At 66.4% G+C, this 57671-nt stretch carries 48 protein-coding genes and 6 tRNA genes (1 of these 54 only partly in view); 42 read left to right on the top strand and 12 right to left on the bottom strand.

What is annotated here, in order from left to right; genetic code table 11:
- Positions 1-53: 53 nt before the first annotated feature.
- The 3 genes from HMPREF9006_RS03040 to HMPREF9006_RS03030 are packed head-to-tail and all read left to right on the top strand — an operon-like array spanning position 54 to position 1889.
- Positions 54-617 (top strand): NAD(P)H-dependent oxidoreductase, encoded by a 564-nt coding sequence (locus HMPREF9006_RS03040; RefSeq protein ID WP_009212064.1) that lies wholly within the window; start codon positions 54-56, stop codon positions 615-617.
- Positions 618-676: 59 nt separating this feature from the next.
- Positions 677-1111, top strand: a complete 435-nt coding sequence (locus HMPREF9006_RS03035) for a bleomycin resistance protein (RefSeq protein WP_009212063.1) — start codon at positions 677-679, stop codon at positions 1109-1111.
- A gap of 43 nt (positions 1112-1154) precedes the next feature.
- Entirely contained in the window at positions 1155-1889 is a 735-nt protein-coding gene (locus tag HMPREF9006_RS03030) for a Pr6Pr family membrane protein (protein ID WP_034230954.1), read from the top strand.
- Positions 1890-2509: 620 nt separating this feature from the next.
- On the opposite strand, the gene HMPREF9006_RS03025 is transcribed toward HMPREF9006_RS03030, so the two are convergent.
- Entirely contained in the window at positions 2510-5263 is a 2754-nt protein-coding gene (locus HMPREF9006_RS03025; protein WP_009212061.1) for a DEAD/DEAH box helicase, read from the bottom strand.
- A gap of 185 nt (positions 5264-5448) precedes the next feature.
- On the opposite strand from HMPREF9006_RS03025, the gene HMPREF9006_RS03020 reads away from it, so the two are divergent.
- From HMPREF9006_RS03020 to HMPREF9006_RS03005, 4 genes are all read left to right on the top strand, one after another.
- Positions 5449-6927, top strand: a complete 1479-nt coding sequence (locus HMPREF9006_RS03020; protein ID WP_009212059.1) for an alanine/glycine:cation symporter family protein — start codon at positions 5449-5451, stop codon at positions 6925-6927.
- A gap of 112 nt (positions 6928-7039) precedes the next feature.
- The gene (locus HMPREF9006_RS03015; protein ID WP_009212058.1) at positions 7040-7807 is read left to right on the top strand and encodes a fumarylacetoacetate hydrolase family protein; all 768 of its coding nucleotides are present in this window, start codon (positions 7040-7042) and stop codon (positions 7805-7807) included.
- Between the two features lie 103 nt (positions 7808-7910).
- A complete protein-coding gene (locus HMPREF9006_RS03010) occupies positions 7911-9356 on the top strand; it encodes a purine-cytosine permease family protein (RefSeq protein WP_083806967.1) in 1446 nt (481 codons plus the stop codon).
- Positions 9353-10150, top strand: coding sequence for a purine-nucleoside phosphorylase (locus tag HMPREF9006_RS03005; protein ID WP_009212056.1), 798 nt, complete (start codon positions 9353-9355; stop codon positions 10148-10150). Before HMPREF9006_RS03010 ends, HMPREF9006_RS03005 begins: the two co-directional genes overlap by 4 nt.
- 95 nt (positions 10151-10245) lie before the next feature.
- Here the strand turns inward: HMPREF9006_RS03005 and HMPREF9006_RS03000 are convergent, their stop codons facing one another.
- Positions 10246-11418: a MalY/PatB family protein gene (locus tag HMPREF9006_RS03000; protein ID WP_009212055.1), complete on the bottom strand. Its 1173-nt coding sequence runs from the start codon at positions 11416-11418 to the stop codon at positions 10246-10248.
- Between the two features lie 141 nt (positions 11419-11559).
- Between HMPREF9006_RS03000 and gltX the strand changes: the two genes are divergently transcribed.
- From gltX to pulA, 5 genes are all read left to right on the top strand, one after another.
- Positions 11560-13065, top strand: coding sequence for a glutamate--tRNA ligase (gltX, locus tag HMPREF9006_RS02995; RefSeq protein WP_034230950.1), 1506 nt, complete (start codon positions 11560-11562; stop codon positions 13063-13065).
- A 150-nt stretch (positions 13066-13215) separates the two neighbouring features.
- Positions 13216-13287 (top strand) — tRNA-Gln (locus tag HMPREF9006_RS02990).
- 26 nt (positions 13288-13313) lie between these two features.
- Positions 13314-13386, top strand: a tRNA-Glu gene (locus tag HMPREF9006_RS02985).
- Between the two features lie 20 nt (positions 13387-13406).
- A tRNA-Glu gene (locus tag HMPREF9006_RS02980) sits at positions 13407-13479 on the top strand.
- A 98-nt stretch (positions 13480-13577) separates the two neighbouring features.
- Positions 13578-17789 (top strand): pullulanase-type alpha-1,6-glucosidase, encoded by a 4212-nt coding sequence (gene pulA / locus HMPREF9006_RS02975; RefSeq protein ID WP_009212053.1) that lies wholly within the window; start codon positions 13578-13580, stop codon positions 17787-17789.
- A gap of 70 nt (positions 17790-17859) precedes the next feature.
- Here the strand turns inward: pulA and HMPREF9006_RS02970 are convergent, their stop codons facing one another.
- The gene (locus HMPREF9006_RS02970; protein ID WP_009212052.1) at positions 17860-18597 is read right to left on the bottom strand and encodes an IclR family transcriptional regulator; all 738 of its coding nucleotides are present in this window, start codon (positions 18595-18597) and stop codon (positions 17860-17862) included.
- Between the two features lie 175 nt (positions 18598-18772).
- On the opposite strand from HMPREF9006_RS02970, the gene leuC reads away from it, so the two are divergent.
- The 10 genes from leuC (at position 18773) to HMPREF9006_RS02920 (ending at position 28688) form a co-directional block, all read left to right on the top strand.
- Positions 18773-20173 carry a 3-isopropylmalate dehydratase large subunit gene (gene leuC / locus HMPREF9006_RS02965; protein ID WP_009212051.1) on the top strand — a complete coding sequence of 467 codons (1401 nt, stop codon included), beginning with the start codon at positions 18773-18775 and terminating at the stop codon, positions 20171-20173.
- A 74-nt stretch (positions 20174-20247) separates the two neighbouring features.
- Positions 20248-20880: a 3-isopropylmalate dehydratase small subunit gene (leuD, locus tag HMPREF9006_RS02960; RefSeq protein WP_009212050.1), complete on the top strand. Its 633-nt coding sequence runs from the start codon at positions 20248-20250 to the stop codon at positions 20878-20880.
- A gap of 68 nt (positions 20881-20948) precedes the next feature.
- A complete protein-coding gene (gene murA / locus HMPREF9006_RS02955) occupies positions 20949-22274 on the top strand; it encodes a UDP-N-acetylglucosamine 1-carboxyvinyltransferase (RefSeq protein WP_009212049.1) in 1326 nt (441 codons plus the stop codon).
- A 4-nt stretch (positions 22275-22278) separates the two neighbouring features.
- The gene (locus HMPREF9006_RS02950; RefSeq protein ID WP_009212048.1) at positions 22279-23223 is read left to right on the top strand and encodes a diacylglycerol/lipid kinase family protein; all 945 of its coding nucleotides are present in this window, start codon (positions 22279-22281) and stop codon (positions 23221-23223) included.
- 52 nt (positions 23224-23275) lie between these two features.
- On the top strand, positions 23276-24049 hold the full coding sequence (locus HMPREF9006_RS02945) for a lysophospholipid acyltransferase family protein (RefSeq protein WP_009212047.1): 774 nt from the start codon (positions 23276-23278) through the stop codon (positions 24047-24049).
- Positions 24050-24208: 159 nt separating this feature from the next.
- Positions 24209-25228 (top strand): NAD(P)H-dependent glycerol-3-phosphate dehydrogenase, encoded by a 1020-nt coding sequence (locus HMPREF9006_RS02940; RefSeq protein WP_009212046.1) that lies wholly within the window; start codon positions 24209-24211, stop codon positions 25226-25228.
- Positions 25229-25276: 48 nt separating this feature from the next.
- A complete protein-coding gene (locus tag HMPREF9006_RS02935) occupies positions 25277-26413 on the top strand; it encodes a D-alanine--D-alanine ligase family protein (RefSeq protein WP_009212045.1) in 1137 nt (378 codons plus the stop codon).
- 49 nt (positions 26414-26462) lie between these two features.
- Positions 26463-27380, top strand: coding sequence for an ATP-grasp domain-containing protein (locus HMPREF9006_RS02930; protein WP_009212044.1), 918 nt, complete (start codon positions 26463-26465; stop codon positions 27378-27380).
- 88 nt (positions 27381-27468) lie between these two features.
- Positions 27469-27541, top strand: a tRNA-His gene (locus HMPREF9006_RS02925).
- An 88-nt stretch (positions 27542-27629) separates the two neighbouring features.
- On the top strand, positions 27630-28688 hold the full coding sequence (locus HMPREF9006_RS02920) for an NAD(P)-dependent alcohol dehydrogenase (protein ID WP_009212043.1): 1059 nt from the start codon (positions 27630-27632) through the stop codon (positions 28686-28688).
- A 62-nt stretch (positions 28689-28750) separates the two neighbouring features.
- Here the strand turns inward: HMPREF9006_RS02920 and HMPREF9006_RS02915 are convergent.
- Positions 28751-28824, bottom strand: a tRNA-Gly gene (locus tag HMPREF9006_RS02915).
- A gap of 100 nt (positions 28825-28924) precedes the next feature.
- On the opposite strand from HMPREF9006_RS02915, the gene HMPREF9006_RS02910 reads away from it, so the two are divergent.
- The 11 genes from HMPREF9006_RS02910 to HMPREF9006_RS02860 all read left to right on the top strand — a co-directional run bounded on the left by HMPREF9006_RS02910 (position 28925) and on the right by HMPREF9006_RS02860 (position 37810).
- A tRNA-Pro gene (locus HMPREF9006_RS02910) sits at positions 28925-28998 on the top strand.
- A gap of 48 nt (positions 28999-29046) precedes the next feature.
- Positions 29047-29346, top strand: coding sequence for a hypothetical protein (locus tag HMPREF9006_RS02905; protein WP_009212042.1), 300 nt, complete (start codon positions 29047-29049; stop codon positions 29344-29346).
- A 175-nt stretch (positions 29347-29521) separates the two neighbouring features.
- A complete protein-coding gene (gene tig, locus HMPREF9006_RS02900) occupies positions 29522-30841 on the top strand; it encodes a trigger factor (protein ID WP_009212041.1) in 1320 nt (439 codons plus the stop codon).
- A 187-nt stretch (positions 30842-31028) separates the two neighbouring features.
- Positions 31029-31643 carry an ATP-dependent Clp protease proteolytic subunit gene (locus tag HMPREF9006_RS02895; protein WP_009212040.1) on the top strand — a complete coding sequence of 205 codons (615 nt, stop codon included), beginning with the start codon at positions 31029-31031 and terminating at the stop codon, positions 31641-31643.
- Positions 31640-32284 (top strand): ATP-dependent Clp protease proteolytic subunit, encoded by a 645-nt coding sequence (locus HMPREF9006_RS02890; RefSeq protein ID WP_003794993.1) that lies wholly within the window; start codon positions 31640-31642, stop codon positions 32282-32284. Before HMPREF9006_RS02895 ends, HMPREF9006_RS02890 begins: the two co-directional genes overlap by 4 nt.
- Positions 32285-32508: 224 nt before the next feature.
- Complete coding sequence (gene clpX, locus HMPREF9006_RS02885) at positions 32509-33768, top strand: ATP-dependent Clp protease ATP-binding subunit ClpX (RefSeq protein ID WP_009212039.1); 1260 nt, start codon at positions 32509-32511, stop codon at positions 33766-33768.
- A 45-nt stretch (positions 33769-33813) separates the two neighbouring features.
- Positions 33814-34170 carry a chorismate mutase gene (locus HMPREF9006_RS02880; protein WP_009212038.1) on the top strand — a complete coding sequence of 119 codons (357 nt, stop codon included), beginning with the start codon at positions 33814-33816 and terminating at the stop codon, positions 34168-34170.
- Between the two features lie 190 nt (positions 34171-34360).
- Positions 34361-34831, top strand: a complete 471-nt coding sequence (locus tag HMPREF9006_RS02875) for a hypothetical protein (RefSeq protein WP_009212037.1) — start codon at positions 34361-34363, stop codon at positions 34829-34831.
- A gap of 38 nt (positions 34832-34869) precedes the next feature.
- A complete protein-coding gene (locus HMPREF9006_RS02870; RefSeq protein ID WP_034232016.1) occupies positions 34870-35916 on the top strand; it encodes a peptidoglycan-binding protein in 1047 nt (348 codons plus the stop codon).
- A complete protein-coding gene (locus tag HMPREF9006_RS02865) occupies positions 35913-36605 on the top strand; it encodes an ABC transporter ATP-binding protein (RefSeq protein WP_009212035.1) in 693 nt (230 codons plus the stop codon). The genes HMPREF9006_RS02870 and HMPREF9006_RS02865 overlap by 4 nt, the downstream gene beginning before the upstream one ends.
- Complete coding sequence (locus HMPREF9006_RS02860; protein ID WP_009212034.1) at positions 36602-37810, top strand: ABC transporter permease; 1209 nt, start codon at positions 36602-36604, stop codon at positions 37808-37810. Before HMPREF9006_RS02865 ends, HMPREF9006_RS02860 begins: the two co-directional genes overlap by 4 nt.
- 86 nt (positions 37811-37896) lie before the next feature.
- Here the strand turns inward: HMPREF9006_RS02860 and HMPREF9006_RS02855 are convergent, their stop codons facing one another.
- From HMPREF9006_RS02855 to HMPREF9006_RS02840, 4 genes are all read right to left on the bottom strand, one after another.
- Positions 37897-39780: an AMP-dependent synthetase/ligase gene (locus tag HMPREF9006_RS02855; RefSeq protein ID WP_009212033.1), complete on the bottom strand. Its 1884-nt coding sequence runs from the start codon at positions 39778-39780 to the stop codon at positions 37897-37899.
- 153 nt (positions 39781-39933) lie between these two features.
- Positions 39934-40284: a type II toxin-antitoxin system RelE/ParE family toxin gene (locus HMPREF9006_RS10110; protein ID WP_009212032.1), complete on the bottom strand. Its 351-nt coding sequence runs from the start codon at positions 40282-40284 to the stop codon at positions 39934-39936.
- On the bottom strand, positions 40281-40577 hold the full coding sequence (locus HMPREF9006_RS02845; protein WP_009212031.1) for a type II toxin-antitoxin system Phd/YefM family antitoxin: 297 nt from the start codon (positions 40575-40577) through the stop codon (positions 40281-40283). The genes HMPREF9006_RS10110 and HMPREF9006_RS02845 overlap by 4 nt, the downstream gene beginning before the upstream one ends.
- Before the next feature lie 53 nt (positions 40578-40630).
- Positions 40631-41014: an iron chaperone gene (locus HMPREF9006_RS02840; RefSeq protein WP_009212030.1), complete on the bottom strand. Its 384-nt coding sequence runs from the start codon at positions 41012-41014 to the stop codon at positions 40631-40633.
- A gap of 209 nt (positions 41015-41223) precedes the next feature.
- Between HMPREF9006_RS02840 and HMPREF9006_RS10515 the strand changes: the two genes are divergently transcribed.
- The 3 genes from HMPREF9006_RS10515 (at position 41224) to HMPREF9006_RS10510 (ending at position 42885) form a co-directional block, all read left to right on the top strand.
- Complete coding sequence (locus HMPREF9006_RS10515; protein ID WP_156794382.1) at positions 41224-41460, top strand: hypothetical protein; 237 nt, start codon at positions 41224-41226, stop codon at positions 41458-41460.
- Between the two features lie 383 nt (positions 41461-41843).
- Positions 41844-42584 (top strand): hypothetical protein, encoded by a 741-nt coding sequence (locus tag HMPREF9006_RS10225; RefSeq protein ID WP_198002535.1) that lies wholly within the window; start codon positions 41844-41846, stop codon positions 42582-42584.
- 115 nt (positions 42585-42699) lie between these two features.
- On the top strand, positions 42700-42885 hold the full coding sequence (locus HMPREF9006_RS10510) for a hypothetical protein (RefSeq protein ID WP_156794381.1): 186 nt from the start codon (positions 42700-42702) through the stop codon (positions 42883-42885).
- A gap of 560 nt (positions 42886-43445) precedes the next feature.
- Here HMPREF9006_RS10510 and valS read toward each other — a convergent pair.
- Complete coding sequence (valS, locus tag HMPREF9006_RS02825) at positions 43446-46157, bottom strand: valine--tRNA ligase (RefSeq protein WP_009212025.1); 2712 nt, start codon at positions 46155-46157, stop codon at positions 43446-43448.
- A gap of 223 nt (positions 46158-46380) precedes the next feature.
- On the opposite strand from valS, the gene HMPREF9006_RS02820 reads away from it, so the two are divergent.
- Complete coding sequence (locus tag HMPREF9006_RS02820; RefSeq protein WP_009212024.1) at positions 46381-47742, top strand: M20/M25/M40 family metallo-hydrolase; 1362 nt, start codon at positions 46381-46383, stop codon at positions 47740-47742.
- Positions 47743-47809: 67 nt separating this feature from the next.
- Here the strand turns inward: HMPREF9006_RS02820 and HMPREF9006_RS02815 are convergent, their stop codons facing one another.
- From HMPREF9006_RS02815 to HMPREF9006_RS02805, 3 genes are all read right to left on the bottom strand, one after another.
- On the bottom strand, positions 47810-49174 hold the full coding sequence (locus tag HMPREF9006_RS02815; protein ID WP_009212023.1) for a Na+/H+ antiporter family protein: 1365 nt from the start codon (positions 49172-49174) through the stop codon (positions 47810-47812).
- 70 nt (positions 49175-49244) lie between these two features.
- Positions 49245-50051 (bottom strand): pyrroline-5-carboxylate reductase, encoded by an 807-nt coding sequence (gene proC, locus HMPREF9006_RS02810; protein WP_009212022.1) that lies wholly within the window; start codon positions 50049-50051, stop codon positions 49245-49247.
- A 140-nt stretch (positions 50052-50191) separates the two neighbouring features.
- Positions 50192-52081, bottom strand: coding sequence for a helicase HerA-like domain-containing protein (locus HMPREF9006_RS02805; RefSeq protein WP_034232007.1), 1890 nt, complete (start codon positions 52079-52081; stop codon positions 50192-50194).
- A 207-nt stretch (positions 52082-52288) separates the two neighbouring features.
- Here HMPREF9006_RS02805 and HMPREF9006_RS02800 point away from each other — a divergent pair, with 207 nt between their 5' ends.
- The 5 genes from HMPREF9006_RS02800 to HMPREF9006_RS02780 form a co-directional block, all read left to right on the top strand.
- On the top strand, positions 52289-53005 hold the full coding sequence (locus tag HMPREF9006_RS02800) for a ComEA family DNA-binding protein (protein ID WP_232209809.1): 717 nt from the start codon (positions 52289-52291) through the stop codon (positions 53003-53005).
- A complete protein-coding gene (locus HMPREF9006_RS02795) occupies positions 53002-54552 on the top strand; it encodes a ComEC/Rec2 family competence protein (protein ID WP_232209808.1) in 1551 nt (516 codons plus the stop codon). Before HMPREF9006_RS02800 ends, HMPREF9006_RS02795 begins: the two co-directional genes overlap by 4 nt.
- A gap of 184 nt (positions 54553-54736) precedes the next feature.
- Positions 54737-55714: a DNA polymerase III subunit delta gene (holA, locus tag HMPREF9006_RS02790; protein ID WP_034230929.1), complete on the top strand. Its 978-nt coding sequence runs from the start codon at positions 54737-54739 to the stop codon at positions 55712-55714.
- A gap of 63 nt (positions 55715-55777) precedes the next feature.
- The gene (locus tag HMPREF9006_RS02785) at positions 55778-57526 is read left to right on the top strand and encodes an ABC transporter ATP-binding protein (RefSeq protein WP_009212017.1); all 1749 of its coding nucleotides are present in this window, start codon (positions 55778-55780) and stop codon (positions 57524-57526) included.
- 1 nt (position 57527) lies between these two features.
- Positions 57528-57671, top strand: the beginning of a protein-coding gene (locus HMPREF9006_RS02780) for an ABC transporter ATP-binding protein (protein ID WP_009212016.1). Its footprint extends 1785 nt past the window's final position; the window shows 144 of its 1929 coding nt (coding positions 1-144); it begins with the start codon at positions 57528-57530; its stop codon lies off the right edge, out of view.

Below are 57671 nucleotides of genomic sequence, written 5' to 3'. Positions count from 1 at the left end.
TCTAACCGCAAGAAATATAATCGGACCGAGTGTCCGATAGTGAAGGAGTCGCCGTGAAGATCCTCGTCATTCAAGGAAGTCCAGACGCAGCCAGCTACTCCCGCGAGCTGTCGCTCGCCTACGCTGAGGAGGCGCGCGCAGCGGGCAACGACGTTCGCATGATCGACCTTGCCACCGAGGACTTCGACCCGAACCTGCGCTACGGGTATCGCCAGCACATGGAGGACGAAAGCGCCCCGCAGCGCTACCAGGAGCTGATCGCGTGGGCAGACCACCTGGTCTTCAGCTTCCCGATCTGGTGGTCGGCTGAACCTGCGATCCTCAAGGGATTCGTCGATCGTACTTTCACGCCGCGCTTCGCGTACCGATTCGCTGACGGCAAGAGTGAACCGAAGCTGACAGGCAAGACGGCGGCGCTGATCCTCACCTGCCGCGCGCCCGCCTTCTTCTACCGGATATACGGAGGCCCGATCACGCGCTGGAAGCGCATGGTCCTGGGCTTCGTCGGGATCCGCCTGACGGACACGTTCATCCTCGGCAAGATCGATCATCCGCAGGACAACCCGACCTACCGCGCCGAATTCGTCGAGAAGGTACGACGCTACGCCCGCCGCTGACCCGCTGCGCGGCAGCCCGCCCAGTCGCCCCCGCGCCCGGTGGCCGCTAGAGTAAGGCCATGATCAGCGAACCCGGGCTTGTTCCCGAACTTGCTGTTACCAACTACGAGGCATCGCGCCGCTTTTGGTGTGACCTCGTCGGCTTTTGCCTTCGATACGAGCGACCCGAGGAGGGCTTCGGATACCTCGTCTTGGGCAATGCGCACCTGATGCTCGACCAGATCAACCACGGGAGGACGTGGGCGACCGGCCCCCTTGAGCCACCGCTTGGTCGCGGGATCAACCTCGAGGTTCAGGTCGAAGATCTGGACGCCGCGTGGCGGCGCCTCACGCAGGCGCAGTGGCCGATCTTCGTCGAACCCGAAGAACAGTGGTATCGGGTGGGCGAGCGCGAGATCGGCGTTCGGCAGTTCCTGGTCCAGGACCCCGACGGTTACCTTCTGCGCCTCCAGCAGGAGATCGGCGAGCGGCGAGCGCCCGCCGCGATGGCGTGACGGCCTCGGCCGGGACGCGGGAGCAACCGCTACAGTGGGGCGGGTGACCAGCACTATCTCCCCATCCCTTTCCCGGCGTGGCCGAGCCTCCTACGCGGCGGTCGCCGCCCTCGCCTGGGCGGGCGTCGCCTCGATGATCATCATCAGCACCCTTGGCGGGTACGCGCCGCCCACCTACTACGAGGAGGGACTCTTCGGGGGTGCCGCATACGGCTGGGCGGGTGCTCCCCAGCGCCTCGTCGAGTGCCTGTCCTATTTCACCGAGCTCTCCAACGTCATGGTCGTGCTCGTTTCGACAGTGCTGTCCCGCCGCGGGCGCGTCGGACGCTGGGGGAGGGCCGCCCACCTGTGCGCGCTCATGATGATCACCGTGACCGCGGTCGTCTACGCGGTTCTTATCGCCCCCACGGAGACCCTGTCGGGCTTCGCGCTGGTCACTTACCCCCTCCAGCACATTGTCGTGCCGATCGCCTTCGTCGGAGTCGTCGCGCTCGCGGGTCCTCGCGGCGGCATCACGTGGGGGACACTGGGCCGCGCACTGCTGATCCCGGCCGTGTGGGTTGCCTACACGCTCGCGCGCGGCGCTCTGGTCCACCAGTACCCCTACGGTTTCGTCAACGTGTGGCGCATCGGCTACGCGCAGGTCGGGGTGAACATCGTCGCCATCCTCAGCGGGGCCCTGGTGTTCATGGGCTTCTTCGCGGCCATCGACTGGGCGATCCGTAGAACCAAGCGAGCCGAGGCAATCTCCTCCGGGGACGGTGCCGAGGGCAGGTGACCTCACGCCGCGCGGTGTGGTGCGCGGCGTGGTTGCGGGGCGGGTATGCGCGGCGGCTGGGCCCGCCATCCTCAAAGGTTTCCTCGACCGCGCTGTCACCCCGCGCTTCGGCTGCCGATTTGCCGACTCCAAGAGCCAAGCAGTCTTGAAGGGTAAAACGGCTCGTCGCATGTGAGGCTACAGGAGTGGCGGCATGTTGTGGCTGCGGGTGCCCGATACGTTGCAATGCACCTGTTGGGTCGCGGTGCACCCGTTAGGTCGCAATGCACCCGATCGGAAGGGGTGTATTGCATACCGATCGGGTGCACCGCCAACAAGAACAACCGCGCGAGAGCGCGCGACAGTGCCAGCGCGTCGACCCGGTGCGTCGAGGCGCTCGCGTTTGGAGTGCGAGAGCGTCCTCAAGGAGGTGGGTCGCGCGACGCGCCTTACCTCCGCGGGGCGCGTCGTGGCCGCGGGGCGAGGTACCGCGCGCCAGCGTTCACCCACCGCATGTTCGCGTGCACGCCGCTAGTGGCCTAGCCACGCCCGCATCCAAGACGTCGGCGGGTGCCTCCCGGGCCTGTGGTGGCAGACCTACGACAGATGTGCGCGCGACCCCGGAGGTTGGAGCCGCAGCCCTACCGCGGAGCGACCGTGACAGTCGCGAGTGCGACCCGTCCGGCCTCGTCCGAGGCATCCACGTCCACGAGGGCGACGATGCGCCAGTCCATGTCCTCCTCCGGGTCGAACAGGGTCTGCGTGGCCAGCCAAAACGTACCGGCCGCAGCCTGATCGACCGCGTCCGCGATCACCTCGATGCGCGCCACCTGGGCGCGCTGGAACTCAGACGACACTGCAGCGGGGGCCAGCTCCAGCACATCCTCGCGGGTCGGGGCCTCGTTCAACGAACACAGCGACAGGGCACGCGCATGCTGGTCGATGCCGATCCACTCGTGCTCCGCCCAGTAGCGTTCAAGCACGGCGTCCCACTCGTCCTCGCCCCACGGGGCCACCACGGGGGTACGCGAGGCCTCGTCCAGGCGCGCCAAGGCCTCGACGTTGTCGCGGCTCATCGCCTCCACGCGCTCGAACAGCGCGCCACGGATCGCCGTGCGGAACGCGTGTCGGTTCGCGCTGAAGGGAACGGTCCCGTCCTCGCGGGCGCCGAAGGCCAGCTCCGTGCCCTGTGTGCCGTCGCCCTCGGACGCGGGGGAGAGGACATGACCCGTGGACATGGCCTCCCACTCGTCCAGCAGCGAGGAATCCACCGCGCGGATGAGCGCCGACAGCCAGGCGATAATCGAACGCAGCTCGTCCGTCATCAGCTCGTCGGGCACGATCTGGCGCAGCGCCCGGTACGCGTCCGTCAGGTAGCGCAGCACGATGCCCTCGGATCGTCCCACGTCGTAGCGGCCCACGATCCCCGTGAAGGTCAGCGCGTTCTCGATCATCTCGCGCACGACCGACTTCGGGGAAATCTCCTGATCCCCGATCCACGGATTCGCGCGCACATACACCGCGAAGGCATCCCCCAGGAGCGATGCCAGCGGCCGAGGCCACGTCACCTCCTCCAGGGCGGCCATCCTCTCCTCGTACTCCAACCCCTCGGCCTTCATCGCCGCCACGGCCTCGGCGCGCGCCGCCTTCTCCTGCGCGAAGAGCAGCGGGCGCGGATCCTCCAGGACCGACTCGATGACCGAGACGACGTCCAGGGCGAAGGTCGGTGACTCCGGGTCCAGGAGCTCCAGGGCCGCCAGCGCGAAGGGGGAGAGCGGCTGGTTGAGCGCGAAATCGTCCGGCAGGTCGGTGGCGGCGCGCAGGCGAGGCTCCCCCGAGGCCGAGGCCTGCGCAGAAGACACGTGCTCGACGACGCCCGCCTGCTTCATCGACGTGTAGATCTCGCCCAGGCGGCGCAGGTGCGGGTTGCGATCCGTGGGCGGATCATCGTTGTTGCGAGCTAGCCACACGAGGTGCTCGCCCGGGTCGCGCCCGGCGGCGGGTGCTCCCGCCAAGACGTTGAGGACCATCGCGTGAGTCATCTCGAAGCGGCTGGTCAGCTTCTCGGGGGCAGCCTCGACCAGGCGATCGAAGGTCGAGCGCGTCCAGGAGACCTCGCCCGCTTCCGGTCCCTTGCGCTTCTTCGCGGACTTCCTTGCCGCGCGCTTTGCCTCGCGCGCATCGCGGGCCGCCTCCTGAGCGGCGCTCAGGCGAGCGCGCTCGCGCGCGGATTCCACCTCGTGCTCGGGAGCCAGGACGCGCACGAAACCGACCGTGTCGAAGCCGGCGCGGCCCGCGCGGCCAGCGATCTGGTGGAACTCTCGCGCGCTCACGTGGCGCATGCGACGTCCGTCGTACTTGACGAGCGACGTCATGAGGACGGTGCGGATCGGCACGTTGATCCCCACCCCCAGAGTGTCCGTGCCGCACACGATCGGCAGCAGGCCCGCCTGCGTGAGGCGCTCGACCAGGCGGCGGTAGCGCGGCAGCATGCCCGCGTGGTGGACGCCGATGCCCTGCGCGAGCAGGGACTTGAGGGTCTGGCCGAACCCCTTTGTGAAGGATACGCCCGCCAGCTGGGCGCCGATCTCCTTCTTCTGGTCGGCGGAAATCAGCGAGGAACGATCAAAGGACTGTGCCGTCGCGACGGCGTCGCGCTGGGAGAAGTGCACGATGTAGACGGGCCAGCGGCCCTCGCCCAGCAGCCGCTCGACCGTATCGGGTAGGCGATCGACGACGTAGTCAAACTCGAGGGGAACGGGCCGCTCCGCGTCGTCGACGAGCGCCACGTCGCGTCCGGTGCGTTCCTTCCAGCTGCGCTCGAAATGCGAGGTATCGCCCAGCGTGGCGCTCATGGCGACCACCTGTGGGGCCGTCAGCTCCAGGAGCGGGACCTGCCACGCCCACCCGCGCTGGCGATCACCGTAGAAGTGGAACTCGTCCATGACGATCATGTCGGCGTCCAGGCTCGGTCCCTCGCGCAGCGACTGGTTTGCCAGGATCTCGGCCGTGCAGCAGATGATCGGGGCGTCGGCGTTGAGCGAGACGTCCCCGGTGACCATGCCGACGTTGTCAGCGCCGAAGAGAGACACCAGATCGAAGAACTTCTCCGACACGAGCGCCTTCAGGGGCGCCGTGTAGTAGGAGCGGCCCCCGTGGGCCATGGACGTAAAGTGCGCGGCCAGGGCGATCATGGACTTCCCGGAGCCCGTGGGGGTGGCCGCGATGACGTGGTTGCCCGCCAGGATCTCGACGAGAGCTTCCTCCTGGTGAGGGTAGAGCGGCCTGCCCGTCGAGGCAGCCCATGACGTGAAGGCCTCGTATAGGGCGTCGTCGTCTCCCAGCCGACCGGCGTCCTCCAGGTCGTCCAGGATCTCGTTCAGTGTCGCGCTCATGGTCTCATTGTCCCAGACGGCGCCCGGGCGCGCCCCGCCCGCGCCCGGGCGCGCGGCGAGACGAGGGATGCCCGGACAGACGGGCTGTGGCAAGATGAACGGTACCCATCAACGCGGGTCCGTCCCGCCAAGCGCGCGAGGCCGCGACGAACCCGGTCTCGTCCCTGAACCCACGGGAGGCACCAGTGGAAGAGATCGCCCAGATCGAGCAACAGATCGCCGACTGGATCACGATGCGCCTGACGATCGTCATCCTCATCGGCGTGGGCGTGGTCCTCACCGTCATCTCTCGCGGCGTCCAGGTGCGCCTCTTCCCCGAGATGGTGCGCACGGTCCTCGGGTCTCGGCAGGGCGCCAAGGGAGGGATCTCCTCGTTCCAGGCCTTCGCGATCTCCCTGGCCGCGCGCGTCGGCGTCGGCAACGTCTTCGGCGTGGCGGCCGCCCTCATGTTCGGCGGCCCAGGCGCGATCTTCTGGATGTGGGTCGTGGCCCTGGTCGGCATGGCGACCGCGTTCTTCGAGGCGACGCTGGCGCAGATCTTCAAGGTCAAGCACTCCGACGGTTCCTACCGCGGCGGCCCGGCCTATTACATCAAGCGCGGCATGAAGAACCGCGTGCTGGCAAACGTCTTCGCCGTCATCACAGTGGTCACCTGCGGCATCGTCATCACCTCCGTGCAGTCCAACGCCATCGCCGGAACCCTGACGAGCGCCTTTGGTGAAGCCGCTAAGCAGCCCCTGCCGGGTGCCGGCGGTTTCTCGGCCGCGCAACTCACGGTCGCCGGCCTCATCTTCGTCTTCTCCGCGATGGTGATCTTCGGCGGCATCCGCACCGTCGCCCGCGTCACCGAGTGGATGGCGCCGATCATGGCGCTCGTCTACGTCATCATGGTCGCGATCATCTGCCTCATGAACATCGGCCAGTTCGGCACCGTGCTCGCTCAGATCTTCTCCTCGGCCTTCTCCGCCGACGCTACCGTCGGCGGCCTGGGCGGCGGCATCATCGCGGCGATGATCAACGGCACTAAGCGCGGCCTCTTCTCCAACGAGGCAGGACAGGGAACCGCCCCGAACGCCGCAGCCACGGCAACCGTCTCGCACCCCGTGCGCCAGGGCCTCATCCAGTCTCTCGGCGTCTTCATCGACACGATCATCGTGTGCACGGCGACGGCGTTCGTCATCCTCATCGCGGGCCCCGCTGTGTGGTCTGGGGCGGACGTCAACCCCTCGAACCTGACGACGCTGGCCGTCGCCCACGAGCTGGGAGGATGGACGATCATCCCGATGGCGATCCTCATCTTCGTGCTCGCCTACTCCTCGGTCATCGCCGCCTACGTCTACTCCGATACGAACATGTCCTTCGTGTGTGGCGACGCCCCGTGGGCGACGTGGACGGTGCGCGTCGTGTGCGTCGCCTCCGCGACGGTCGGCGCGCTGCTCTCCCTCGACGTCGTGTGGAACGCGGTCGACATCGCGATGGCCGTCATGACGATCACCAACCTCGTCGCCCTGGTCTTCCTCGCCCGGTGGGTGCTGGGGGCGTTGCACGACTACGAGGAACAGCGTCGGCGCGGCGTCGCCGAACCCGTCTTCGTGGGGGAGAAGAACCCGCTGCTCCCCGGCAACGTTCCCGGCCATGTCTGGAAGCGCGCGAAGAAGAAGTAACCCCGAACGGCAACGTCGGTGGGTGCGCCTGGCTCATCGCGAGCCCGGCGCACCCGCCGCATGCACGGGCGCAGCCTCCGCGCTCGGGGCGGGCGTGGGTTAGGCTACCGGCATGAGAATCGCACGTTTTTCCGATGGAACGAACCCCGTGTATGGCGCCCTGGAGGAGGGGTCAACGAGGATCGTGGGACTCAAGGGAGATCCGCTATTCTCGCCCGTGGAGCCTTCCGGCCAGATCTACGAGCTGGGCGAGGTACGCCTGCTCTCCCCGGTGATCCCGCGCTCCAAGGTCGTGGGAATCGGCAACAACTATTCCGGCGCGCCCATCGCCGCCGACGAGCGGACGGAACCGCCAATCTTCCTGAAGGCCAACACCTGCGTGATCGGTCCGGACGACCCCATCGCGATCCCGCGGTGGTCGAACGACGTCGTCTTCGAGGGCGAGCTGGCGATCGTCATCAAGTCCCTGGCCAAGGACGTGAGCGTCGAGGACGCGCCGCAGATGATCCTCGGCTACACGATCGCCAACGATGCGACCGCCCGCGACGCGATGACGGGCGGCCCCTGGTCGCGCGGCAAGTCTTTCGACTCGGCGTGCCCGCTGGGCCCGTGGATTACGGTCGACCCCGCCCTTGACGTCACCAACCTCGCGATCCGCTCCTACCTGAACGGCGAGATCGCTCAGGATAGCTCGACCGCGCACATGATCTGGAACCCCTTCGAGCTGGTTTCCTACGTGTCTCACCAGATGACGCTGCTGCCCGGCGACGTGATCGCCACGGGTGCGCCCGCGGGTGCGCAGGTCGTTCACGCCGGTGACCGCGTGGAGATTGAGATCGAGGGGATCGGGCGCCTGACGAACCCTGTCGTCCGAGCCTAATTGTGTGACCTGTGTGATAGGATTACGTCGTTCTGACAATATCTCTGTCGCATAGGAGCATACCGTGAGCGAACCCCAATCCTCGGGCGCATTGGCCGTCGAAATGGCGGGCCTGGACGTCATCCCCGAATCCGATCGCAAGGGCAGGCCCGCCGACCTCTTCATGCCGTGGTTCGCCGCAAACATCTCCGTCCTGGGGATCTCGTGGGGCTCGTGGGTGCTCGGATTCGGCCTGTCCCTGATCCAGGCCGTGATGGTCTCGGTCGTGGGAGTGTCACTGTCCTTCCTGGTGTGCGGACTCATCGCGATCGCGGGTAAACGCGGTTCCGCGCCGACCCTGGTCCTCTCGCGCGCCGCCTTCGGCTTCAACGGCAACAGGGTCTCGGCGGCCATCTCCTGGATCCTGACCGTGGGATGGGAGACCTTCCTGGCGATCATGGCGGTGCAGGCCACGGCCACCGTCATGGGAGCGATGGGCTTTACCAATCACGTGCTCGCCCAGGTGATTGCCCTCATCCTCGTCGTCGTCTTAGCGGCCGGTTCGGGCATTCTCGGTTTCGAGGCCATCATGAAGGTGCAGACGTGGATCACGTGGGCCACGGGGCTCCTGACGATCGTGTACCTCGTGCTGGTGGCGCCGACCATCGATGTCGCGGTTCTGTCCGCGCGTGAATCGGCTCCCGCCGCCGCTGTCCTGGGGGCCTGTTGCATGCTCCTCGTCGGATTTGGTTTCGGGTGGATCAACGCCGCGGCCGACTATTCGCGCTACCTCCCGCGTGCCGCCTCAACGCGGGGTGTGGTCGGGTGGACCACGCTGGGAGCGGCGCTGCCTACGGTCATCCTCGTGTTTTTCGGAATCCTCCTCGTCGGCTCGGCCGACGAATCTCTGTCCGAGGCGATCGGCTCCGATCCGATCGGAGCGCTCACGACGCTGCTGCCCACGTGGTTCCTCGTTCCCTTTGCGCTCGTCGCGATCCTGGGACTCATCGGCGGCATCGTCATGGACATCTACTCCTCCGGTCTGTCGCTGCTCGCCACGGGCGTGCCCGTCTCGCGGCCGGTGGCCACGGCCATTGACGGCACGATCATGACCGTGGGAACCATCGTTGTCGTGTTCTTCGCCGATTCTTTCCTGACCCCCTTCACCGCGTTCCTGACGACCCTCGGAGTCGTGATCGCCGCGTGGGGTGGCGTCATGCTCGCCGACATTGCGCTGCGCCGCAAGGACTACGACGAGCCCTCGCTCTTTACCCCGTCGGGCCGCTACGGCTCGGTCAACTGGGGGGCCGTCGCCTCCCTCCTCGTTGGCTCGCTGGTGGGCTGGGGCCTCGTCGTCAACGCGAACGCTTCCTGGCTCTCCTGGCAGGGCTACCTCCTGGGCCCCCTGGGCGGTCGCGACGGTGACTGGGCGGGCGCCAACATCGGTATCCTCCTGGCCATGGTCGTGGGATTCGTGGGCTACTGGGCGACCAGCGTCGGCCGAGTGCGCGCGCAGGAGAAACTCGAGTCACGCACCTACGCGCAGGGTGCGGAAGGCGACGAGCGGTGAGCGTCGACCCGCGCTTTGCGGCGGCTCTCGTGGACGAGGAGGCGCTGGTCGGCTCGCGCTCTCTCACCGAGCTCATGGGACGTCCCGACGCGCTCGTTGTCCTCGGGTCGGGCCTGGCCGACGCCCTTGACGAGGCGTGGGGAACCCCCGTGGCCACCGCGTCCCTGGAAGAGATCCCCGGCGTTCTTCCTCCCGTTGCCGACGGGCACGGCGGGCAGCTGCGCGCCTACGAGCGCGACGGGGGAGCGGTTCTCGTGGCGACGGGGCGCACCCACCTCTACGAGGGAGTGGGAGCGCGGGCCGTGACCGCCCTTGCCCGCGCCGCCGCCTCCGCTGGGATCAGCCGAGCGGTGCTGACGAACGCGAACGGATGCCTGCGGCAGTGGAGGCTCGGCGACGTCATGGCGATCACCGATCACGTGAACCTCTCCGGCTTCTCTCCCTTCGACGGCCCCCTTTTCCTGGACGTGTCGGCGGTCTGGGACCGGCCGATGACGGACGCGCTGCGCGGGGTCTGCCAGCGGGAGGGCGTCTACGCGATCCTGCGCGGACCCGAGTACCAGACACCGGCCGAAACCCGGATCCTCGCGGGCCTGGGCGTGGACTGCGTGGGCATGTCCACGGTCATGGAGGCGCTCACCCTGAACGCCCTGGGGGTGCGCGTGGCCGGAATGTCCGTCGTCTCCGACTTGTCCTTCGCTAACACGCCCACGGATCCGGCGGCCGTCGTCAAGGCCGCGTCCTCGGCGCGAGCAACGGTTATCGCCGGGATCGAAGCCGCCCTGCGCGCCTGATGCGTCGGGCGCGGCGCCATCTCCCGAGGCCGCGGCGCGAGCCCCGTGGGCGGCCACGGGTTGGCCAGGGGCGGGCCCCGATGGGGGAGGCCGCGTCAGAGCAGGTCGAGGACCCGCTCCACGATCCGCGAGGCCACGTCGGGGGCGCACGCCAGGTTGATGCGAGCCCACGAGGAATAGTCCGCCCCGAGGGTGCGCCCATCGTTGGCTGCGATGCCTGCTCGCTCACGCAGCGTCGCGGCGGGGGAGAGGGGACCCAGATCAATGCCGTCAAAGCCCCACCAGGTCAGGTAGGTTCCCTCCGGGCGCACGAAGTCGATCGGCGTGTCGGCCAACGCGTTCACCACGCGCTCAACATTGCCTCGGATCAGCTCCTTGACCTCGCGCTGCCACTCATCCCCGCGCTCGTAGGCGGCGATCGCGCCGACCGTGCCGATGACGGACGCGTCGTGGCGTACCTCGGCGGCGAACTCGTCCCAGCGCGCGCGCAGCGCGTCGTCGGGGAGGATGACCTGCGCGCTGGGAAGCCCGGCGATGTTCCACCCCTTTGACGCGGCGGTCGCCGTCACGGTGTGGGCCGCGAAGGCCGGGCCGAGTGACGCGTAGGAGACGAAGGGGAGCGCCTCATCGAGGACCAGGGAGGAGTGAATCTCGTCGGCGAAGACCAGCGCGTCGTAGGCGCCTACCACCTCGTGGAGCGCCCGCAGCTCCTCCTCGCCAAGGACGCGGCCGATCGGGTTCCACGGGTTGCACAGGATGACGAGGCCAGCCCCGGCCTCCAGCCCCGCCCGGATCCCCTCCAGGTCGAGCGCCCAGCCGCGCCCGCCCGCGCGCGTGCCGCGCAGCGACGGAACCTCGATGACGGGGTGGCCAAGCTTGGTGGGAATCGACAGGAACGGCATGTACGCGGGGGTCGGGACGACGACGGGCGCTCCGGGCCGCACGAGACGCGCGATGGTGGCCTCGAGCGCTGGCAGGACCGCGGACGCCAGGCGCACGTGCGACTCATCCACCGCCCACCCGAAGCGCCTCTTGTGAAACTCCGCGGCGGCCGCGGCGGCGGCGGGTTCCAGCCAGGTGGGTTGGTAGCCGAGCAAGCCGTCATCAATCGCGCGCTTCATCGCCTCGGCGACCTCGGGGGCCGTCCCGAAGTCCATCTCTGCCACCCACGCCCCGATCGTGGGTTCGCCGTTGGAGCGAGTGATCCCCGTCCACTTGAGCGAACCCGTGCGGTAGAGGTGGGCGTCGGAAAAGAGACGGACGGGCATGCTATCTATCCTCCTGATGTGGTGGGTGCGGCGGCGAGGCCCCGATGGTGATACACGCTATCCCTCATCGCGTCAGGCGGCTGAGCGCGCCCACGCATCAAGCAAATGCAACAGCCGCCCCTGGAGTACGATGGAGGAATCATGAGTGAAACAACTGCCACCGGTGCCGACGTCCGCGTCCGCTTCTGTCCTTCGCCCACGGGAACGCCCCACGTCGGAATGGTCCGCACGTGCTTGTTCAACTGGGCGTACGCCCGACACACGGGGGGAACTTTCGTCTTCCGCATCGAGGATACCGACGCCGCCCGCGATTCCCAGGAGTCTTTTGACCAGATCATCGAGTCCCTCCAGTGGCTTGGCCTCGACTGGGACGAGGGGGTCGGCAAGGGAGGGCCCCATGGACCGTACCGCCAGAGCGAGCGCATGGACATTTACCGCGACGTGGCTGCGCGACTGCTGGAGGCCGGATACGCCTACGAGTCCTACTCGACCCCCGAGGAGGTCGAGGAGCGCCACCGCGCCAAGGGCGAAGACCCCAAGCTGGGCTACGACGGATTCGACCGAGACCTGAGCGACGAGCAGATCGCCGCCTACCGGGCCGAGGGGCGTCAGCCCGTGCTGCGCCTGCGCATGCCCGACGAGGACATCACCTTCACCGACCTGATCCGCGGGGAGATCACCTTCAAGGCCGGTTCCGTTCCCGACTACGTCATCGTGCGCGCCAACGGCCATCCGCTCTACACGCTAGTCAACCCCATTGATGACGCTCTCATGGAGGTTACGCACGTGCTGCGCGGGGAAGACCTGCTCTCCTCGACCCCCCGCCAGATCGTCCTCTACCGCGCGCTGGAGGCCATCGGGGTCGCGAAGTTCATGCCGCGCTTTGGCCACCTGCCCTACGTAATGGGCGAGGGCAACAAGAAGCTATCCAAGCGCGACCCCGAATCGAACCTGCTCCTGCACAAGGCTGCGGGCATGATTCCCGAGGGGCTCAACAATTATCTCGCCCTGCTGGGCTGGTCGATCGCCCCCGATCGCGACATCTTCTCAATGCAGGAGATGGCACGCGCCTTCGACATTTCCGACGTGAACCCCAATCCGGCGCGCTTCGACCAGAAGAAGGCCATCGCTATCAACGCCGAGCACATCCGGCTGCTGGACGGTGAGGACTTCCGCGACCGTCTGGTGCCCTTCCTGCACCGCGACGCCCTGGTCTCCGCCGCTTCTTTCGATGCCCTGAGCGAGCGCGAGCGTGAGATCCTCACCGAGGCAGCGCCCCTTGTCCAGACCCGCATCCAGCTGCTGGGGGAGGCCTCGGGCATGCTGGGCTTCCTTTTCGTCGCCGACGACGCCCTCGAGATCGACGACAGGGCGGCCTCGAAGCTGAAGGACAACGCCGCAGACGTCCTGGATGCCGCCATCGACGCCGTCGCCAGCCTGGCAGAGTTTACGACCGCACCCCTGGAGGCGACTCTGCGCGAGCGCATCGTCGACCAGATGGGCGTGAAGCCTCGCCTGGCTTTCGGGCCGCTGCGCGTCGCTGTCACCGGGCGTCAGGTCTCGCCCCCGCTCTTTGAGTCGATGGAGATCCTCGGCCGGGACTCCTCGCTCGCCCGTCTGCGGGCGCTGCGCGAGACGCTGGGCTGAGCGCGACGTGAGCCCCGGCCACGTCGCGCGCGCCGACGAGGCCGAGGCGCGTGATGGGCGCCACGGGTCCTCGATTTGGCACGGGCCTTGTTGTCCGCTACAGTTATCTCCTGTCGCCAGCGACGCGCAAGCGAAGCGGGAGACGCCCTATGGGGTATGGTGTAATTGGCAACACAGCTGATTCTGGTTCAGCCATTCTAGGTTCGAGTCCTGGTACCCCAGCGATCTGAAGCATGTGTTTCGGATAGGCCCCCATCGTCTAGCGGCCTAGGACGACGCCCTCTCACGGCGTTAACACCGGTTCAAATCCGGTTGGGGGTACGGATTCCGCGCGAATCAAGGCCCCCATCGTCTAGCGGCCTAGGACGACGCCCTCTCACGGCGTTAACACCGGTTCAAATCCGGTTGGGGGTACGACTGACCTCGCCACCGCCTCGGTGGCGAGGTTTTTCTTTCTCCGTCTCCCGCGTATCGACTTGTCCTTTGCAGAAAAGTTTCCCTCTCGTTGCAGTATGTCTAACCTAGGAGCAGCCCCGCGAGACGGGGACAGCTTATGGACGAGGGAGTCTTTCGTGACATACCGACACAACAGGACGTTGCTGCGTCGCGCCCTGGGCGTTGGCGCCGTCGTAGCGCTCATGGGGACAGCGCTGCCGGCGGCGTGGGCAGCGCCGAAAGCCGACGCCTCCAACGCCGCAGCGGTCGCACCGACCGCCGAGGCGGGCGCAGAAGCGACGGCAGATGAAACGCTGGTGACAATCCCCGGCAGCCACAACAAGGCCATGGGATGCGACGCCGACTGGGCCCCGGGGTGTGAGAAGGCGGCTCTGACCCGCGAGGCGACCGGCGTCTACTCCGGGACCTTCACGCTGCCCGCCGGCGAGTACGAATACAAGGTCGCCGAGGGCGGATCGTGGGATGTTTCCTTCGGACGCGGCGGCGCGGCCGACGGGGCGAACATCGCCTACACCCTGGAGACGCCCACCGAGGTAACCTTCTACTACAACAGGGCGACCCACCGCGTGTGGAACACGGTGAGCGATCGCATGGTCACGCTTCCCGGATCCCTCCAAAAGGCTCTGGGATGCACCGATAACTGGAAGCCCGACTGCACGGCGCCGCTGATGGAACCGGTCGGGGACGGCACATACACGTACGCGACGACCGCCCTGCCCGAAGGCTCCTACGAAGTCAAGGTGGCCGTCGGTGGATCCTGGAGTGAAAACTACGGGAAGGACGGGGTGGCCGGTGGCGACAACTACCAGTTTGCGACGAAAGCGAACAACCTTGTGACCTTCACCTACGATTCTTCCTCCCATAAGCTCTCCATCGCCGCCTCCGACGCACCGGTCGCAGGAACGGGGGAGCAGCGCGCCTACTGGGTGAGCACTGACATCGTCGCGTGGCCGACCTCCCTCCTGCCCCAGGGCGTCACCCGCGCGCAGGTGCTCGACGGCTCCGCCCAGCTGGTCTACGAGCTGGTCACCGCCCCAGAGGGCGGGGCGACGCTGAGCGACGGGGCTCTCACCGGTGGAACCGTTACCGCGCTGACGGTCGCCGGAGACCTGAGCGCCGAGGTGACGACCGCTCACCCCAACCTCAACGGCTACATCGCGCTGCGCGCCAGCCTCGACGAGGCCACGGCGCGTGAGGCGCTGACCGGACAGCTCGCGGTCGCCCAGAAGAAAGACGGGGTCGTCAACGCCTTCACGGGCGTCCAGATCGCACCCGTCCTGGACTCCCTCTACGCCGCGAAGGCGACCCAGGCCTCGTTCGGCGTGGGCTGGAAGGACGACGAAAAACCAACCTTCGCGCTGTGGGCTCCCACGGCAAAGAGCGTGACCCTGCTGTCCTGGAATACGAAGACCCCCCGGGGCGCCGACTCGGAGGTGGCGGGCGATCCTCAGCGCACGCCCGCGACTCGCGGCGAGGACGGGCGCTGGAGCGTGGACAACGCGGATGGGACGATCACGGAGGGCGCCCAGTACCTGTGGGAGGTACGCGTCTACGTGCCCGCATCGGGCAAGGTCGAGACCAACACGGTGACCGACCCCTACTCGGTGGGGCTCACGGTTAACTCGACGAGGTCAGTGGCCGTCAACATGAACAACGCCTCGATCGCTCCCGCCGAGTGGCAGAACACGCCGGCGCCGACGATCGCGGACGACGCCCAGCGAGCCATCTACGAGCTACACGTGCGGGACTTCTCCGCGGCAGACAAGTCGGTTCCCGAGGACATGCGCGGCACCTACATGGCGTTCACGCAGTATCAGTCCAACGGCATGCGCCACCTCAGCGAGCTGGCCGAGGCCGGAATCAACACCATTCACCTGCTCCCCACCTTCGATATCGCAACGATCCCCGAGAAGCGCGCTGATCAGAAGGTTCCGGACATCCCCGCAAACGCCGGCCCCGCCTCCGAGGCGCAGCAGGCCGCCGTGGACGCGGTGGCCGATCAGGACGCCTACAACTGGGGTTACGACCCGCTCCACTGGTTGGCTCCCGAAGGCTCCTACGCGACCGCTCTGAATCAAAACGGAGGAGCCCGCATCCGAGAGTTCCGTTCGATGGTGGGTGGCCTTCACTCGATCGGCATGCAGGTCGTGCTCGACCAGGTGTACAACCACACGCCCGCGGCCGGGCAGGACTCCCACTCGGTGCTCGACCGAATCGTTCCCGGCTACTACCAGCGCCTGAACGCCGCCGGAGCGGTCGAAACCTCGACGTGCTGTTCGAATGTGGCAACCGAGAACGCCATGAGCGAGCGGCTCATGATCGACTCGATGATCCACTGGGCGAAGTACTACCACGTCGACGGCTTCCGCTTCGATCTCATGGGCCATCACCCGGCGGCGGAGATGAAGCGCGCGCAGGAAGCACTGAAGTCCCTGACGCTGGACAAGGACGGGGTTGACGGCTCGCGTCTGTACATCTACGGCGAGGGATGGAACTTCGGCGAGGTCGCCAACAATGCTCTGTTCCGCCAGGCCACTCAGGGCCAGCTTGACGGAACCGGCATCGGCGCCTTTAATGACCGACTGCGCGATGCGGTCCACGGCGGTGGCCCCTTCGACGAGGATCATCGCGTCTTCCAGGGCTTCGGCTCGGGAGCCTTCTCGGACTTCAACGGGCTCGATACGCGTTCCGAGCAGGAACGTCGCGCGGACTACCTGCACCGCGTCGACCTGGTGAAGCTGGGACTGGCGGGCAACCTGAAGGACTACACGCTCACGACCTACGATGGGCGCAGCGTGCGCGGAGCCGAGCTCGACTACAACGGCCAGGATGCGGGCTTCGCATCCCAGCCCGCAGAGAACGTCAACTACGTCGATGCTCACGACAACGAGACGCTCTTCGACCTGGTCACGTACAAGATGCCGACGAGTGCGCCGATGGAGAATAGAGTGCGCATGTCGCTGCTCAGCCAGGCCTCGGTGGCGCTGTCCCAGTCGCCGTCCTTCTGGGCCTCGGGCACGGAGCTCTTGCGTTCCAAGTCCCTGGATCGCGACTCCTACAACTCCGGAGATCACTTCAATGCCATCGACTGGACGATGCAGGACAACGGGTTTGGACGAGGCCTTCCCGTCAAGTCCAAGAATGGTGCGGCGTGGCCTCACATGCGTCCGCTCCTGGAAAACCCCGACCTGAAGCCAACCCCGGCGCAGATCGAGGCCTCCTCGCAGGCCGCGATGGACTTCCTGCGCGTGCGCTCCTCCTCGCGGCTGTTTACGCTGGGCAGCACTGACCTCGTTCGTGCCAAGGTAACCTTCCCGAACTCCGGGGCGAGCGCGGTCGACGGAACGATCATGATGCTCATCGACGACCAGGTTGGTGCGCGCGATGACATCGATCCGGCGATCGACGGCGCCCTTGTCGTCTTCAACGCGACCGGGCAGACGCTCACGCAGCGTGTCGATGGCCTCGCGGGGCGCGCGTTCGCGTTGCACGAGGCTCAGGCGCAGGGAACCGACGAGGTCGTCAAGGCGGCGTCCTTTGACGCGCGGACGGGCACGGTCACGGTTCCTGCCCGCACCGTCGCCGTGTTCACCCAACCGACGGGTGCTCGCGTCGATCCTGCCCCCGACGCCTCGCAGGCGCGCTGGATGCAAGCGGGAGACGGCCGCTGGTGGCTGCGCTACCCGGATGGCACATTCCCCGCCGGCGAACGCATCGAACGTGACGGCGCCGTCTACTCCTTCGACTCCGAGGGCTGGATGAAGACCGGCTGGGAGAACGACGGGGGAGCGTGGCGCTACTACCGCGCGTCCGGAGCGATGGCGACGGGCTGGCTGAAGGTTGCGGGTTCCTGGTACTACCTGGATCCCGATTCGGGCGTCATGGCTACCACGTGGCTCAAGGACGGCCAGAGCTGGTACTACCTGGATCCGAGCAGCGGCGCCATGACCACCGGGTGGCTGAAGCTCGGGGCCTCGTGGTACTACCTGGACCCGGGCAGCGGCGCCATGGCCACCGGCTGGCTGAAGGTTGCGGGTTCCTGGTACTACCTGGATCCCGATTCGGGGGTCATGGCGACCACGTGGCTCAAGGACGGCCAGAGCTGGTACTACCTGGATCCGAGCAGCGGCGCCATGGCCACCGGGTGGCTGAAGCTCGGGGCCTCGTGGTACTACCTGGACCCGGGCAGCGGCGCGATGGTCACAGGCCGCGCGGTCATCGCAGGGACGGCTTACACCTTCGATGACTCTGGCCGCTGGGTTGGCTGAATGATCGCGGGGGCCGGGACGATGGGAAATCGTCCCGGCCCCCGCAGTCTTGGAGGTTCAGGGGAGGCTCCTACAGGTCCGCGGCGTCCTCAACGGTGGCGAGGAACTCCGAGAGTCGATTGGCCGCGGCCATGACGGAGGGGCCGTGCTGTCGCCCGGGCTGGCGGCCCATGCGCTCGATGGGGCCGGAGATGGACAGCGCCGCAAGGACTCGGCCCGAGGGGCCGCGAACGGGAGCAGACACGGAGGCGACGCCCGGTTCTCGCTCGCCCACGGACTGCGCCCAGCCGCGGCGGCGGACCTCGGAGAGCATGGTCGCGTTGAAGGATGCGCCGTACAGGCCTCGGTGCAGGCGGTCGGGTTCCTCCCAGGCCAACAGCACCTGGGCGGCGCTGCCGGCGCTCATCGACAGAGTCGCTCCCACGGGAATGGAGTCACGCAGGCCCATCTCGCGCTCGGAGGCCGCCACACACACCCGATAGTCGCCCTGGCGGCGGAAGAGCTGGGAGGATTCCTTGGTGTGATCGCGCAGTGCTTGAAGCACGGGCATGGAGGCCTGCAGCAGGCGGTCTTCCCCGGCGGCGGAGGACAACTCCTGGAGACGCGGCCCCAGGATGAAGCGGCCCTGCATGTCGCGGGCGACCATGCGGTGGTATTCCAGGGCGACGGCGAGGCGGTGGGCTGTGGGGCGTGCGAGCCCCGTGCTGGACACGAGTTGCGCGAGCGTTGCTGGCCCCGCCTCAAGGGCGCCCAGGACCAACGCCGCCTTATCGAGGACTCCGACACCACTGGTTGTTTGCTCATCCATACAACTATTTAATATCTCAGGTTCTGAGATGACAAGCTGTCGCATAGTGAAACACGTCAAAGTGGCGTCCGAGACGTGAGACCGGCGGGGTCGCCGTGTAGTGAAGGCGTTTCCATTAGTGGACGAAGAATGAACGACGCGCTCGTCGCCGATGCGGGGGAGCCAAGGAGGAACAATGAGCGGAACAATGGCGGAGAAAGTGTGGCGCGACCACACCGTCACCAAGGGCGAGAACGGCGCCCCCGACCTGCTCTACATCGACCTTCACCTGGTCCACGAGGTCACCAGCCCCCAGGCCTTCGAAGGTCTTCGCCTCGCCGGACGCCAGGTGCGCCGACCCGACCTGACTCTCGCCACCGAGGACCACAACACTCCCACGGTCAACATCGACCGTCCCATCGCCGACATCACCAGTCGCACCCAGATCGACACGCTGCGCAAGAACGCCCGTGAGTTCGGGATTCGCCTGCACTCCCTGGGCGACGCCGACCAGGGCATCGTCCACGTCGTCGGCCCTCAGCTGGGCCTCACCCAGCCCGGCATGACGATCGTGTGCGGCGACTCCCACACCTCGACCCACGGAGCCTTCGGCGCCCTGGCATTCGGAATCGGTACCAGCCAGGTCGAGCACGTGCTCGCCACCCAGACGCTGCCCATGGCCCCCTTCAAGACGATGGCCATCACGGTCAACGGTTCCCTGCCCGCGGGTTCGACAGCCAAGGACATCATCCTGGCCATCATCGCCAAGATCGGCACGGGCGGCGGCCAAGGGTACGTCCTGGAGTACCGCGGACAGGCCATCCGGGAGCTGTCCATGGAAGGGCGCATGACGATCTGCAACATGTCCATCGAGGCCGGCGCCCGTGCGGGCATGATTGCCCCCGATGAGACGACCTTCGCCTACATCAAGGGACGCCCCCACGCCCCCGAGGGCGAGGAGTGGGATCGCGCGGTCGAGTACTGGCGTTCCCTGGCCTCCGACGACGACGCCGTCTTCGATGCCGAGGTGGTCTTGGAAGCATCCGACATCGAACCCTTCGTCACGTGGGGAACCAACCCCGGTCAGGGCGTGCCCCTGTCGGCGTGCGTGCCCAGCCCGGAGGACTTCACCGACGAGAACAAGCGCGCGGCCGCGAAACGAGCCCTGGAGTACATGGACCTCCAGGCCGGCACACCCATGCGCGACATCGCGGTCAACACCGTGTTCATCGGGAGCTGCACCAACGGACGCATCGAGGACCTGCGCGCCGCCGCCGGCGTCCTCAAGGGACGCCGCAAGGCCGACGGCGTGCGCGTCATGGTGGTCCCCGGATCCGCCCGCGTACGCCTCCAGGCCGAGGCCGAGGGCCTCGACAAGATCTTCACCGACTTCGGCGCCGAATGGCGAAACGCCGGATGCTCCATGTGCCTGGGCATGAACCCCGACACCATGAACGCCGGAGATCGTTCGGCCTCCACCTCCAACCGCAACTTCGAAGGCCGTCAGGGCAAGGGAAGCCGCACCCACCTGGTGTCCCCGCTCGTCGCCGCTGCGACCGCCGTGCGCGGCACCCTGTCCTCCCCGGCCGACCTCTGAGACCCGCTTGCGCCACCGCCGCGCGGGAGCCGGCCACGGCCTCGCCCCCCAACGAAGAAAAGACTGACACACCCATGGAAAAGTTCACCACGCACACCGGTATCGGCGTCCCGCTGCGCCGCTCCAACGTCGACACCGACCAGATCATCCCGGCCGTCTACCTCAAGCGCGTCACCCGAACGGGCTTCGAGGATGCCCTCTTCGCCGCTTGGCGCTCCGACCCCGACTTCGTCCTCAACCAGGACGCCTACAGGGAGGGTTCCGTGTTGATCGCCGGGCCGGACTTCGGCACCGGCTCCTCGCGCGAGCACGCGGTGTGGGCGCTCAAAGACTACGGCTTCCGCGTTGTCCTCGCCCCCAAGTTCGCCGATATTTTCCGCGGAAACTCCGGCAAGCAGGGCCTGGTGACCGGCATCATCTCCCAGGAAGACTGCGAGCTTTTGTGGAAGATCCTCGAGACAGAACCCGGCACGCGGATCACCGTGTCTCTGGAAGACAAGACGTTCCGCGCCGGCGCGTTCTCGGGCACCTTCGAGATCGACGACTACGTGCGGTGGACGCTCATGGAGGGCCTGGACGACATCGCCCTGACGCTGCGCCACGAGGATGAGATCGCCGCCTACGAGGCCACCCGCCCCTCCTTCAAGCCCCGCACGCTCCCGGCGAAATACTTGCCCAAGGAAGAGGTTCTCTCCGCTCGCGACTAAAAGCGCTGCGCACACTGGCCCCTGCCTAGCTAGAGTAGGGGCCAGTTACGCATAACCGAGGAGCATCCATGTCATCCATCCTGCAAGTCGAGGGCGGCCACCCGCTGCGCGGCGAAATCAGCGTGCGCGGCGCCAAGAACTTCGTGCCCAAGGCGATGGTCGCTTCGCTGCTGGCCGACACCCCCTCCGAGCTCTACAACGTGCCGCTGATTCGGGACACGGACGTCGTGTCCAACCTGCTGAGCCTGCACGGCGTTCGAATCGACTTCGACCAGGATCGCGGCACGCTGCGCATGGATCCCTCCAACGTCAAGGTTGCCTCTCGCTCCGACATCGACACGCTCGCGGGAGCCTCGCGTATCCCGATCCTCTTCTGCGGCCCCCTCCTGCACCAGCTCGGAGAGGCGTTCATTCCCGAGCTCGGAGGGTGCGCGATCGGGGGTCGTCCCATCGACTTCCACCTCGAGACCCTGCGCAAGTTCGGCGCGATTGTGGACAAGCAGCCCGACGGGGTCCACATCAAGCGCCCCGCTTCGGGCCTTCACGGTGCCATCATCGAGCTTCCCTTCCCGTCCGTGGGCGCCACCGAGCAGACGCTGCTGACTGCTGTGCGCAACGAGGGCATCACGACCTTGAAGGGCGCGGCCATCGAGCCGGAGATCCTCGACCTCATTAACGTTTTGCAGAAGATGGGCGCGATCATCTCGGTGGACACGGACCGCACGATCCGCATCGAAGGCGTGTCCAATCTGGTGGGCTACCGCCACACGGCCCTCCCGGACCGCATTGAGGCGGCCTCGTGGGCCGCCGCCGCGCTGGCCACCCACGGTGACATCTACGTGCGCGGGGCTCACCAGCCCGACATGACGACCTTCCTCAACACCTTCCGCAAAGTGGGTGGCGCGTTCGACATCGACACGGACGGCATTCGCTTCTACCATCCCGGCGGGGAGCTGCACTCGATCGCCCTGGAGACCGCCGTGCATCCCGGCTTCATGACCGACTGGCAGCAGCCCCTCGTCGTGGCCCTCACCCAGGCTCGAGGCCTGTCGATCGTCCACGAAACCGTCTACGAGAATCGCTTCGGCTTCACCTCGGCCCTGCGCCAGATGGGCGCAAACATCCAGGTCTATCGCGAGTGCCTGGGCGGAACCCCGTGCCGATTCGGCCAAAAGAACTACTACCACTCGGCCGTCATCTCCGGCCCGATGCCCCTGCACAGCGCCGACATTGAGGTTCCCGACCTGCGCGGAGGCTTCTCGCACCTGATCGCGGCGCTCGCAGCGTCGGGAACGTCCACGGTGTCGGGCATCGACGTCATCTCGCGAGGCTACGAACACTTCACGCGCAAGCTCCACCAGCTGGACGCGCGCGTGTGCTACCTGGACGACTGAGAACGTGTCCGGACAGGTCTGCAGGCGCCGCATCTTCGTCCTGGTGTCGTCGATGTCGGCGGGTGGGCGCAGCGTGCGCCTCGGACCCCGCATCGTGCGCATTCTGCGCGGCGGAGGCTGGGAGGTCGCGGTTCGGCTGACCACGCCGGGCGACGATCCTGCCGCCCTCGCCGCCCGCGTGGGACCCGGCACGGTTGTGGCCGCCCTCGGGGGCGACGGCTACCTCAGTGCGGTCGCGCGCGGCTGCCACGACTCGGGCGCCCTCTTCGCACCCATCCCCGGCGGACGCGGTAACGACCTGTGTCGCGCCCTGCTCATCGGTCCCGACCCGCTCGCCCGCGCCCGCAGCCTCGCCGGATGCGGGTTGACCCGAGGGGAGGAGGCCGACCGCGCGGGGGGCGACTTTTCGTCCCGCGTGCGCCCCCTTGACGGCATGTGGGTGCATTCGCGCGAGGGGGAGCGCCTCGCGCTCGGCATCGTGTCGATCGGCTTGGACGCCCGGGCGAACATCCTGGCCAACGAATCCTCGCTGACCTTCGGTCCGCTGGCCTACGGCTACGGTGCCTTCGCCGCCCTGGCCTCGCACACCCCGACGCGGGTGTGTGCGACCGTGGACGGCCACGAGCGGGACATGAGCGGTTGGATCGCGTCCGTGTCCAACTCCGGCCGCTTCGGCGGAGGCATCACTTTGGTCGGTGCTTCCAATATGAGCGACGGCGTCCTCGAAGTGTGCCACGTCGGCTCCCTGCCCCTCTTCCGTGCCCTGCCCGTCCTGGCAAGCATCGTGGCGGGACGAGCGAAGAACCACCCGGCGGTGGAGGTCACCAGCGCCACGGCCGTGTCGTTCTCGGAACCCGCGGGAGTCGTCGCGATGGCCGACGGTGACCGGATCGCGACCGTTCCCTTCACCGTGGAGGCTGCTCCCGGGGTCGTCTCGGTCCTCGTGTGACGTCGCGCTCGGGCCGTGCCTGCCCGGGTGCTCGTTCCCGTAGAATTGAGCCATGAGTCCTGTCTCCGGCTTCTACGCCTTCGCTAAGGGTGTTTTGACACCCCTCATGACGCCCTGGGTGACCTTCACCGTGACCGGCGAGGAAAACTTGCCTTCCGAGGGAGGCTATCTCCTCGTCTCCAACCACCTGTCGAACGTCGATCCGCTGTGCCTGTGCTGGTACTTCATGAAACGGGACACGGCTGTGCGCTTCCTGGCGAAAAAATCGATGTTCTCCGTGCCCGTCTTCGGGTGGATCATCGCGGGAATGGGCCTGATTCCCGTCAACCGCGACTCGGATCCGGCGGCCGTCCTGGCGCCCGCGCGCGCCGCGTTGGAGGGCGGCGAGGTCGTTGGAATCTACCCGGAGGGAACCCTCACCCGCGACCCGGAGGAGTGGCCGATGCAGTTCAAGTCGGGTGCGGCGCGCCTCGCCTTGGATACCGGCGTTCCCGTCATTCCGCTCTCCCAGTGGGGAGCGCAAGAGATCATGTCTGCCTACAACTCCAAGAAGATCGACATGCGTCCGGGTCGACCCCTGTCCTATCACTTCGGGGCCCCCGTCGACCTGTCCGATCTGATCGGCCCTCAAGGGTCGGCCGACCACGAGGCCGTGAACGAAGGGACTCGGCGCATCAGCGAGGCGGTGCGGGCCGGGGTGGGGCAGCTGCGGGGTATGAGCGCCCCCGAGACCCCCTGGGATCCCGCAACCCAGGCGGGCCCGTGGTGGGAATGGGAACAGGCCAAGCGTGCGAAGAAAGCAAGGAAGGCGAAGAAACGACGCTAGTCGCGGATGTCGAGGACCGGGCGCAGGGGGATGCGAGGACAACGATCTGGAGTCTGCGGCACGAGGATGCGTCGAACGCTTCTCTGGAAGAGTCCTTCTCTCCTCGTGGTGTGGCCCCCACTCCCATCCGAGTAGAATGGGCGGGACAGGGAGGTCTCGATGAGCATGTCAACGGCAGCGGTACTGGGAACAGGGGCATGGGGAACAACGTTCGCCCAGGTCCTCGCCGACGCGGGATTGTCGGTCACCGTGTGGGGGCGCAACCCCGACACTGTCGCGTTCATCAATGGCCACGAGAACCCAACGTACCTGCCGGGTATCACCCTCTCGGATCGCATTGATGCGACCTCGGACATCGCCCAGGCCGTGGCGGGGCGGCGCCTGATCGTCGTTGCCGTTCCCGTCAGCGCGGTGCGCCCCACCCTGGAGGCCGCCCGCGCCTCCTTTGCGGACGATGTCGCGGTCCTGTCTCTGGCGAAGGGCCTTGAACTGGGATCGCTCAAGAGGGTGGATGAGATTATCGCTGAGGCCGCCTGCCTGCCGCCTGAGCGCATCGCGGTCCTGTCGGGCCCCAACCTGTCGCGCGAGATTGCCGAGCGCCACCCCACCGCGACGGTGGTCGCTGCCAGCGACGTGGAGCTGGCCAAGGACATCGCTCGGACCTGCCACAACTCCTACTTCCGCCCCTACGTGTCGGCTGACGTGGTGGGAACGGAGATGGCGGGGGCAACCAAGAACGTCATCGCCGTGGCGATCGGCGCCGCCGAGGGGATGGGACTGGGCATCAACACCCGCTCGACCCTCATCACCCGTGGCCTGGCGGAGATGACCCGCCTGGGTATCGCCCTCGGCGCAGATGCCTCGACTTTCGCAGGCCTGTCCGGGATCGGTGACCTCGTGGCCACCTGCTCCTCGCGGCTGTCGCGCAACTTCTCGCTCGGGCACCGCCTCGGCTCCGGTATGCCACTGGCCGAGGCCCTGGCGCTGTCCCCAGGGGTGGCGGAGGGCGTCGCCTCTGCCGCGCCCATCCTGAAAGTCGCCGAGTCTGTCGGCGTGGATATGCCCATCACGGGCGCCGTCGTCGAGGTTGTCGAGGGGCGCGCCAGCATCGAAGACATGGGGCGGATGCTGCTCGCGCGCCCACAGAAGATGGACGGCTGGAAGATCGAGCTGGTGTAGGCCCGACCCGTGAGTGCGAGGGATGCATTTGACGGTAGTCTTGGAACCATGACTGTGAACTCTCGTCCCCGCGTCCTCATCGTGTTTGGTGGGCGCTCCTCCGAGCATGAAGTATCCTGCGCGACGGCGGCCGGCATCCTCACCGCCATCGACCGGACCAAGTGGGACGTGATCCCGCTGGGAATCACGCGCGACGGCCAGTGGGTGCGCGTCGCCGACGACCCGTCCGCCCTGGCCTTTCGCGACGGGAAGGGCCAGTCCGTCACCGCGGGCGCGACCCGCGTGGCGCTGACCCCGGGGGAGGGCAATCTCGTTGAGCTCTCCTACGACGGCGATCCGGATTCGGCCGCCTCTCGCGTCATCGGGGTCGAAGACCTCGGCCACGTCGACATCGTCTTCCCGCTGCTGCACGGCCCCTACGGGGAAGACGGCACCATTCAGGGGCTTTTCGAGATGGCGGGCGTGCGATACGTTGGGTGCGGCGTGACCTCTTCCGCGATCTCGATGGACAAGCACCTCACGAAGACCGTCCTGGCCGCCGCCGGCATTGACGTGGGACGATGGGAGCTGGTGACCGCCCGCCAGTGGGAGTCCGATCCCGGCGCGTGTGTCGAGCGCATCGAGCGCCTCGGCTTTCCGGTCTTCGTCAAGCCCTGCCGCGCGGGTTCTTCCGTCGGGATCTCGCGCGTTACTTCCCGCGAGGACCTGCCGACGGCCATCAAGGAGGCCGCGAACCACGATCCGCGCGTCATCGTCGAGGCCTCGGTGAGCGGCCGCGAGATCGAGTGCGGCGTCCTCGGTGCTCGACCCGACTGGAGCAGCGGCACCGCGCCGCTGGGAGAGATCGTCGTTCCCGAGGGGGAATTCTACGACTACGACCACAAGTACGTCGATGACGTCGTTGGCCTGTCTTGCCCGGCCGAGGTGTCTGCCGCCTACGCCCAGCGCATCCGCGAAACAGCCTGGCGGGCGTTCGACGCGCTTGAGTGCGAGGGCCTGGCCCGCGTCGACTTCTTCCTGGACGAGGCCACCGACACGGTCATCATCAACGAGGTCAACACGATGCCCGGATTCACCCCCATTTCGATGTACCCGCAGATGTGGGCCGCGGCCGGGCTGAACTACTCTGACCTGCTCAGCGAACTACTCACCGAGGCCTCCACCCGTCCGCTCGGTCTCCGTTAGGCCCCGCCCGCCCTCTTTCAATCCCGTACCACGACACCAAAGGACACCCATGCCGACACACCCGAAGGTCACCTTGGTCACCTGCAAGGCGCAGCCCACCCTGTTCCATGGCGAGGAGGGGCTGCCCGATGAGCTGGCGGCGCGCGGTTGCGACCCCCAGGTCAAGGTCTGGAACGACCCGGATGTCGACTGGTCGGATGCGGGAATGATCGTCGTGCGCTCCGTGTCCGACTACGCCCAGGATCGCCGCGCCTTCCTGGAGTGGACCCGGTCCCTGCGCCGCGTGCAAAACTCCTGCGATGTCCTGGATTGGAACAGCGACAAGCACTACCTCAAGGAGCTCGCAGCCCTGGGGATGCCCACGATCCCGACGAATTGGCTCGAACCCGCCCAGAACCTATCCAAGCACCAGATCCACACGCGCTTCCCGGCCTTCGGCGAGTTCGTGGTCAAGCCGGCGGTGTCCTCTGGCGTGCGCGATATCGGCCGCTACACGACGGTGGATACCCGCCAGCGCCAGGCCGCGATGCGTCAGGTGCAGGGGCTCCTCGGAGAGGGGCGTTCGGTGATGATTCAGCGCTACGTCGAGGAGATCGACCTGCACGGCGAGATTTCCCTCGTGTTCTTCAACGGCTTGGTGTCCCACGCGGTTGAGAAGAGGGCTGCGCTCCATCCGTCGTCGATCACCGACCCCACCGTTCACGAGGCCGTCGTCACCGCAGAGCCGGCAGACTCCGTGGCGTGGAAGTGGGGCGAGGAGATCCGCCGGGTCTTGCACTCCTACGTTCGCTCGCGCCTGGGGCACGATGAGCAGTTCCTGTTCAATCGGGTCGACCTCGTCCCCGACGGTAAGGGTTCCTTCCTCGTCATGGAGGTGTCGCTGGTGGATGCGGACCTGTACCTGGGGGCGACCCCGAGCGCGCTGGGTAACTTCGCGGATGCCATCTCGGCTCGCGCACACTGGTGATGCACCCCACCGTCGCGGGGTAGTGCTCGAGTTTTCAAGCGCGCGCGGGTAGTGCTAAGCTCTTCCCGTTGCCTTCAGGGCGACCACGGTGGCTGTAGTTCAGTTGGTAGAGCACCTGGTTGTGGTCCAGGACGTCGCGGGTTCGAGTCCCGTCAGCCACCCCCGCAGACCCCGGCACTTTCGGTGCCGGGGTCATCGCTTTTCCAGTATGCTGGAGGCACCTGGATATGACCGGACAAAGGAGCTGTCATGCCTTCAGTGATCGCCTACGGATGCGACGACGCGACCACTCGCTTTCGCCCCCTGCGCATCGATATCCGCGAGCCGGGGGAGGGGGAGATCTACTTCGACGTCGCCTACGCGGGCATCTGCCACTCCGACATCCATAGCGCGCGAGGCGAGTGGGGTCCCGTCCACTATCCGCTCGTGCCCGGACACGAGTTCGTCGGCACCGTCGCCAAGATCGGACCCGGCGTCACGGGGTTTGCGGTGGGGGATCGCGTGGGCGTGGGGTGCATGGTCGGTTCCTGTCGTTCCTGCGAGATGTGCGAGACTGGCCACGAGCAGTGGTGCACCTCGACGCCGGGCACCCTGTGGACCTACCGCGCAGACGCCGAGGGCAACCCGACGACCGGCGGCTACTCGCGGGGCTTCACCGTGCGCGAGGACTTCGCTTTGCATATCCCCGAGGATCTCGACTTCGCGGCCTGCGCGCCCCTCCTGTGCGCTGGTATCACTACCTACTCGCCTCTGAAACACTACGAGGTTGGCCCGTCCTCTCGCGTGGCCATTCTCGGCATGGGCGGGCTGGGACACGTGGGTGTTCAGATCGCGGCCGCCATGGGCGCCGATGTCTCCGTCATCTCCCACGGGCGCTCCAAGGAGGCCGACGCCCGCCGATTCGGCGCCTCGCACTTCTACGCGACCGGCGAGGAAGGCGTCCTTGAGTCTCTGCGCGGTTCCTTCGACCTGATCCTGTGCACCGTGAGCGCCGAAGGCTTGGACTACGCCGCGTACATGGCGGCCCTGCGTCCCTACGGTGTCTTCGTGGATGTGGGATTGCCCTCCGAGCCCGTGTCCCTGCCCCTGCGAGCCTTCGTCAACGGCGGCAAGTCCTTCGCAGGCTCCCAGATTGGCGGGATCGCCGAAACGCAGGAGATGCTCGACTTCTGTGCCGCCCACGGCGTCATCCCGCAGGTGGAGATGATCACGGGCGAGGACATCACGCGGGCCTACGACGACGTCGTCGCCTCACGGGTGCGCTACCGCTACGTCATCGACACCTCGACCTTCCCCGAGAGCGCGTGAGGGGAGAGAGATTCCCCGCGGAACGGGGAAAGCCCCGGGCCTCAGCCCGGGGCTTTCCCACCTGGAGCGGATGACGGGAATCGAACCCGCGTGATCTGCTTGGAAGGCAGAGGCTCTACCATTGAGCTACATCCGCGTACCCCCGAAGGGGACAGGATGATCCTAGCGGGTATTGTCCACGTCCGCGACATTTAGGCGCCGCTCCCGTATGATGGAGGATCGGACCGCCGGTCCCGCGGGGTGTAGCGCAGCTTGGTAGCGCATCTGCTTTGGGAGCAGAGGGTCGCAGGTTCAAATCCTGTCACCCCGACCGGGGCGGCCTCGTGCCGCCGCATGAATGGAACGTGGGGGAGGGAACGTGCCGTCCTATCGCACGGTCATGACGATCACCACCGTCGTGCCCGGCAGGCGTCCTGAGGAGGTCGAGCACCGTGCCCGGTCCGTCGCCCACCTCGAAGCCTGGGACATCGCCATCGTCTCCGCGCAGCCTCGCGTCACCGCTCGCTTCACGGCGAGCGACGAGGAAGAGGCGCGCGCCATCCACGAGCGGATCCTTCGGGCGGTGACAGAGGTCGCGGACGTTCCCCGCTCGCGCCTGGCGGCAGTGATCGGGGGCCGCTCCCGTTACCTGACCCCGTGGGCGTCCCGCGACAGTTGAGGCCGCCAACCCGCTCGTGTGGTGTTGGACACCGTGTTTGTGTGTTGAGGGGTGCAGATGCCCACTTACGCGCGGCGAATAAGGACATTGCGAGGGTCCTGGCGTACACTAGGCGAGTTGTTATGCGCCCGGGAGCGGGCGTTCCCCAATTCTTAAGACTACGGAGCGTACGCACGTGAAGAGCACCGTTGAAACCCTTGAGCCCACCAAGGTTCGTCTGACCGTTGAGGTTCCCTACGAGGAGCTGAAGTCCGAGATGGACAAGGCGTACAAGGAGATCGCCGGACAGGTGAACATCCCCGGCTTCCGTAAGGGCCACGTGCCTCCGCGCATCATCGACCAGCGCTTCGGCCGCGCCGCCGTCATCGAGCAGGTCGTCAACCAGGTTCTCCCTGGCCACTACTCGGATGCCGTCAACCAGAACGATCTGCGTCCCCTGGCCCAGCCCGAGGTCGACGTCACCGAGATCCCGGCCGTGACCGGCCCGCAGGGCGGCCAGCTCGTCTTCACCGCCGAGGTCGCCGTGGTGCCCGCCTTTGAGCTGCCCGACATCGACGACTCCCTCGTCGTCGAGGTCGAACCCACCGAGGTCACCGACGAGGACGTGGAGAAGGAGCTCGACGACCTGCGCAGCCGCTTCGCCACACTCAAGACCATCAACCGCAAGGCCAAGACCGGTGACTTCGCGACGATCGACCTGGTTGCCACGATCGACGGCAAGGAGGTCGACTCGGCCTCCGACGTCTCCTACGAGATCGGCTCCGGCTCGATGCTTGACGGGCAGGACACCGCCCTGCGCGGCACCAAGGCCGGCGAAGAGGTGTCCTTCACCTCCAAGCTCAAGGGCGGGGACCACGAGGGCGAGGAGGCCGAGGTGACGATCACCGTCAAGGCCATGAAGGCCCGTGAACTGCCCAAGGCCGACGACGACTTCGCCCAGATGGTCTCCGAGTTCGACACGATCGAGGAGCTGACCGAGGACCTGAAGAAGCAGGCCGCCAGCAACAAGGAATCCAAGCAGGCCCTGGCTGCGCGCGATGCCCTCATCAACGTGCTCCTCGACAAGGTCGAGATCATCCTTCCCGAGTCGGCGGTCGACCACCAGGTCGAGCACCGCGTCGGCGAGGACGCCAAGCCGAAGGCCAAGAAGGAGGCCCGCGCGGCCGTCGAGAAGGAGATCCGCACCGAGCTGCTCTCCGAGGCTCTGGCCAAGAAGTTCGACGTGCAGGTGTCCCAGCAGGAGCTCATCGACTACGCGATCCAGATGTCGCAGAACTTCGGCGTCGACATCAACCAGCTCTTCTCCTCCCCCCAGCAGATGGCCAACGTCGTTGCCGACCTCGGCCGCTCGAAGGCCCTCATCGAGGCCCTCAAGCTCGTGAGCGTCAAGGACACGAACGGGCAGGACGTTGACCTGTCGAAGTTCTTCGGCACCGACCCCGCCAGTGAAGAGGGTGCCGAGATCGTCACCGATTCCGCCGACGACAAGGAGTGAGCGCGAGGCGTTGCCGCGCGTAGCAACCAGCGAACTCCCGGGGAGGGGGCGGGGCGGTGGCCCCGCCCCCTCCCGCGCATGTGCCGACAGCGAAACGGTGGCCCGGCGCGTGCGTGGCGCACCCGCCAGCGGGTACGGTGGACACCAATGGGGCCGTCTGGGCCCGCGAACAGACGAGGAGGTACGCGTGAGCGTGCACAATGCCGGAGCTGCCGGCGAGGGGTCGCAGCTGGGACTGGGGGACGCGGTCTTCCAGCGCCTGCTCAAGGAACGCATCATCTGGCTGGGCGGCGAGGTCCGCGACGAGAATGCGAATACGATCTGCGCGCAGCTGCTGCTGCTGGCGGCGGAGGACCCGGACCGCGACATCTACCTGTACATCAACTCGCCCGGCGGGTCGGTGACGGCGGGCATGGCCATCTACGACACCATGCAGTACGTCAAGCCCGACGTCGTGACGGTCGGCATGGGCATGGCCGCGTCGATGGCGCAGTTCCTGCTGACGGCGGGCGCCCCCGGCAAGCGCTACATCACGCCCCACACCCGCGTTCTTCTGCACCAGCCCCTCGGCGGTGCCGGCGGATCCGCGACGGAGATTCGCATCAACGCTGATCTCATCCTCGGGATGAAGAAGGAACTCGCTTCGATCACGGCGGCGCGCACGGGTAAGACCGTCGAGCAGGTGGAGGCCGACGGCGACCGCGACCACTGGTTCAGCGCCGCCGAGGCGCTCGAGTACGGGTTCGTCGACCGCGTGATCAACAGCCCCGACGAGATCGGAACGCGAGGAGAGAACCGATGAGCACCCAGCCCTATTTCGAGGCGGTCGCCCGCCAGATGCCGCAGGCGCGCTACGTGCTTCCGGACTTTGAGGAGCGCACGGCCTACGGTTTCCGCCGTCAGAACCCCTACACCAAGCTCTTCGAGGACCGCATCGTGTTCCTCGGGGTGCAGGTGGACGACGCGAGCGCCGACGATGTGATGGCCCAGCTGCTGGTCCTGGAGTCCCAGGACCCCGATTCGCTGATCACCATGTACATCAACAGCCCTGGCGGGTCGTTCACGGCGCTCACCGCGATCTACGACACGATGCAGTACATCAAGCCGCAGATCCAGACGGTGTGCCTGGGCCAGGCAGCGTCGGCTGCGGCCGTCCTCCTCGCGGCCGGTTCGCCCGGCAAGCGCCTCGCGCTGCCCAACGCGCGCGTCCTCATCCACCAGCCCGCGATGGAGGGCATGCAGGGCCAGGCCTCGGACATTCAGATTGTGGCCGACGAGATCGACCGCATGCGCGCCTGGCTGGAAGACACCATCTCGAAGCACTCGGGCAAGCCCGTCGAGCAGGTGCGTCGCGACATTGAGCGTGACAAGATCCTCACCGCTCCCCAGGCTGCGGAGTACGGCCTGATTGACCAGGTGCTCGAGTCCCGCAAGGCCCTCTGAGTCGGCTGAATCTGACCGGGCCGTGGCCACCTGGCGCCCGTGGGTGTGAAGGTGGCGCGGCCTCGTCATATCAGCGAATACCGGTGTTTCGTTATCGGGTGAACATTTTGTAACAATGCGCGTGCCTCGCTGGATTTCTTGCAGATGTGCACTAGGTTATTTCCTAGCAAGCGCGCACGCGCATCCGACCGAACGGATAACCGTTCAACCCCCTGGGAGGTCTCGTGGCCCGTCTGACTGATGGTGCGGAGCTGCTCAAGTGCTCTTTCTGTGGAAAGAGTCAGAAGCAGGTGCGCAAGCTCATTGGAGGATCCGGTGCGTACATCTGCGATGAGTGCATCGAGCTGTGCAACGAGATCATCGAGGAGGAGCTGGGCGCCCAGCAGGTGACCTCGTCCGCGACCCCGCTTCCCAAGCCGCGCGAGATCAACGAGTTTCTCAACACGTGGGTGATCGGCCAGGACCGGGCCAAGCGTGCTTTGTCGGTGGCGGTCTACAACCACTACAAGCGCGTGCGTTCGCGCGATGCGGGAAACGCCGAGGACATGCTCGGCACGAAGTCCAACATCTTGCTCCTGGGGCCCACGGGAACCGGTAAGACCCACCTGGCGCGCTGCCTGGCGCGCCTGCTGGATGTTCCCTTCGCGATCGTAGATGCCACCGCTCTGACCGAGGCCGGCTACGTGGGCGAGGACGTGGAGAATATCCTCCTGCGCCTCATCCAGGAGGCCGACGGCGATATCAAGAAGGCGGAGAAGGGCATTATCTACGTCGACGAGATCGACAAGATTGGTCGCAAGGCGGAGAACGCGTCTATCACCCGCGACGTGTCGGGCGAGGGTGTGCAGCAGGCACTTCTGAAGATCATCGAGGGCACGGTCGCGTCGGTTCCGCCCACCGGTGGGCGCAAGCACCCGCACCAGCAGTTCCTGGAGATCGACACCTCCGGGATTCTGTTCATCGCCGCCGGCGCTTTCGCGGGCATCGAGGACATCGTCAAGGCCCGCCTGGGTCGGCGCTCCACGGGCTTCGGCTCAGAATTGAAGAGCGCCTCGGAAATGGGTGATCTCTATGAGGCCGTCAGCGCCGAGGACCTGCATAAGTTCGGCATGATTCCCGAGTTCATCGGCCGACTGCCCATCCTGACCTCGACGAAGGAACTCACCGAGGAGGACCTCGTGCGAGTCCTCACGGAGCCGTCGAACTCTCTCGTGCGCCAGTACCAGCACCTCTTTGACCTGGACGGTATCGACCTGGAGTTCACCCACGAGGCGCTCCTGGCGATTGCGGCGCGCGCGAACGAACGCAAGACGGGCGCGCGAGGCTTGTCCTCGATCATGGAGGCGACCCTCTCGGACCTCATGTTCGACCTGCCGAGTCGAGACGACGTTGCCCGCGTGGTCATCACCCGCGACCTGGTGGAGGGCGTCGGAGCCGCCGAGCTCTACCCGGAGCGTTCTTCGGAAGGCAAACGCAGCGCCTGAGTCCTCCCGGTAGACTGGGAAGCAGTCGGGGAGAGCGAGGTAGGCATGGACCAGCGTGAGGACGCGCGGGCGGCGGCGCGCGCCGATCGGGGTGTGGAGGGAGTTCCCGCCGAGCTCGCCGACGCGCGCGCAACGATCGATAACATCGATGCCGCTCTCATCCACATTCTTGCCGAGCGATTCCGCTGCACCCAGCGCGTCGGGCACATCAAGGCACGGCTGAACCTCCCGCCGGCGGACCCCGCGCGCGAGGCTCGCCAGGTTGAGCGCCTGAGAGCGCTGGCGCTCTCCTCGGGCCTTGACCCCGACTTCGCTGAGAAGTTCCTGGGCTTCATGGTGCGTGAGGTGATCCGCCACCACGAGGACATCAAGGCCGAGTACGACGAGGGTGCCGCCCTCTGATCAGGGCATCTTCACTGACCCGAGTTAGTTTGGCGAGGCGCAGGCTCCCTCTTCGTCGAAAGAACCGCTAGTTGTCTGATGAAACTCTGCGCGGCTTCCCCGATAGTTTTCAGGTAGCTTCCAGCCTCGTGGTCTGTAATCTATCCAGGCAGTGAGAACCACAGCCCCGAGCAGTCCATAAGGAGTTTCGATGAAGAATCGCGCGCACGTGCGCGGCCTGGCCATTATCGCCATCACCCTGGCGGCGGCCCTCAGCGCATGCGGATCGACCTCGTCCACGACGAGCGGCCAGAAGAACAACCCGTCGGCGTCGTCCTCGAACGCGGCGAGCCAGGATGCGAACCTGATTTTCGCCCAGTGCATGCGGGAAAAGGGCTTTGACGTGCCCGACACCGGTCTGACCCCCGACAACGCGAAGGACACGTCCGCAGGATTTAACGCTGCCGTCAACGAGTGCATGGCAAAGACCGATGGCCTCACGGGGCAGGATGACCTGACGAAGGACCCGGCCGCGCGCGACGCTCTCGTCAAGGGAGCCCAGTGCCTGCGCGACCTCGGCTACAACGTGAAGGACCCGGAGCCGGGCAAGGGCGTGGACATCCAGGACGTTCCGCAGGATGCCCTCAACAAGTGCTTCGGCAACCCGGGAGGTAGCAAGTGACCGTTGCTCGTTCCTCGCGCCTCGTGGCCGCCCTCGCCATGGTCGCCGTCGGCGCAGTGACGCTGTCGGCGTGCTCCGGGGGCAGCGCCGACGCGCAGACCCCCCAGTCCTTCGACGGTGCGACCGCAACCATCACCCGCGGCGACCTGTCGGGCGAGACCGCCGTCCAGGGAAACCTGCACTACGCGGACTCCTACGACCTCAAAAGCGCCTTCACCGGAGTGATCACGGCACTGCCGACGCCCGGCACGACCCTCGAGCAGGGGTCGCACGTGTACACCGTCGCGGGCAACAGCGCCTACCTGCTGCACGGCGCCACCCCCGCGTGGCGCGACTTCTCTGAGGGAATGAGCGACGGCGCTGACGTCAAGCAGCTGGAGACCGCCCTGTCCGAGCTCGGCTACTTCCAGGCCACCCCCAACGAGCACTTCGACTGGAACACGATCGCGGCGATCAAGCGCTGGCAGAAGGCCCTCGGGCTCACGCAGGACGGCACCCTCCCCCTGGGCACCGTGCTCTTTGCCCCCGAGGACGTGCGGGTTGGCGCCTTGAAGTCCCGCGTCGGAGATACCGCGACGCCCGAGACCGAGCTCTTTGCGGCCTCGTCCTCGCGCCAGGTCATCTCCGCCAACCTCAAGCTCTCTGACCAGAGCCTGGGAGTCGTCGGTACCAAGGTCACGATTCGCCTCCCGGGCGCTGCCTCGACCACGACCGGGACGATTACGTCGGTGGAGCCGCCCCGGGACAAGCCCGGCGAGGAGGGCACCAAGGAGAAATCGAAGGAAAGCAGCGGTGAACGCATCATCCCGATCACCGTCACCCCCGATGACACCGAGGCCCTGGAGGGAACTCAGGAGGCGTCCGTTTCGCTGGGAATCACCTCGCAGACGCGCACGAATGTGCTCTCGGTGCCCCTGGGCGCTCTCGTTGCCCTGACCACCGACCAGTTCGGCGTTGAGGTTGTCGATGACAACGGTCAGGTGCGCCGCGTCCCCGTCACCGTCGGCCTGTTCGCGGGCGACCGCGTCGAGATCAGCGGCGAGGGACTCGCCGAAGGCCAGCGCGTGGTGGTGCCCAACAGATGAGTCACATCCTGCAATTGACCGACGTGCACCGGTCCTTCGGCAGTCCGCCCGTGCACGCTTGCAACGGAGTGTCTCTGAGCGTTGACGAGGGCGAGTTCGTCGCCATCGTGGGCCCGTCCGGCTCCGGCAAGTCCACCCTGCTCAACCTAATTGGGACCCTGGACAGGCCCAGCTCGGGCACCGTGAGCATCAGCGGCATGGACGTGTCGTCCCTAAGCGACACCGACCTGTCGGGGGTGCGCTCGAACCTGATCGGCTTCGTCTTCCAGCAGTTCCACCTCACGCAGGGAGTTCCCGCCATCGATAATGTGGCCGACGGCCTGCTCTACCGGGGAGTGCCCCGGGCCCGCAGGCGCGAGGCGGCACGCGAGGCGCTGACCCGCGTGGGACTCGGACACCGCATGGACCACAAGCCGCACCAGATGTCGGGCGGTGAACGCCAGCGTGTCGCCATCGCCAGGGCCATCATCGGGCACCCCGCCCTGCTGCTGGCCGACGAGCCAACCGGCAACCTCGACTCGCGTTCGGGCGCGTCCATCGTCGCCCTCCTGCGTGAGCTCAACGAGGCCGGCACCACGATCATCGTGATCACCCACGACAACGAACTGGCGGCGTCTCTGCCGCGGCAGATCGCCATCCGTGACGGACAACTTGTATCGGACTCAGCGCACCCGGGAGGTAAGCCATGACGAGTAAGAAAAGCTCGCGCACCGCGCGCTCCAGCTTGCGTGCCAGCGATATCGGCCGCCTGGGCCTGACCGGCCTGCGCTCGCGTCCCATGCGAGCCGTCCTGTCCGCCCTGGGTATCGCCATCGGTATCGCCGCGATGGTCGGCGTCGTCGGGGTCTCCTCCTCCTCGCAGGCCCGCCTGCAGGAACAGCTGCGCGCGTTGGGCACGAACATGCTCACGGCGCGCAGCGGGGCAGACCTGTCGGGCACGGACCTCGTGCTGCCGGAGGACTCGGTGGGCAGGACCCGGATGATTCCGGGCGTCACCTCCGCGGCCTCCACGTCGACCCTGACGGGAGTGTCCGTCTACCGCTCGCGCCTGTCCGACCCGAACGCGACCGGTGGAACCCTCACGATGGCCGCCGACACGAATCTCCTCGACGTGGTCTCGGGCACGATGAAGAGCGGAGTGTGGCTCAACGATGCGACGGCCCACTACCCGGGTGTCGTCCTCGGGTCTAAGGCCGCCCAGCTCCTGGGCGTGGTCGAACCCGGCACCCAGGTGTGGCTCGGGGGAACGTCCTTCACGGTCCTGGGCATCATGAACCACCTGCCCCTCGCCGAGGAGCTCGACAACGCCGCGCTGATCGGCATTCCCGCCGCCAAGGCGCAGTTCGGCAAGGGATCGACGCCCACCGCGATCTACGAGCGCTCCGAGGAGTCCCAAGTGGAGACCGTGCGTTCGCTCCTGGGGCCCACGCTCGCCCCTCAGGGATCCACGGGCCTGAAGGTGTCGCGCCCCTCGGACGCGCTGGCGGCGCAGAACGCGGCCGATCAGACGCTGACGACGCTGCTCGCCGGTGTCGGCTCGATCGCCCTCCTCGTCGGCGGCATCGGCGTGGCCAACACGATGATCATCTCCGTCCTGGAGCGACGCAAGGAGATCGGTTTGCGCCGGTCCCTGGGGGCTAAGCGCTCCCACATCACGGTTCAGTTCCTGGCCGAAGCGCTGATCCTGTCCTTCCTCGGTGGCGTCGCCGGCTGCCTCATCGGCGCCGGTGTCACCTGGGGCATGTGTCTGGCCTACGGCTGGCCTCCCACCCTCCACTGGTGGGTGATCGCCGCGGGCCTGGGTGCCACTCTCCTCATCGGCGCCGTCGCGGGCCTCTACCCCGCAATCCGAGCGGCACGCACGCCGCCCACCGCGGCTCTGGCCTCCCAGTAGGGCCGAGCATGCAACGACAAGGCCGTGGCCGTCTCGCACCTCTCCGCTCGGGAGGGTAGGCGAGACGGCCACGGTCATACGCGCGGCTAGTGCTGGACGGGTCCTCCGTAGAGCTCGTCAATGACGGAGGCGAGGCGGGCCGTGGCCTCGGCGCGCTTGACCTTCAGGGAAGGGGTGAGCAGGCCGTTTGCCTCCGTGAAGTCGGTGGAGAGGACCTTGATCTTGCGGATCGACTCGGCACGCGACACGTGCTCGTTCGCCGAGGCTACCGCCTTCTCCAGTGAGGCGAGGACCTCGACGTTGGAGGAGGCCTCGGCCACGCTCATGGGAGGCAGGGAGTGCGCGGCGAGCCAGTCGGGCAGCATCTCGGCGTCCAGGGTGATGAGGGCTGCGACGAAGGGCCTCTGGTCTCCCACGACGAGCACCTGGGAGATGAGGGGGTGGGAGCGCATCGGGTTCTCCAGGGACGCGGGGGTCACGTTCTTGCCTCCGGCCGTGACGATGATGTCCTTGGCACGCCCCGTGATGGACACGTAGCCGTCGCGGTCCAGGGATCCCAGGTCGCCGGTGCGGAACCATCCGTCGTCGGTGAAACAGGCGGCCGTGGCGCCCGGGTCGTTGTTGTAGCCCTGGAACACGCTGGGCCCCTTGAGGAGGATCTCACCGTCGTCGCTGATCTTGAAAGACATGGGCGGCAGCGCGGGGCCGACGGTGCCGATCTTGGACAGGCGGGGGGTGTTGACGGAGACGGGGCCAACCGTTTCGGTCAGCCCGTAGCCCTCCAGCACGGGGATGCCGATGCCCCGGTAGAAGTGGGCGAGCCAGGTCGCCAGGGGAGCGCCCCCGGAGATGATGTAGTCGGCATTGCCGCCCACGAGGCGGATGATCTGCTGGTAGACGAGCTTGTCGGCCAGGGCGTGCTGGGCCTTCAGGGATGCGGAGGGGCCCTCGTCGGTGTCCAGGGCGCGCGAGTAGGCGATCGCGACCTTGGCCGCCCAACGGAACACCTTGCGCTTGGGGCCGCGCGACTTCGTGTCGGCGGAGTTGTAGATCTTCTCCAGGACGCGCGGCACGACCAGGAGGTAGCTGGGCCGGAACGAGGCCAGGTCGGGCAGGAGGTTCTTGATGTTGGGGGCGTGGCCCATGACGCCGTTGCCGCTGATCTGGAAGACCTGCAGGAAGCGGGCGAACACGTGGGCGAGGGGCAGAAAGAGGAGGAGACGCGAGGTGGTGCCTGCCGCGATCTCGGGCATCCACGCGTGGGCGTTGAGGCACAGGTTCGTGAAGTTCTCGTGGGACAGGACCGTGCCCTTGGGGGTGCCCGTCGTGCCCGAGGTGTACACGATGGTGGAGATGTCGTCCTTGGTGAGGGCCTCGGAGCGGGCGACGACGCGGTCGCGGGGCGTGGTGGCGCCCTCGGCGATGAGGGTGTCGATGGCCTCGGAGTCCAGGGAGAGCACCTCCGTGTTGACCCTTCCTTCGCGTTCGGCTGCGGTGCGCACGATCTCCGCCATGGACACCGTCTCGGTGACGACCAGGTCGACGTCGGCGTCGGTGAGGACGTGGGCGACCTGGTCGATGGAGCTGGTCTCGTAGATGGGGACGGGGATGAGGGCGGCCGCCCAGCACGCGAAGTCCAGGAGCGTCCACTCGTAGCGGGTGCGGCTCATGATGGCGACGCGGTCCCCGGGCTGCAGGCCGCGGGCGATGAGGCCGGCGGCCACGGACTGGACCTCGTCGTAGAACTCGCGCGCCGTCACCGGCCGCCACGTGTCGCCCATCCCCACCTTGCGCAGGATGAGGGGGCGGGTGGCGCCGCGCTGGACGCGCTCCTTGAGGAGGCGCGGAATCGTCGTGTGCTCGTCCACTCGCACGAGGACGGGCGCGTGCCATTCCAGCGCCCCGGTGGTTGTCTCGGTCGGCGTTGTCTTTTCGTCGTTGGACGAGGCCGGGGTGTTGGTCGTGGACATGCCTGCTCCCTGGAGTTTCGGCGGGAACGCCACGAAGCCTGTGAGGCCGTGGCGTCGTTGCTGCTACCCGCTATCCTACGCTCCCGTAGGGTGGGGGAGGGGGGCTGTCTTTAGCGTTGGTCCTGCATTGCGGGGCTTTTGACTTTGTGTGTGTTAGCGTCGGCGCTGGAACGATTCGAGGGCATGCGTGAGTGCTTCTTCGAGTGTCAGCCTGGACTGGCGCGTGGAGAGAACCGAGAGGATGACGACGCTGTCGTCGGTTACGAGAAAAGCGATGAGGAGGGTTTTGCGGAATCCGATGATGCGCATTCCCGGGTGATGCAAGGAGAACGCTTGGCCCCGTAGCGGAAAGTCGGGAAGCTGCTCGATGTAATCCGTCAGGGCGTTCATGTAGTTGCGTGCTGTGACTTCGGAGCCGCTCACGGACGCGATGGAGCGTCGAAGTTCTCTGAACTGTTGCCGAACCTTGCTCGAAAAGATCAGGCGGGAGCGTTTCCCGTTCATGTCAGTCCCAGCTCAGCGCGAATCTCGTCCAGCGTGTAGACATTGTCCGGGTTCTCCTCATAATCACGAACAGCCTGAGCGAGATCTTCCTGCAGCCAGCGGTCGAGCTCGTCTCGTGTCCGCCGGTCGCGGCGTTCCTCAAGCGCCTCTATTGCCTCCTCGTAGAAGGCAGGGGAGACCAAGACCGCGCGCGTCTGCGCGCCGCGCGAGCGCAGCTCGACGGGTTCGACTTGAGCGGCGGCGATGTAGTGGGCCTGGTTCTGACGAAAATCGGAAAGCGTAGCGGTCGACATGTACTAATTGTACAAGTTGTTAGAGTCTTGCGTGTCGGTTCATAGTGGAGTGTTCATGACTGCGGGCGCCAGAATGGCGAGATGTCCTGCTTCTCTGCGAGCTGGTGCTGGATGAAGGTATCGAGGAGTTCGTAGTCGAAGGGCTTGTTCCAGGGCTGGCGGGCGAACATCTTTCCGAAGTCCGTGCCGCGCTCGCGCATGATCTGCTCGAAGCGGATCATGGTGGCGCGCTCGGGGGCCATCGCCATGTGCTTGGACGCGGCCGAGAACCCGATGATGTAGGTCCCGTGGTGGGTGGACATCGGCTGGTTCCACGCGATGCGCGGCTCCAGCTCCGGGAACTTGCACGAGACCCAGTCCAGAACGTCCACCATCCGTGCGCGATTGTCGGCGTTGGGGATGGTCTCGAGGTGCTCGTCGAGCGTCTTGATTGTCATGGCTTCACCCAAGGCGACAGACGTCCAGGTAGCCTCGTATAGCTCTGTGTTATTCAAGAGTGCAGTTGAGAGTGGGTGCACCAATGGGAAGCAGGGCTACAGCGTCGAATGGGCATGGGGTTGGCTAGATGTAGCTTCCTTGCTAAGTTGACAGAGATGGCATCAGCGTCAACGCAGGGCGAATAACGAGGAGGTTAGGAGTGTGTCTAGTGACTGATAAGCAAGATGTGCTCGTTGATTGGTGCAGGCGACAGCAGGAATCGTTAAAAATTAATGTTGTGGATCAAGGTGTAGAAAACCTTGTCGGAATGGTTTCTAGACAGTCGATCTGCGCATCGTTACGCTTTCAATGTAGAGATCGCTTGGATAAAGTTAGGCAATCAAGACTGACTGATCAATTTTTCGTGGAGTTCCGTTCTGGACTAACGTTTGGGGATAAGAAATGAATATGTGGTGGGAATCTCTTTCGGATAAGTGGTCGTGGGATGATCCCATGATCGTCTTGGGTTTAGTCTCCTTGGCGGCTTCTGCGTTCATTCCTATTGTATTATGGATACTCGGCAAGAAATAGGCGAAACGTAACGATGAATTCCTTGTTAGTCAAGCGTCGCTTTCTCAGCGGCAGCGACGCGATACGCTGCTGGAGATCGTTGCGCAATCCTCTGATGCTGCCTATCTGGGAATTCTGTGGAGGGAGATTCGCGAGTCTGATAAGTATGAGCCGGAGGATCGGGATCTCCTTCTCGCTCGCTTCCGCGTTAATCCTGTTATCGCGCTTCCAGGAACGTCCACCGGCGTCAGGGTGCAGGATGACCTGACTGATGCCGTCGTGAGTGATTATGTTGACGGGCTTGAGCGTCGCTATACAGAAAGAGCAAGTGGGGGCTTTCCGTATCCCGGTTTGCTCGACTTCATTAAAGAGACAAAACGTTGTAAGGCAAAGATTGATGTATCAAGGATCGTCGATCTCGTCACAGGACCCACAGCAGAAAAGCAACGTCCAGGCCACATCTTTTTCTCCAATCTGGTCAATATTCTTCCTGGGGCAGCGAGTTATCTTCTTCGTAGCGTTGAGGACGTTGATCCTCGTGCTCCTGGTGGGCTTAGGCTGAATATTCTGACAGGCACCCTCCTTGCGATCCAAGAGGTGGAAATGGAGCGCCGAAAGCCGAAATTGAGCGTGGAAACTGTCGAACAGTTGAGGAAGGGGGTTGCCGGAGCTCTCGCTTCTCTGCTGCATCGAGGTGTGTTGCGCTCGTTTGACCATTGGGAGCGTAAGGGACCGACCGAACCTGTTAGTGCTACGGTTGCTTGGCTCGTCAGAGCAGTCGGGTGGGTCGCCGACACTGACAAGCATCTGGCGATGCGAATGATTGAAAATCTATCTGACACTATCCAGTCGATACCCAATGAAGATCGAGGCTGGGGGGTTGATAGTCGTCATGTTCGTCAGGGATTTGGGTGCATCAGGGAAAAGCAGCCCGAATTGTGGCAGGTGTATGGGCAGAGAATGGAATTGGCGGCCACGAAAGTTGGTCCGTGGAGGGGGAATGATGGGGATAATGGCTGAAATAGCGCTTAGAGGTATCCGTTTTGGGCTTAACGTCTGGGGGTAAGAAGTGACCTCCCAGCATGGGACTATCTCCTGGTTGGGGGTGAGCCTTCAGGACTGGACGAATATAGCCATGATTTTCGGAACAATTGTCACTTTCATTGTAGCTCTTGCTGCCCTGTTGGTGTCGGTTGCTGCACTCCGGTCGCAACATGAGGCACTGCCGGTGTCGGTGAATTCCGGTTTATGGGGCGCGGCTATGTGGATGAAGGTGATGATGTTCGGTGACTGGCGGCTTGGATGCAGAACACTGGCGTGACGACGTATGCCCACGAGGTGTATCGCTATGAGTGGGAGCCATTAGCCCTGCGTGAGGAGCAGCTCCCGGATGTGGCGAGGGATGGAGTTCCTGGCTCCATGCCCGAGTCTTTGCGGTCCAAGAGTAAGCATGAGCTACGGGAAAAGCTGGCGCGTTCGATCCTGGGGACCTTCTTTCGGGGCAATATTCGATGTTCTATGTTTCCTGCCCTCCTGGCGTTGAGCGTGTGAAACTCGCCGTTACGATGAGTATTAAGCGCGAAGCCAGATCCGATTCATCTCCAGTGAATGGCTTGATGTGCCGAGTGCCGAGGAGCTAATTGTGTCGACGCGGGAAACTCGGGGTTATCATGGACAGCAGGCTCGTAGTAGTGCGCGCTCGGATAACAGTGCTGAAGGTGCAGGTGAGTAGCAACCTGGGCCGCCGGGGTACGTGGGAGACCGTGTTGTTCCGCGTCGTCGACATGGCCGGGCTGCAAGCGTAAAGTGGCTCTTTTGTCTGCTTACAAGGGGGGGGCCGCCCGTGGATTCCCACGGGCGGCCCCCCCAGCAACCTGACGCTCAGCTCTTGCGCTTGGCAGGAGCCTCGCCCAGCTCGAAGGACTCGACAACGGCCTCGGTGGCCTCAGCGTCGCCGGACGCAGCCACGGTCAGGGCGCCCACGGCCTTCGACGCGGCCTCCAGGTCACCCTTCACCGACGCCAACGCCTCCACCTGAGCCCGCGGGGCGCGCACCGTCACCGCCAGGAATGGGGTGCGCGGCGACACCTTCGCCTCGGACTTCACGCGGCGCAGCGCGATCAGCGCAGACGACGCTGCCTCGAGCACCGAGGGATCACCCGCTACGCCCGCCAGATCGGAGGAAACCGGCCAGGGCGCCGTGTGGACGCTTCCCTCGCGGTACCAGCTCCACACCTCCTCCGTCACATAGGGGAGGAACGGGGCCAGCAGGCGCACCACGTTGTCAATCACGATCGCCAGCGCCGCACGCGCCGACGCCGCCGACGCCTCGTCCCACGCGCCATCGCGGTTGTAGGCGCGCTCCTTCACCAGCTCCAGGTAGTCGTCGCAGAACGTCCAGAAGAACGACTCCGTGACCTCGAGCGCGCGAGAATGCTCGTAGGACGCCAGAGCCGCCGACGCCTCGTCAATAACCCGGGAGAGTGTCGCCACGACCGCGCGATCCAGCGGCACCGTCACCAGCGCAGGATCCAGGTCGATCGCCGCGCCCTCGCCGCCCATCGTGAGCGCGAACTTCGAGGCGTTCAGCACCTTGATCGCCAGGCGGCGACCAATCTTCATCTGCTGCTCGTCGAACGCCGCATCCAGGCCCAGGCGAGCCGACGCCGCCCAGTAACGCACCGCGTCCGAACCGTACTTCTCCAAGATGCCCATCGGGGTCACGACGTTGCCCTTGGACTTGCTCATCTTCTTGTGGTCCGAATCCAGGATCCAGCCCGACAATCCCGCGTGCTTCCACGGCAGCGCCCCGAACTCCAGGTCCGCGCGCACGACGGTGGAGAACAGCCACGTGCGAATGATGTCCTGGCCCTGCGGGCGCAGATCCATCGGATACGTGCGAGCGAACAGGTCCTCATCGTCCAGCCAGCCGCACGCCAGCTGCGGGGATAGGGACGACGTCGCCCACGTGTCCATGATGTCCAGCTCGCCCACGAAGCCGCCGGCCACGCCGCGCTGCTCCTCCGCGAACCCCTCCGGCACGTCCGTCGACGGGTCGACGGGCAGAGCGGCCTCGGAGGGGGTGATGATGTCGTCGTAGTTCACCTGGCCGTCCGCGTCCACGCGGTACCACAGCGGGAAGGGCACGCCGAAGAAGCGCTGACGGGACACCAGCCAGTCGCCCTTGAGGCCCTTCACCCAGTTCTCGTAGCGCACGCGCATGAAGTCGGGGTGGAACTCCAGCTCGCGGCCCCGCCCGATCAGTTCCTCGTTCAGGTCCGAGCCCGAGGCCGGGTTCGTCCACGCGCGGCCACCGTTGCGGATGTACCACTGGCGCGAGGTGACGATCTCGAGGGGCTTGTCGCCCTTCTCGAAGAAGTTCGTCTGACGCATCGTCTTGGTCGGCTCGCCCTTCAGCTCGCCCGAGGAGCGCAGGGCCGCCACCAGGGCCTCGCGCGCGGAGAACGTCGTCTTGCCCGTGATCTCGGCAAAGGCCTCGCGGCCCGCATCGGTCGTGATCCACTCGGGGATCTCGGTGACGATGCGGCCGTCCTTGCGCAGGATCGCGCGCAGCGGCAGCTCCAGGTCGCGCCACCAGTCGATGTCGGTCGTGTCGCCGAAGGTGCAGCACATGGCGATGCCCGCGCCCTTGTCCATCTCGGCGTCCGGGTGAGCCAGGATCGGCACCTCCACGCCGTACACGGGGGAGGCCACCGTCGTGCCGAACAGCGGCTTGTAGCGCTCGTCGTCCGGGTGGGCAATCAGGGCGACGCACGCGGCCAGAAGCTCCGGGCGCGTCGTCTCGATGCACACGTCCACGCCGTCCTCGACGGGCGCGCCCGCGGCTGCGGCCTTCGCCGCCGCGTCGGCGTCCGTGATGTGGAAGGCCAGGCGGTGATAGAAGCCCGGGTACTCGCGGCTCTCCAGCTCCGCCTGGGCGACTGCCGTCTGGAAGGTCACGTCCCACAGGCCCGGGGCCTCGGCCTGGTAGGCCTCCCCGCGCTCCAGGTTACGCAGGAACGCGGCCTGGGCGACCTTGCGGGCGCGCGCGCCGATCGTCTGGTAGTTCTGCTTCCAGTCCACACTCAAGCCCAGGTAGCGCCACAGCGCCTCAAACTGGGCCTCGTCCTCGACCGTGAGACGCTCGCACAGCTCCACGAAGTTCTTACGCGAAATCGGCTTCTGATCCCGGGCCTTAATCGACTTCCCGTCGCCGCCCACGTGCGGGGGCTCGAAGTTGGGATCGTAGGGGGCCGTCGCATCCACGCGCACGCCGAAATAGTTCTGCACGCGCCGCTCCGTGGGCAGGCCGTTGTCGTCCCACCCCATCGGGTAGAACACGGACTTGCCCATCATGCGCTGGTAGCGGGCCACCACGTCGGTGTGGGTGTAGGAGAAAACGTGGCCGATGTGCAGCGAACCCGACACCGTGGGCGGGGGAGTGTCGATCGAGTACACCTGCTCGCGGCTCGCGCTGCGGTCAAAAGCGTAGGTGCCCTGGGTCTCCCAGGTCTCACCCCACTTTGCTTCGAGGCCTTCGGGAGCTGCGCGGTCGGGCACGCGGGGCGCCTGCGCGCGGGGGGTCATGGCCATGAGTGAGTTGTCTCCATCCGAGTCGTGGACTATGTGCCCCACTAGCGTACTGATTCGCGCGCCTGCCGGTCCAACGCAGCGCCGGGAGAGAGGTCGCAGCTTGCTCACACGGCGCGTCACACTCGTCCCCCTGGTGGCGCCCCCAAGATCTCGCGATCCCGTGGCGCTACCGTGGTGTCAGACGCGGGAGCCTGGCCGGGGCCACTGCGCGGAAGGGGAGAACATGAGCGCGCAATCGCTGGGAGAACAGACCGTCGACCTGTTGGGGCGCCTCGTGCGCCTGGGCTGCGTCAACGACCTGACCGCCGACTCGGGCGGGGAAGAACGCGCAGTCGAGGTCCTGGAAGACTTCTTCGACGACGTTCCCGTCTCCATGGAGCGAGTGTCCCCACACCCGGGGCGAACCACCCTCATCGTGACGGTCGGGGGAGACGCCACCCCTGCCGACGGGGATGGCAGGGGGCCGCTGACCCTCCTCGGGCACACGGACGTCGTGCCCGTCGACGAGGCCAAGTGGACGCGCGACCCCTTCGGCGCTGCGGTCGAGGATGGGGTGATGTGGGGGCGCGGGACCGTCGACATGCTTCACCTGACGGCATCCATGGCGGTCGTGACACGCGAGGTCGCGAGGCGAGCCCAACGCGGCGACGCGCCCGCGCACCCTCTCGTTTTCGTCGCCGCCGCAGACGAGGAAGCCCGAGGAGGACTCGGCGTCCCGTGGATCGGCGAGAACATGGCCCACCTGGTCCCGTGGCACGCCGCCGTCTCGGAGATGGGAGGAGCCCACATCTACGGGCGCAGGGGCGCAGACAGCGTCGTCGTTGTCGTCGGAGAAAAGGGAGCGGCTCAACGACGCCTCCACATCCGAGGCGACGCAGGCCATGGCTCGGTCCCCCTCGGGCGCGTCAGCGCTGTCGAGCGGCTCGCCCAGGTGAGCGCGGCGCTGTCTGCGGCCCGCTGGCCCACCGCCACCGACGAGGTCTGGGCCTCCTTCGTGCGCGCCTTCGAGTTCGATGACACGACCGAAACAAGTCTCATCAACGGCACCTACGAGGGCGACTACTCCGAGTTCGGTGACCTGGCGGCGTTCGCCCACGCGATCTCCCACGTGACCGTTGCCCAAACGGCAGCGCGCTGCGGAGGCCCCATCAACGTGCTGCCCTCCCACGCCACCCTCGACCTCGACATTCGCACGCTGCCCGGCGTCGACGACGATGACGTGGACGCCGCCATCACCGCGGCCCTCGGCGATCTCGCCGAGCACGCGACCATCGAGCGCCTCCTGTGCGAGAGCGCCACGGCCTCGTTGATCGACACCGACCTGTACCGGGCGATCGAAGCGGCGCTGATGCGGCGCTACCCGGGCGCGAGCGTCGTGCCCGTCCTCTTCCCCGGCGGATCCGACCTGCGCGTGGCCCGCAGGCGTGGGGGCATCGGGTACGGCTTTGGAGCCGTGGACAGCGGGGCAAGCCTGGGACAGGTCTACTCCCAGCTGCACGCACACGATGAACACATCGCCGTGGCGGACGTGCGAGCGACCGCCGAGGTCCTGCACGAGGTCGTGACCACCTACCTGGGCGCATAACGAGGCCGGGGCCGGGTCACGTGTTCGTGCAACCCAGCCTCGGCCTCGTGAATGACGAGCGAGCCCCTTAGAGGACCATCGCGGCGATCCACCCGCCGACCAACAGCGGGATGTTGTAGTGGATGAATTCCGGGATGACCGTGTCGCGCATGTGGTCGTGCTGACCGTCCACGCTCAGACCGGCTGTCGGGCCAAGCGTGGAGTCGGATGCGGGCGAACCTGCGTCGCCCAGAGCACCAGCGGTACCGATGATCGCGACGGTGGCGACGGGGGAGAAGCCCAGCGTCAGGCACAGAGGCACGTAGATCGCCGAAATGATCGGCAGGGTCGAGAAGGACGAGCCGATACCCATCGTGATGACGAGGCCGACGACGAGCATGATCATGGCGGCCAGCGCCTTCGAACCATTGAACATCGCGGAGGTCTGCTGGACGAGAGGCTCGATCTGGCCCGACTTCTTCAGGACCTCGGCGTAGCCCTGCGCGGTGATCATGATGAGGCCGATGAGGCTCATCATCTTCATGCCTCCGCTGAATACGTCCTCGGCCCGCTGCCAAGGGACGACACGCATGGCGAGCATGAGGCACAGACCCACGAGAGCACCCACGAGCAGCGGGTCGGCATCGGAGTCCATCTTGGTCAGGACCGCCTGGATCACGAAGCAGGCGATGAGGGCGACGACGGCCGCCCACACCTTCACCATGCTGATCGGCTTGTCATTGCCCGTGCTGAACTCCGTCTCGCGCTGCTCGTATTCGCGCGGCTTGCGGTAGGAGACGAACAGGGCGATGAAGCAACCCACCGCCATGGACAGGGCGGGGATCGCCATGGCGGCCATCGGATTGACGATGCCCTCGACGGGCAGCCCCGCATCCTCAATGTTCTTGTAGAGAATGTCGTGCAGGAAGATACGACCGAAACCGATCGGCACGAACATGTAGGTCGTGACGATGCCGAAGGTGATGGCACAGGCGACCATGCGTCGGTCCATCTTCAGCTCGTTCATGACGCCGATGAGCGGGGGAACCAGCAGCGGGATGAACGCGATGTGAATCGGGATGAGGTTTTGGCTCATCACGCCCATGACGAGGACGCCTCCGAGGATGCCCCACTTGGCGGATCGGGCAACTCGCGCCGAGTTAGAGTCATCAGCGCTGCGCAGCTTCTTGATGATCCAATTGGCCAGGAGGCGAGGCAACCCCGAGTGGGCGACCGACATGGCGAAGGCGCCGAGCAGGGCGTAGGACAGTGCGATCTTCGCGCCGCCGGCGAGGCCATCCTGGAAGGCCACCATGGTGCCGGACATGCCCATTCCGGCCACGAGGCCGCCCACGAGGGAGGCGACGAAAAGGGAGATGACGACGTGTACGCGAGCGATGCTGAGGACCAGCATGACGATCACGGATAGCACGACTGCGTTGAAAAGCAACATGAGTGTTCCTGTGTTGAGGGTGCGCGACAGCGCAAAAGTGGAGAGGTAAGCCGCTTCGCGGCAGGTGGAATCAGCCGAGATGGGAGTCGGCGTGGATGGAGGCGTCGACGGCACCAACCAGTGCGGTCGACAAACCGCCTTCCTCGGCGGCCAGCAATCCCGCGATTGTGGTCCCGCCGGGGCTTGTCACACGATCAATGAGTTGCGCGGGGATGGTTCCGTTCTCGCGCTCGGCCAGGAGCAGCGCCGCGGCCCCCGCCATCGCCTGCGCCGCGATCTCGACGGCGCTGTCCTTGGACAGTCCGTACTTGAGACCCGCGCGGGCGAAAGAATCAACAATCTGGAAAAACCAGGCCGGAGAGCACGAGGCCAGGGCCTGGAAGACAGGGAAAAAGTCCTCGTCGATGAGGATCGTGCGGCCCACGGAGTCCATGAGGGAGCACACGGCGCTCACCTGCGCGTCCGTCGTTCCCGAGGCCGTCACGGCCGTCATGGACTGACCGACGGTCGCCGCGACGTTGGGCATAATGCGCACCAGGGGAATGCCTGCGCCGAAGTCGGTGGCAATCTGGTCGAGGGTACGCCCGGCCGCCAGGGATGCGACGCACACGTCGGGCCGACCCACGACGGTGGAGGAGATCTCCTTGATGACCGCGCGCTGGTCCTTGGGCTTGACTGCCAGGATGACGATGTCGACCTGGCGCGCCAGGGACACGTTCGAGGATGCGGCGCTCGCCCCGAGCTCGTCGGCCAGGTCGCATGCCTTGGCGGGCGTGCGGTTAGAAAAGACCAGGGTGGCGGGGTCGACACCGGACGCGACGGCGCCGCGAGCGATGGCCTGTGCCATGGCCCCCGTTCCGATGAATCCGATGCGCATGAGTTTCTCCCGCGGCTATTGGTCGATTGCGTTGCAGACTACCCCATTTTGCCTTCTCTTGGCCCAGTGGCCGAACTGTGAGACGAGGCCGGGGCCGGGGACCGTTGACAGTCCCAGCCCCGGCCTCGTGCCGCGTGCCCTCAGCGCTTGCGCGTGCCGAAGATGGAGCGCGTGATCTCGCGTCCGGCGGTGCGCAGCACGGAACCGAGGACGGATTCGACCTGGCGGGTGCGCCGCTCGGCGGCGCGTTGACGCGCGGCCTCCTCCTTCTCCTGCTGCTTCTCCACCTGGCGACGCAGCTTCTCCATCTCCTTCTCGCGGGCGGCCTGTTCCTTCGCCGCGGCCTTCTCCGCCTCGCGCGCTGCCTTCTCCGCCTCCTTGGCGGCTGCCTCCTGGGCGATGGCCTCCTCGCGGGCCGCCACGGCCTCCTCGGCGCGACGCGCGAGCTTCTCCTCGGCCGAATCGGGGTTCACGGCGTCGCGGTAGCGGCCCATGATGACGCTGGACTGGTTGATGCGCGCCACGGTGTCGGACGAGGCGGGGCCCATGACGGAGGCGGGCGCCCAGATGCCGACGGGCGTCACCGGAGTGGGGTTGCCCTTGGGATCGAGGACCGTCACCACGGCCTCGCCCGTGCCCAGCGTGGTGAGGACCTCGTCAAGCTCGAGGCTCGTCTTGGGGAACGTCTGAACCGTGGCCTTGAGCTTCTTGAAGTCCTCCGGAGTGGAGGCGCGAAGCCCGTGCTGAATACGCGACCCCAGCTGGGCGAGCACGTCGGAGGGGATGTCCTTGGGAGTCTGCGTCACGAAGACCACGCCCACGCCCTTGGACCGAATGAGCCGCACCGTCTGGACGACCTGACGCTCGAACTCCTTCGTTGCATCGGCGAACAACAGGTGGGCCTCGTCGAAGAAGAAGACGAGCTTGGGACGCGGGACGTCACCGACCTCTGGGAGCGTCGAAAACAGGTTCGCCAACAGGAACATGATGACCGCGCTGACCAGGGCGGGACGGGACGAAATGTCGCCCACGCCCAGCAGTGAAATGATGCCCCTGCCGCTCGAATCCGAACGGATCAGGTCCGCCGTGTCGAAGCCCGGCGCGCCGAAGAACTGGCCGCCGCCCTGGGACTCAAGAGCCGTCAGGGCGCGCAGGATCACCCCGGCCGTTGCCTTGGAGACGCCGCCGATTTCCGCCAGCTCATCCTTTCCATCCTCGCTGGTGAGGAAGGAGATCACCGAACGCAGGTCGGGCAGGTCCACCAGCTCCAATCCCTGGGAATCGGCCCACGCAAAGATCAACTGGAGGGCCTGTTCCTGCGTCGTATTGAGGGAGAGCGCACGTGCCAGCAGGATCGGCCCGAAATCGCTCACCTCGGCGCGCACGGGCACGCCCGGGAACTGCGCGTCCGCCCCGCCCAGGCTCAGCAGCTCAACGGGGAAGGCGCTGGCCGCCCACTGCTGCCCGTTGGCCGCCGTGCGAGAGAGGAGCTTCTCCGAGCTCGTACCCGGCTCGGCCAGGCCCGTCAGGTCGCCTTTGACGTCGCACAGGAGCACCGAGGAACCGCCGGCCGACAGCCCTTCGGCGAGGAGCTGGAGGGTGCGTGTCTTGCCCGTGCCGGTTGCCCCGGCGACCAGGAGGTGACGGTTGAACATCGGCAGAGGCATCGCTGCGCTCACGCCGAGCACGCGCACGCCCTCGTCAATGAGGGTTCCGACGGTGACGGCAGGAACATCCCAGGAGTAGGCGGCCTGAATGTGGGCGGCGAAGGGAGAGAGGCCGGATGCGGGCGCGGGGGACGAGGCAGGGCCGGGCTGAGTGGCGTCGCCTTGCGCGGCGGCCTCTTGCGTGGCGCGGGCGGGGGAGGCCGCCTCCAACGGCTCAGGGCTCGGGGCAGCGCTCGTTCTTTCCGCTTCGAGCTGGGCGCGCAACGCTTCGGCCTTTGCGCGAGCGGCTTCCGCCTCGGCCGCCTTCGCGGCGGCCTCGGCCTGCGCAAGCCGTGCCTTGAGGTCCTCAATGTTCTCGCTCATGGTGATGTCTTTCGGACTGAGGGCGCGCAAGCGCCGCGTGGCTGTGTCTTCCCGCACCAGTATCCCTTGGCGCCCGACCTCCGTGCGACTTATGGGCTGGGACAACCATGTGGGATGCATCCACAAGCCTGCCGGCACCGAAGGCGCCATGCACAGGGAAAGAAAAAGCCCCTGACACGCGCCGCCAGCGGGCGTAGCGTCCCAACTATGAACCTGTCGCAACTGCTGGCTCGCAGGCGCATGAGGGCCTTGACCAAGGCCGTGTACGATTCCGCTGTCTCGCAGGAGGACGAGGCCGCAGACAAGCGGGTGGCCCGGCTCCTCCCGGGAGGCGCGACCGTCGCGGCTCTCATCCTCGTCCTCGTCCTCATCACCGCCGTCAGCATCTGGAAACACGCGGGGAGCGCCCAGGCGCCGCAGAGGGAACAGACCGCGAGCGAAACAGGCGAGAACGGACAATCAACCGACGCCCAGACGGGCCCCACCGCCAGCCCATCCACGGCGGGAGGACAGGTCACCGTCTACGTGTCCGGGGCGGTGGCTTCCCCCGGAGTTCTCACCCTCCCCGCCTCCTCCCGCATCATCGATGCCATCGACGCAGCTGGAGGAGCCCTGCCCGACGCCGACCTCGACTCCCTCAACCTCGCCCGCGTCCTCGTTGATGGAGAACACATACGCCTCACCCATGCGGGGCAAAGCCCCGACGCGGACGCCGCCAACGAGGCGACCGCCTCCTGCGTCCGACTGGACACCGCCAGCGACAAGGATCTGCAAACCCTCCCGGGGATAGGCCCGGCCCTCGCCTCGCGGATCATCCAGTACCGCACGACCCACCCCCGCATCACCAGCGTCGACGCGCTGGACGAGGTGCCCGGAATAGGTCCCGCACTGATCGAGAAGATACGCCCGGGAGTGTGCCCATGAACGAGCGACAAGCCCCCGTCATGATCGACCTGCGTCTGCTTCCCGCCGCCGCCTCAACCTGGGCCGCCACCTGGTGGGCGACCAGCCGCCCACCTCCCTGGCCCCTCGCCGCGGCACTCCTGGTCCTGTGCTGCGCGGCCTCGGCATCGTACGCGTACTCGCGCCGACACACCCACCCACCCCGGCATGCCAGGACTCCTCCGCGATCGGCGCGCATGGGCGTCGCCCTCCTGTGCGCCTGCCTCGCCTGCGCGCTCGCGGTTGCCGGCATGGCGCGACAACGCTACGACGTAGATCCGGCTCGCGGTGAGGCCGGGCCGATCCGCGCGCGCGTCGTGCTCGAAGACGACCCGGCTCCGCTCTCCTCCGGTCACGTCGCGCGGCGGCAGGCCCGCGTGCGCATCACCGAGGTCTTCGACGGCATCCGATGGGCGCCTTCCCAGGCTCGCGCCCTCGTGAGCGCGCCGGGGTGGGAGGGCGCTGCTCGCGGCGACGTCTTCGAGGTGACGGGCACCCTCGACCCCTCCTTCGCCTCCGCGCCTCCCTCGGTGGGGGCCGTGCGAGCTCGCCGCGCCTCCCTCATCGAGCGGCCGGGCGGCGTCTACGCCTGGATGCGTGTCACTCACCGCTCCTTCGTCGCCGCCTGTGAGACGCTTCCCGGGCACGCGCGAGCCCTTGTCCCCGGGATGGCCATCGGTGACGACCGACTCCTCAGCGCCGACCTTGCCGAGGCCATGAAGGCGACCTCCCTGACCCACCTCACGGCAGTGTCCGGATCGCACATCGTGATCATCCTCGCGGCCCTGAACCTCGTGCTGCCGGCACGCAAGGTTCTGCGCCTAGTGGCCACGGCGGTCGTGCTCTGCGGCATCGTGATCCTTGTTGGACCCCAGCCCTCCGTCCTGCGATCGGTGTGCGTCGCGGCCGTGGCCTGCCTCGGGCTGGTTCTCGGGCGGGAGGGACAAGCCGTTGCCGCACTGAGCGGTGTCGTCATCGTGTCCCTGATCCTCGATCCATGGGCGTCGCGCTCCTACGGTTTCGCCCTGTCGTGCCTTGCTGCTCTCGCGCTCGTCGGCCCCAGCGCGGTCCTCATCAGGCGTGCGCGCCGACGACTGAGGGCGGACACGCGGCTCGGGCGAGCGGTGCGTGCCCTCGTCGAGGGCACCTGCGTTCCCGCCCTCGCAGAGGTCTTCACCGCGCCGCTCATCGTCTCGCTGTCCGGCACGGTTCCCGTGTGGGGGATAGCAGCCAACGTCCTGGCGGAACCCGCCGTTCCCCTGGTCACCCTCGCAGGCCTGGCCGGAGCCCTCCTCGCTCCCGTTTCCCCGACCGTGGCGTCCGCGTGCGCCTGGCTCGCCTCGTGGGGGACCGCGTGGATCGCCGCACTCGCGCGCTTCTTTTCGGGCCTCGCCGCCTCGGGCATCCAGGTACCCGGCGGCCCGCCCACGCTCCTGTCCCTCTACGCGTGCGCGGGAGCCGGATGGGGCGCGTGGGCGGCGTGGCGACGATGGGGTGCACCGGTCGTACAGGATGCCAGGGGACGGTGATTTCCCGGCGGGGCCATAGGCCCGCGGCCCCGCATCGGTGCGGGAGCTCGGCTTAAGGCGCCTCGCGGGTCGCTTCGGTGAGACCGGCCACGGGATGTGTCCGCTCAGGGCAAAGGCGGGCGCACACGAGCGCGCTCAGTGGCAGACTTAGACAATCAGAAGCGCTGTGGAAAGGCAGGGAGACGTGGCAGCACGCGGCGGGCGAGGCGCGACGCCCACCCAGGTAGCGCTGGCCCCCATCGTCCTCATCAAAGGAAGCGAGGGGCTCCTCGTTGACCGTGCGCTTGACCAGCTGCGCTTCCTCGCCCACCAGGCCGATCCCAACCTCGAACGCACGGATATCGTCGCCGCCACCTACCAGGCCGGGCAGATCGACGTCATTGCCTCCCCCTCCCTCTTTGGGGAGTCCCGCATGATCATCATCCGCGACCTCGAAACGATGAGCGACGCCCTCGCCGCCGACCTGATCGCCTACGCGAGTGCTCCAGCCCCCGACGTGTGGCTTTTCCTCGCCCACCCCGGCGGCAACGCGCGGGGCAAGAAGGTCATCGACGCGATCACCAAGGCCAAGTGGCCCGTCATCCCCGCCGAACCCCTCAAGAACGACCGCGAGAAGCTCGCGCTCATCGCCTCCGACGTGCGTTCCGCACGTCGACAGATGGACAACGAGGCCATGCAGGCCCTCGTCGACGCTCTGGGCAACGATCCGCGCGCGATGGCGGGGGCGCTCGCACAGCTCCTGTCTGACGTGAGTGGGCGCATCACCCTGGAGGACGTGTGCCGTTACCAGGCCGGGCGCGTGGAAGCCACCGGCTACGACGTGGCCGATGCTGCGGTCGCCGGACACTCCGCGAAGGCACTGACCCTGACACGCCACGCCTTCGCCACCGGCATCGCCCCGCAGGTGCTCGTCGCCGCACTCGCGATGAAGTTCCGGGCGATGGCGAAGGTCTCAATCGGAGGGGGTGCCTCGTCCCTGAAGATGGCCCCCTGGCAGGTGGACCGAGCCCGGCGCGAGCTGCGTGGCTGGTCCGATAACTCCCTGGCCGCGGTCTTCGGAGCGATCGCTACCGCGGATGCAGAAACGAAGGGCGAGTCGCGCGACCCCCAGCGGGCGATCGAGAAGGCCATCATCACGATTTGCCGGCTGCGCGGACGCTGAGCGCGGGGCGGGTGCGGTGCGCGAGGCGCCCGCGATGGGACAGATGTCAGTGGAAGGACACAGATGAGAACAATTGGAATACTGCTGGGTCGGCTGCGAGAGTTTAAGTCTCCCGCGCTCCTCACCCCGCTCTTTATCGTGGGCGAGGTTGTTTTCGAGTGCCTGATCCCGCTGATCATGGTTTCCCTCGTGGACGCCCTCGACGGCACGTCCCTCGCCCCGGTCGCGCGTCTGGGAACGATCCTCATCGGCCTGGCCTTTGCCTCGCTGGCGTGCGGTGTTCTCGCCGCGCGCTTCTCGGCGACCGCGTCGGTTGGCCTGGCGAAGAACCTGCGTCAAGACCTCTTCTTCCGCGTCCAGGACTTCTCCTTTGCCGATATCGATCGGTTCTCGACCTCCTCCCTGGTCACGCGGATGACAACGGATGTCACCAACGTCCAAAATGCCTTCGGGATGCTCATTCGCATCGCCGTGCGAGTCCCGCTCATGATCGTCTTCTCCATCGTCATGGCGTGGCGCATCAACGTGTCGATGGCGCTCATTTTCCTGGCGATGGTGCCTGTTTTGGCGATCATTCTCGCGCTCATTGTTCTCGTGGCCTTCCCGATTTTCCGCCGCATCTTCAAGAAGTACGACGCGCTCAACAACTCTGTCCAGGAGAACGTTGCGGCGATCCGCGTGGTCAAGTCCTTCGTCACCGAGGAGCACGAGACCACCAAGTTCCGCGCTGCATCTCAGGACGTGCGCAAGGACTTCACCAATGCAGAGAAGCTCATCGCCCTCAACGGCCCTGTCATGATGCTGTTCATCTTTTCCGCGATCATGGCCGTCGACTACTTCGGGGCGGGGATCATCGTCAACTCAGCGGGCACGGAGCTCACCAAGGGCGGCCTGACCGCGCTCATCACCTACGGCATCCAGATTCTGTCGCACATGCTTATGCTCGCCTTCATCTTCGTCATGACGACCATGGCTGCCGAGTCCGCGCACCGCATCGCCGAGGTTCTCACCCATGAGCCCTCCCTGTCCTCGCCCCCCGGTGGGGCAACCGAGGTGGCCGACGGCACCGTCTTCTTTGAGGGAGTGTCCTTCAAGTACTCCGACAAGGCCGAGGAGAACGCCCTGTCGGACATCGACCTGCGCATTGAGTCTGGCTCCACGCTCGGTATTGTCGGCGGAACCGGCTCGGCCAAGACCTCCCTCATTCAGCTCATCTGCCGCCTCTACGACGTCTCCGAGGGCGTGGTGTCGGTTGGCGGACGCGACGTGCGCGACTACGACCTTCAGTCCCTGCGCGACGCCGTCTCCGTCGTCTTGCAAAAGAACGTCCTATTCTCGGGAACCATCAAGGACAACATGCGCTGGGGTAACCCCGAGGCCACCGACGAGCAGATCGTTCGCGCCTGCGAGCTCGCTCAGGCCGACGAGTTCATCCAGCAGCTGCCCGGCGGCTACGACTACGTGATCGCGCGCGGTGGGACGAACGTGTCGGGCGGACAGAAGCAGCGCTTGTGCATCGCGCGTGCGCTGCTGAAGAACCCGAAGGTTCTCATCCTGGACGACTCCACGTCCGCCGTGGACACGCGCACGGACGTGCTCATCCGCAACGCCTTCGAGACGGAGATTCCGGGGACAACGACCATCATCATCGCCCAGCGCCTGACCTCCGTGGAGCACGCCGACCAGATCATCGTCCTCGACGATGGACGCATCAAGGAACGAGGCACCCACGCCGAACTGATGGCGGCGGGTGGGGAGTACCGCGAGATCTACGATTCTCAGAACGCAGCCAAGGAAAGCGAGGTGGCCTGACATGGCCCGCATACGTGGAGCGAGTGCGGACGGCGAGAAGCTCGAGGGGATCGAGCATCCCTTCCCGAGGCTGATGCGCTACGTCGTCCGCCACTACCCGGTGCGCATCGGTCTGACGATCGTGTGCATCATCCTGGCTGCTATC

Origin of the sequence: Actinomyces sp. oral taxon 180 str. F0310 (assembly GCF_000185285.1) — a bacterium.
Lineage (GTDB): Bacteria > Actinomycetota > Actinomycetes > Actinomycetales > Actinomycetaceae > Pauljensenia.
Note: the sequence above shows the minus strand (reverse complement) of the source record. Positions and strands in the feature narration are given on the sequence as shown.

What these genes read in the sequence shown, in the direction of transcription:
- HMPREF9006_RS03010 (WP_083806967.1), top strand. Translation starts at nt 7,911, where the DNA reads ATGGCGGGCCTGGACGTCATCCCCGAATCCGATCGCAAGGGCAGGCCC.
- HMPREF9006_RS02940 (WP_009212046.1), top strand. Translation starts at nt 24,209, where the DNA reads ATGAGCATGTCAACGGCAGCGGTACTGGGAACAGGGGCATGGGGAACA.
- HMPREF9006_RS02970 (WP_009212052.1), bottom strand. Translation starts at nt 18,597, where the DNA reads ATGGATGAGCAAACAACCAGTGGTGTCGGAGTCCTCGATAAGGCGGCG.
- HMPREF9006_RS02840 (WP_009212030.1), bottom strand. Translation starts at nt 41,014, where the DNA reads ATGACAATCAAGACGCTCGACGAGCACCTCGAGACCATCCCCAACGCC.
- HMPREF9006_RS02870 (WP_034232016.1), top strand. Translation starts at nt 34,870, where the DNA reads ATGGTCGCCGTCGGCGCAGTGACGCTGTCGGCGTGCTCCGGGGGCAGC.
- proC (WP_009212022.1), bottom strand. Translation starts at nt 50,051, where the DNA reads ATGCGCATCGGATTCATCGGAACGGGGGCCATGGCACAGGCCATCGCT.
- leuC (WP_009212051.1), top strand. Translation starts at nt 18,773, where the DNA reads ATGAGCGGAACAATGGCGGAGAAAGTGTGGCGCGACCACACCGTCACC.
- HMPREF9006_RS02785 (WP_009212017.1), top strand. Translation starts at nt 55,778, where the DNA reads ATGAGAACAATTGGAATACTGCTGGGTCGGCTGCGAGAGTTTAAGTCT.
- HMPREF9006_RS02845 (WP_009212031.1), bottom strand. Translation starts at nt 40,577, where the DNA reads ATGTCGACCGCTACGCTTTCCGATTTTCGTCAGAACCAGGCCCACTAC.
- HMPREF9006_RS03015 (WP_009212058.1), top strand. Translation starts at nt 7,040, where the DNA reads ATGAGAATCGCACGTTTTTCCGATGGAACGAACCCCGTGTATGGCGCC.
- HMPREF9006_RS02890 (WP_003794993.1), top strand. Translation starts at nt 31,640, where the DNA reads ATGAGCACCCAGCCCTATTTCGAGGCGGTCGCCCGCCAGATGCCGCAG.
- leuD (WP_009212050.1), top strand. Translation starts at nt 20,248, where the DNA reads ATGGAAAAGTTCACCACGCACACCGGTATCGGCGTCCCGCTGCGCCGC.
- HMPREF9006_RS02865 (WP_009212035.1), top strand. Translation starts at nt 35,913, where the DNA reads ATGAGTCACATCCTGCAATTGACCGACGTGCACCGGTCCTTCGGCAGT.
- HMPREF9006_RS02800 (WP_232209809.1), top strand. Translation starts at nt 52,289, where the DNA reads ATGAACCTGTCGCAACTGCTGGCTCGCAGGCGCATGAGGGCCTTGACC.
- HMPREF9006_RS02805 (WP_034232007.1), bottom strand. Translation starts at nt 52,081, where the DNA reads ATGAGCGAGAACATTGAGGACCTCAAGGCACGGCTTGCGCAGGCCGAG.
- HMPREF9006_RS02815 (WP_009212023.1), bottom strand. Translation starts at nt 49,174, where the DNA reads ATGTTGCTTTTCAACGCAGTCGTGCTATCCGTGATCGTCATGCTGGTC.
- HMPREF9006_RS02930 (WP_009212044.1), top strand. Translation starts at nt 26,463, where the DNA reads ATGCCGACACACCCGAAGGTCACCTTGGTCACCTGCAAGGCGCAGCCC.
- HMPREF9006_RS02855 (WP_009212033.1), bottom strand. Translation starts at nt 39,780, where the DNA reads ATGTCCACGACCAACACCCCGGCCTCGTCCAACGACGAAAAGACAACG.
- HMPREF9006_RS02880 (WP_009212038.1), top strand. Translation starts at nt 33,814, where the DNA reads ATGGACCAGCGTGAGGACGCGCGGGCGGCGGCGCGCGCCGATCGGGGT.
- gltX (WP_034230950.1), top strand. Translation starts at nt 11,560, where the DNA reads ATGAGTGAAACAACTGCCACCGGTGCCGACGTCCGCGTCCGCTTCTGT.
- valS (WP_009212025.1), bottom strand. Translation starts at nt 46,157, where the DNA reads ATGGCCATGACCCCCCGCGCGCAGGCGCCCCGCGTGCCCGACCGCGCA.
- HMPREF9006_RS02860 (WP_009212034.1), top strand. Translation starts at nt 36,602, where the DNA reads ATGACGAGTAAGAAAAGCTCGCGCACCGCGCGCTCCAGCTTGCGTGCC.
- HMPREF9006_RS03000 (WP_009212055.1), bottom strand. Translation starts at nt 11,418, where the DNA reads ATGCCCGTCCGTCTCTTTTCCGACGCCCACCTCTACCGCACGGGTTCG.
- HMPREF9006_RS02945 (WP_009212047.1), top strand. Translation starts at nt 23,276, where the DNA reads ATGAGTCCTGTCTCCGGCTTCTACGCCTTCGCTAAGGGTGTTTTGACA.
- HMPREF9006_RS02795 (WP_232209808.1), top strand. Translation starts at nt 53,002, where the DNA reads ATGAACGAGCGACAAGCCCCCGTCATGATCGACCTGCGTCTGCTTCCC.
- pulA (WP_009212053.1), top strand. Translation starts at nt 13,578, where the DNA reads ATGTCTAACCTAGGAGCAGCCCCGCGAGACGGGGACAGCTTATGGACG.
- HMPREF9006_RS02935 (WP_009212045.1), top strand. Translation starts at nt 25,277, where the DNA reads ATGACTGTGAACTCTCGTCCCCGCGTCCTCATCGTGTTTGGTGGGCGC.
- murA (WP_009212049.1), top strand. Translation starts at nt 20,949, where the DNA reads ATGTCATCCATCCTGCAAGTCGAGGGCGGCCACCCGCTGCGCGGCGAA.
- HMPREF9006_RS03025 (WP_009212061.1), bottom strand. Translation starts at nt 5,263, where the DNA reads ATGAGCGCGACACTGAACGAGATCCTGGACGACCTGGAGGACGCCGGT.
- HMPREF9006_RS10110 (WP_009212032.1), bottom strand. Translation starts at nt 40,284, where the DNA reads ATGAACGGGAAACGCTCCCGCCTGATCTTTTCGAGCAAGGTTCGGCAA.
- HMPREF9006_RS03035 (WP_009212063.1), top strand. Translation starts at nt 677, where the DNA reads ATGATCAGCGAACCCGGGCTTGTTCCCGAACTTGCTGTTACCAACTAC.
- HMPREF9006_RS10510 (WP_156794381.1), top strand. Translation starts at nt 42,700, where the DNA reads ATGATTTTCGGAACAATTGTCACTTTCATTGTAGCTCTTGCTGCCCTG.
- HMPREF9006_RS02920 (WP_009212043.1), top strand. Translation starts at nt 27,630, where the DNA reads ATGCCTTCAGTGATCGCCTACGGATGCGACGACGCGACCACTCGCTTT.
- HMPREF9006_RS02820 (WP_009212024.1), top strand. Translation starts at nt 46,381, where the DNA reads ATGAGCGCGCAATCGCTGGGAGAACAGACCGTCGACCTGTTGGGGCGC.
- HMPREF9006_RS02875 (WP_009212037.1), top strand. Translation starts at nt 34,361, where the DNA reads ATGAAGAATCGCGCGCACGTGCGCGGCCTGGCCATTATCGCCATCACC.